The organism is Arthrobacter zhangbolii (genome assembly GCF_022869865.1).
In the GTDB taxonomy this organism is placed as follows: Bacteria; Actinomycetota; Actinomycetes; order Actinomycetales; family Micrococcaceae; genus Arthrobacter_B; species Arthrobacter_B zhangbolii.
The window spans coordinates 1,834,251-1,891,921 of sequence record NZ_CP094984.1; the positions used below are offsets into that span (position 1 = coordinate 1,834,251).

The window sequence follows — 57,671 nt, forward strand, 5'->3', positions numbered from 1 at the left end:
GCTTCTTACCGAGGTCACTCAGTTCTCAATTGACCCCCTATCAAGGAGACAGAAAAGTGACTACTCGTGTTGGAATCAACGGATTCGGACGTATCGGCCGCAACTACTTCCGTGCCGCACTGGAGCAGAACGCGGACCTCGACATCGTCGCCGTCAATGACCTCACCAGCCCGGAAACCCTCGCCCACCTGCTGAAGTACGATTCCGTGACCGGCCGGCTGGGAGCCGACCTTGAAGTACGGGACGGCAACATTGTTGTTGGCGGCAAAACCATCAAGGTCCTGGCGGAACGCGACCCCGCAAACCTGCCCTGGTCGGATCTGGGCGTGGACATCGTCATTGAGTCCACCGGTTTCTTCACCAAGGCCGAAGACGCGAAGAAGCACCTGGATGCGGGCGCCAAGAAAGTGCTGATTTCCGCACCGGGCAAGGGCTCAGACATCACCATCGTGATGGGGGTCAATGATGCGGACTATGATCCCGCCACCCAGAACATTATTTCCAACGCCTCCTGCACCACCAACTGCCTGGGCCCGCTGGCCAAGGTGCTCCACGAAGCCTTCGGCATTGAACGCGGCCTGATGACCACCGTGCACGCCTACACCGCAGACCAGAACCTCCAGGACGGCCCGCACCGTGACCTGCGCCGGGCCCGTGCCGCCGCCCTGAACATTGTGCCCACCACCACCGGTGCTGCAAAGGCCATCGGGCAGGTGCTTCCCGAACTGGACGGCAAGCTGGACGGGTTCGCCCTCCGGGTTCCGGTTCCCACCGGCTCGGTGACGGACCTGACCGTGACAGTCGGCCGCGAAGCCACGGTTGAGGAGATCAACGATGTCTACAAGACGGCGGCCAACGGTCCGCTGGCGGGCATCCTGCGCTACACGGACGAGCCTATTGTCTCCTCCGACATCGTCACCGATCCGGCCTCCTGCATCTTCGATTCCGGGCTCACCCGGGTGATGGGCAACCAGGTGAAGGTTGTGGGCTGGTACGACAACGAGTGGGGCTACTCCTGCCGCCTGGTGGACCTGACGTCCCTCGTCGCCTCGAAACTTTAACCGACCGCACGCAAAGGTAGAAATGACTGTCAAAACTCTCTCCGACCTGATCAGTGACGGCGTCGAAGGCAGGTACGTCCTGGTCCGCTCGGACCTGAACGTGCCGCTGGCGGACGGCCGCGTCACCGATGACGGCCGTATCCGGGCTTCCATTCCCACGCTTCAGAAGCTCGTGGAACACGGCGCAAAAGTCATTGTCATGGCGCACCTCGGCCGCCCCAAGGGCACGCCCGACGAGAAGTATTCGCTGCGCCCCGCCGTCGAGCGGCTTGACGAACTTTCCCCGTTCGCGGTGGAGTTCGCCGAAGACGTGGTGGGGGACAGCGCACGGGAACTGGCAGGCTCCCTGGCCGCAGGGTCCGTGCTGGTGCTGCAGAACATCCGCTTCGACCCCCGGGAGACGTCCAAGGACGACGGCGAACGGCAGGCCCTGGCGCGGGACCTTGCGGCACTGACCGGAGATCGCGGCGCGTACGTGGATGATGCCTTCGGCGCCGTCCACCGCAAGCATGCCAGCGTCTACGACATCGCTGAGATCCTGCCCGCCTATGAAGGGGATCTGGTGCACACCGAGGTCCAGGTGCTCAAGCGCCTGACCGAAAACCCCGAAAAGCCCTATGTGGTGGTGTTGGGCGGATCGAAGGTTTCGGACAAACTCGCCGTCATTGAGAACCTGATGGACCGTGCCGACTACCTGCTGGTGGGCGGCGGCATGGTCTTCACCTTCCTGGCCGCCCAGGGCCACCAGGTGGGTGCCTCCCTGCTGGAGGCAGACCAGATCGAGAATGTTAAGGGATACCTGAGCCGTGCCAAGGAGGTCGGCTGCGAATTTGTCCTGCCGACCGACATCGTGGTGGCGGATAAGTTCGCCGCCGACGCCGATGTTGCCACCGTCCCTGCCGATGCCATGGAGTCCAGCCGTTTTGGTGCTTCGGGCATCGGCCTGGATATCGGGCCCGACTCCGCGGACGCGTTTGCCGAACACATCGGCAAGGGCCGGACCATTTTCTGGAACGGACCCATGGGTGTGTTCGAGTTCGAAGCCTTTGCCAACGGCACGCGTGCCGTTGCCCAGGCGCTCAAGGACTCCTCCGGCTTCAGCGTTGTCGGCGGCGGCGACTCCGCGGCGGCTGTCCGCAAGCTGGGCTTCTCCGAAGCGGACTTCGGGCACATTTCCACTGGCGGCGGCGCCAGCCTCGAATACCTGGAAGGCAAGGCCCTGCCGGGCCTCACCGTCCTGGATAAGTAGTTTTTCGGTGCGGGTCCGCCGCCGGGTAACCGGCGCGGGCCCGCACCTGCATGTCCCATCCCGCCCGGCCCGCACGGCCGGTGCACCGCGAGTTAGAAACCGGAGCAACCATGACAACCTCCACGAACGGGAAGTTCGACCGCACACCCCTGATCGCCGGCAACTGGAAGATGAACATGGACCACGTCCAGGGCATCACCCTGCTGCAGAAGCTGGCCTGGACGCTCAGCGACGCCCGCCACGACTTCGGACGGGTGGAGGTAGTGGTGTTCCCGCCGTTCACCGACCTCCGCAGCACCCAGACCCTGGTCCAGGGCGACAAGCTCAAGGTGGAGTACGGCGCTCAGGACCTGTCTCCGTTTGATTCCGGCGCGTACACCGGCGACGTTTCCGGTCAGTTCCTGTCCAAGCTCGGCTGCAGCTACGTCCTGGTGGGCCACAGCGAACGCCGCTCCGTCCATGGAGAAAGCGATGAGCTGCTGAACGAGAAGCTCAAGGCGGCCTACCGGCATAACCTCGTGCCCGTGCTCTGCGTCGGTGAGGGCCTTGAAGTCCGCCAGGCCGGGGACCACGTGCTTCACACCCTGGAGCAGGTCCGCAAGGATCTTTCGGGCCTCGACGCGGAGCAGGTGGCCAACCTCGTCATCGCCTACGAACCCGTATGGGCCATCGGCACCGGTGAAGTCGCAGGCCCGGAGGACGCTCAGGAAATGTGCGCTGCCATCCGCGCGGAAATCGCGGATCTGTACGACGACGCCACTGCAGCCAGGACGCGCCTGCTGTACGGCGGCTCGGTCAAGGCTGCCAATGCCGCCAGTATTCTGGGCGAGCGTGACGTAGACGGCGTGCTGGTGGGCGGCGCCAGTTTGGATGTAGGCGAGTTTGCTAATATTGTCAGGTTCGAACAACATCTGGTGACTGACTGAACTGCCGCTGAAGGGCGCCGCAGCGGCGTCCCCAATCCATGAGTCACCCGAAAGGCCGTAAGTGGAAATTCTGAAGATCATCCTGCTGGTGCTTCTTGCCATCACGAGCCTGCTGCTGACCCTGCTGATCCTGCTGCACAAGGGACGCGGCGGCGGCATGTCGGACATGTTCGGCGGCGGCATGACCAGCAGCCTCGGTTCCTCCGGCGTTGCGGAAAAGAACCTGAACCGTTTCACGGTGGGGCTTGCACTGGCCTGGGGCCTGGTCATCGTGGCCCTCGGCCTGATCCAGCGCTTCGCCGGCGAAGCCTAATAACAGACTCACCACAGGAAAGGCCCCCGGCGGTTTCGCCGGGGGCCTTTCCTGTGCTGTGGTGCCTTATTCCTCGTCGTCGTCCGTGCCGGCGTGCTCCTGCTCGGAATCGAGCAGGCGGCGGGAGAGCTGGGCTGCTGCCGCCTGGTCGATGAGCCAGCGGGTCTTGGTTCGCCCGCGGGCACCGGCTGCCGGCACCTGGATGGGTCCGGCGCCTGCCAGGGCCAGGCCCACGGCGCCGGCCTTATCGTCGCCGGCAACTCCCAGCCAGACCTCTTCAGCGGTATTGATCGTTTCCAGGGTCAGGGAGATACGTTCCGGCGGCGGCTTGGGCGCGTCCCGAACTGCCACGGTGGTTGCACCGACCGTCCGCACCCCCGGCATTTCCGGGAAAAGTGAGGCAATGTGCGCATCCGGACCGACACCGAGCAGCAGTACATCGAAGCGGGGCAGCCGCGGGTCAACCGGCTCGAAACCCTGAGCAAGCTCCTCGGCTGCGGCCGCTTCGGCCAGCTGCAGGGCATAATCCGCTGCCGCTTCTTCCACAGTGGCTACCTCGTTGGACGTGGCCACGGCATGAATGCGTTCGGCTGGCACCCCAAGGGGTGCCAGCATGGCCTGCCTGGCCTGAAGGGAGTTCAGCTCCGGATCGCCCTGCGGCAGGAACCGTTCATCGCCCCACCAGAAGTTGACGCGGGTCCAGTCCACCGCAGTCCGGGCAGGATTCGCAGTGACGGCCTCCAGTGCGGCGATCCCCACGCTTCCGCCCGTGAGAACAACCGTGGCCTCGCCGCGGCGGCTTTGCACGTCAACGAGTTTGGTGATCAGACGGGCAGCAATGGCCGAGACCAGTGCCTGCGGGTCCGGGTGGATGCTGACGCCGTTGGGGGAGTGCCTCATGCGCTGGCCCCTTCCTGGGACAGGCACGCGGCCAGTCCCTCAGTGAGTACTTCTCCAAACACTTCGTCCGGGTCCAGCCGGCGCAGTTCCTCGGCGAGGCAGTCCCGCAGGGTACGCCGCGGAAGCGAAATCTGCTGTTCGGGCTGGCCGGGCTGGGTAAGGTGGGCCGTGACCTGGTCCGGGCGTGCCAGCACCACGTCTCCCTCCGGCCTGCGGAACTGCACCCGGTGGATTCCAGTGCCCGCTTCGCCTTCGATGATTTCCACCGGTACGGCCAGGGCCTTCTTCAGCCACGCGGCGAGCAGGAAAGTGCTGGCCGAATCCGAAGCACCTTCGACCACGGCGGATTGCACCGGCGACGATCCTGCGCCGTCAAGGACGGCTGCCAGCTGGACCCTCCAGTTGGTCAGCCGCGTCCAGCTCAGGTCCGTATCGCCCGCCGCATAGGTGTCCGCCAGGTGCAGCAGCGCCTCCTTGGGGTTGGGCTCGGTCGCAGCGTCGGTAATCCGCCGGTGCGCTATGCACCCCAGCGGAGTCTCTGCCGGGTTCTCCGGAACGCCGTGCGGCCACCACACCACAATGGGCGCATCCGGCAGCAGCAGCGCCGAGACCAGGGACTCGCTTTCACCGGCAAGTTCCCCGTGCCCGGACAGGACAATAACCTCGGAGGCGCCGGCGTCTCCGCCGACCCTTATCTGCGCATCGAGCCGGGTGGGATCAGCGGGGCTGCCTTCGGCAAGCACGATAATCCGGCAGGGGTGTTCCCGGCTGGCTTCGTTGGCTGCAGCAATGGCCTCTTCGACGAAGTCGGGCTGCGTGTCCACCACCAGAGTCAGCACCCGGCCAAGAGTCACCACGCCGCCCTTTTCGCGCATGGCAACTATTTCCTTGGACACCTTGGACGTAGTGGTGTCCGGCAGGTCTACTATCACGGCCTTCTCCAGGTCCTTCCATCTTGGGCAAGCAGTTCGTTGGCGGAGTCGGGACCCCAGCTGCCCGGGGCATACGGCTCAGGCTGCTCATCGAGCGATGCCCAGTACTCCTCGAAGGGATCCACAATCTTCCAGGACAGCTCCACTTCCTGATGGCGGGGGAAGAGCGGCGGTTCGCCCAGCAGCACGTCCAGGATGAGCCGTTCGTAGGCTTCGGGACTGGATTCGGTGAAGGAATGGCCGTAGCCGAAGTCCATCGACACGTCGCGGACCTCCATCTGGGTCCCGGGCACCTTGGAGCCGAACCGGATGGTGGCGCCTTCGTCCGGCTGCACCCGGATCACAACCGCATTCTGGCCGAAATCGTCATCATTGTGCTCACGGAACAGCAGGTTGGGGGAGCGTTTGAAGACCACGGCGATCTCCGTGACGCGGCGGCCGAGCCGCTTGCCGGCACGCAGGTAGAACGGGACACCGGCCCACCGGCGCGTGTTGATGTCCAGGCGGATGGCGGCGAAGGTTTCAGTCCTGGATTCGGGATTGAAGCCCTCCTCCTCCAGGAAACCGGTGACCTTTTCACCGCCCTGCCAGCCGCCGGTGTACTGGCCCCGTGCCGAGCTGCGGGAGAGGTCCTTGGGCAGCCGGACCGCAGCCAGGACCTTTTCCTTCTCAGCCCGCAGGTGGTCAGCGTCAAAGGAGATGGGCTCTTCCATGGCGGTGAGTGCCAGCAGCTGGAGCAGGTGGTTCTGGATGACGTCGCGGGCCGCACCCACGCCGTCGTAATAGCCGGCGCGCCCGCCGATGCCGATGTCCTCCGCCATGGTGATCTGCACGTGGTCCACGTGGTTGGCGTTCCAGATTGGTTCGAACAGCTGGTTGGCGAACCGCAGGGCCAGGATGTTCTGGACGGTTTCCTTGCCCAGGTAATGGTCGATGCGGAACACCGAGTCGGCCGGGAACACCGATTCCACCACGTTGTTCAGTTCGCGTGCGGACTTCAGGTCGTGGCCGAACGGCTTCTCGATCACCACCCGCCGCCACTTGCCCTGCGAGGTTTTCGCCAGCCCGTGTTCGGAGAGCTGTTGGCAGACCTGTTCGAAGGATTTGGGCGGGACGGAAAGGTAGAAGGCATGGTTGCCGCGCGTTCCGCGTTGGGTGTCGAGGTCTTCCAGTGTTGCCTTGAGCTGTCCGAAAGCCTCGTCGCTGTCGAAACCGCCTTCAACGAAACGGATACCTTCGGCCAGCTGCTTCCAGACGTTCTCGTTGAAGTCGGTGCGGGCGTGGGCCTGCACCGACTCCTTCACCTGCGCGGCGAATTCCTCGTGGCTCCAGGGCCGGCGGCCGAAACCGACCAGCGAAAAGCTCGGCGGAAGCAGCCCGCGGTTGGCCAGGTCATAGACGGCAGGGATCAGTTTCTTCCGCGCCAGGTCTCCGGTCACCCCGAAGATTACCAGGGAGGACGGCCCGGCGATCCGGCTCAGCCGCCGGTCCCGCGGATCCCGGAGCGGGTTCCTCCTGCCGGTTTTCTCCTTTGCGGCCATTTACTTGTTACCGCCTTCAGCGGAGAGGGACCGCACGACGTTTTCGATTTCGCGGACGCCCTCCTCGCGGTTGAGCAGGTGCAGGCGCAGCACGGGGCGTCCCTGATCGGCCAGCACGGAGGCATCGCCGGCGGCCTGGGCGCTGATGAGCTCGCCGAAGGTGAAGGGCCGGTCGGGGATCGCGACGTCGGTGGCGGGACGGCCGGTGATCTGCAGGTAGACGCCTTCCGCCGGTCCGCCCTTATGGAACTGGCCGGTGGAGTGCAGGAACCGCGGTCCCCACCCGAAGGTCACCGGACGGCCGGTGGCGGCCGCGAGGTCGGCACGGATATCGGCCAGGCCAGCCTGCCGGTCGCGGTCCAGGTAGGCCTGGACACTCAGGTAGCCCTCCGGCCCCAGTTCGCCCAGCAGCGCCGTCAGTGCACCGCGCAGGGTGTTGGCCGTTCCCAGCAGGGACGCCGGGCCGCGAACCTCAACGGAACCGTCAATAAAGGCGGGTTCCGTGGGCTCCGGGGTCGCATCCAGCAGTCCGCGTGCCGCTTTTTTGGCGGCTTCCACGTCCGGCTGGTCAAACGGATTGATGTGCAGCAGGCGTCCGGCCACGGCCGTGGCAAACTCCCACAGCACCATTTGTGCGCCGAGGCTGCCCGCAACCAGTACCTGGTTTCCTTCCGGGAGGGCCTCGGAGTCCGCGGGGACAATGCGTACGGTCAGGATGTCGGCCGCGTCCGAGGTGATCTCCGGTGCGCCGGCCTCAACGACAACGGGCAGCACACCGGTCCCGAGCTTGCCCGTGGACTCGGCGATCAGCTGCTCGGCCCAGTCGGGGAAACCTGCCAGTCCGGAACCTTCGTCCACAATGACAATCTTGTTGCGCAGCGGCTCGGTACCGCCCAGCGCTGCGCCGAGCTCCAGGCCCATGTTGTCCGGGGCGTCGTCACGCAGGATCTCCACGGTCATTTCCGCGTCATCCAGCAGGGTTTCGATGTCGGCCCCGGCCAGGCCGGAAGGCACCAGTCCGAAGGCGGTCAGCGCCGAGTAACGTCCGCCCACGTTCGGGTCGGCGTTGAAGACGGCACGGTAGCCGGCTTCCCGCGCGGCTGCATCCAGGGGTGATCCGGGATCGGTCACGACGACGATGCGGGACTTGGCGTCAATCCCGGCATCGGTAAAGGCCTGTTCGAAGACCCGGCGCTGGGAGTCCGTCTCTACGGTGGAGCCGGACTTGGAGGACACCACAATCACGGTTTCCGCCAGGCGCTCACCCAGGGCGGCTGCCACCACGTCCGGGTCGGTGGAATCAAGGACCGTCAGGTCCACTCCCGCTGTGCGGGTAATAACCTCCGGCGCCAGGGAGGAGCCGCCCATGCCGGCCAGGACCACGCGGGTCACCGACTCGGCGGCGAGCTCCTCCCGAAGCGCCGCAATCTGTCCCAGCAGCGGCCGGGAACTTTCCCCCGGGTTCAGCCAGCCCAGGCGGATCGACGCCTCAGCTTCGGCGTCAGGACCCCAGAGAGTGGGGTCCTGGGCTACCAGGCGCGACGCTACTTCGTCGCCCACGAGTTCGGGCACATGGGCATCTACTGCTGCACGTGCTGCTCCGGCTGCTTCAAAGGACAGTGTGGTCATTTTTTCCTACGCCTCTTTCGCGGTATCCAGTGCGGTCTGAACGGTTTCAAGAAGTTCGCCCCAGCTGACCACGAATTTATCGAGGCCTTCGGTTTCCAGCTGCTCCACGACGTCGTTGTAGGAGATGCCCAGCCCGTCCAGGCGGTCCAGGACGCCGTTGGACTCTTCGTACGTACCCGCAATGGTGTTGCCGGTAACCTCGCCGTGGTCTGCGGTGGCTTCCAGGGTCTTCTCCGGCATGGTGTTCACCGTCTCCGGAGCCACGAGTCCCGTGACGTACAGGGTGTCCGGCAGGGCCGGGTCCTTGACGCCGGTGGACGCCCAGAGCGGGCGCTGCGCGTTGGCACCGGCTGCAGCCAGCACCTGCCAGCGTTCGGTCGCGAACTGTTCCTCGAAGACCTGGTAGGCCAGGCGGGCGTTGGCCAGGCCGGCCTTGCCCTTCAGGGCCGTGGCTTCGTCGGTGCCGATGCCGTCCAGGCGCTTGTCAATCTCGGCGTCCACGCGGGAGACGAAGAAGGAAGCCACGGAGTGGATGGTGGAAAGGTCGTGTCCGTTCTCCTTGGCTTGCTCAATACCGACCATAAACGCGTTGATGACCTCGCGGTAGCGCTCCAGGGAGAAGATCAGGGTCACGTTGACGCTGATACCCGCAGCCAGCGTGGCGGAAATGGCCGGCAGCCCTTCCTTCGTGGCGGGGATCTTGATCAGCACGTTCGCGCGGCCGACCTTGTCGAAGAGTTCCTTCGCCTCGTTGATGGTGCCCTGGGTATCCCGGGACAGCCGCGGATCAACCTCAATGGAGACCCGTCCGTCAACACCGTGGGTTGCCTCGTACACGGGAGCAAACACGTCGCAGGCCTGGATGACGTCATCGGTGGTGATTTCGAAGACGGACTTGTCGACGTCGGCACCGGAGCGGGAAAGCTGCTGCACCTGGGCGGCGTAGGACTCGCCGTTGGCCAGGGCGGCAGCGAAAATGCTCGGGTTGGTGGTCACGCCGACGACGTTCTTCTCGTCGATGAGCTTCTTCAGGGAGCCGGACACAATCCGTTCGCGGGAAAGATCGTCCAGCCAGATGGACACACCGGCTTGGGAAAGCGCGGCAGTGGGTGTGGAAGTCATGGTGGTGCTCCTTTGTGAAGGGGTTACTGCTGGTCGCCGGTCTCGGTGGACTGTGCCCCGGAAGCGGCACCGGGGGTGCCGTCGGGAGCAGAGCCGCTGCCGCCGGCGGCGGTCAGGGAATCGCGGGCAGCCTGTGCCACGGCGTCGGAGGTGATGCCGAACTCGCGGTACAGCGTCTTGTAGTCGGCCGAGGCGCCGAAGTGCTCCAGGGACACGCTGCGGCCGGCGTCGCCGATGATCTCGCGCCAGCCCATGGCAATGCCGGCCTCAACGGAAACCCGGGCACGGATGTCCTTGGGCAGTACGGATTCCCGGTAGGCCTCGTCCTGGTTGTTGAACCACTCGATGCTGGGCATGGACACAACGCGTGCCGCCACGCCCTCAGCTGCCAGGACCTCGCGGGCCTCCACCGCCAGCTGCACCTCGGAGCCGGTGCCGATCAGGATCACGTCCGGCGTCACGACGGCGCCGTCGCGGACGGCCTCAGCCAGTACGTACCCGCCGCGTGCCGCGCCTTCGGCCGATGCGAACGCCTCGGCTGTGGCGCCGCCCTCGCCGCGGGCGTAGGTGGGGATGTTCTGCCGGGTGAGGACAATGCCGGCCGGGTTCTCGGTGTTCTCCAAAATGGTCCGCCAGGCAACGGCTACCTCATTGGCGTCTCCGGGACGGACGACGTCGAGTCCCGGAATGGCGCGCAGGGAAGCCAGCTGCTCCACCGGCTGGTGGGTGGGTCCGTCTTCGCCGAGCCCGATGGAGTCATGGGTCCAGACGTAGATGGAGGGAACACCCATCAGGGCGCCGAGGCGGATGGCCGGACGCTGGTAGTCGCTGAAGATCAGGAACGTTCCGGAGAAGGCCCGGGTGTTGCTGTGCATCGTGATGCCGTTGACGATCGACGCGGCAGCGTGTTCCCGGATGCCGAAGTGCAGCACCCGCCCGTACGGGTTACCGGACCAGGCGTTGGTCTGCTTGCCGGCCGGGATGAAGGAGGGAGAGCCTTCGATGGTGGTGTTGTTGGATTCGGCGAGGTCCGCCGAGCCGCCCCAGAGTTCGGGCAGTGCCGGGCCGATGGCGGAAAGAACCTTGCCGGAGGCTGCACGGGTGGACATGTCCTTGCCGGCCTCGAAGACGGGAAGGCTGTCTTCCCAGCCCTCGGGAAGTTCACCCTTCTCCAGGCGGGACAGCAGGGCAGCACCCTCGGCGTTGGCATCCTGCCAGGCCTGGAATCCTTCGTTCCACTCATCGTGGGCCTTCGCGCCCCGGCTGACCACCTGGCGTGCGTGCTCGAGGACCTCGGGGTCGACGTCGAAGCTCTTCTCCGGGTCGAAGCCCAGGGTTTCCTTCAGCGCGGCCACTTCGTCGGCACCCAGGGCAGAGCCGTGGATCTTGCCGGTGTTCTGCTTGTTCGGTGCAGGCCAGCCGATGATGGTGCGCAGGGAGATGATGGACGGCCGGTTCGTCTCGGCCTTGGCTGCCATCAGTGCGTTGTAGAGCTCATTGACGTCTTCGACGTATTCGCCGGTCCTGGTCCAGTCCACCCGCTGGGTGTGCCAGCCGTAGGCTTCGTAGCGCTTGAGCACGTCTTCGGTGAAGGCAATGTCGGTGTCGTCTTCGATGGAGATGTGGTTCTCGTCGTAAATCACCACGAGGTTGCCCAGTTCCTGGTGGCCGGCCAGCGAGGAGGCCTCAGCCGTGACGCCTTCCTGCAGGTCGCCGTCGGAGGCAATGACCCAGATGGTGTGGTCGAACGGGCTGGTGCCCTCGGCGGCGTCGGCATCGAGCAGGCCGCGCAGGCGGCGCTGGGCAAACGCAAACCCGACAGAGGACGCGAGGCCCTGGCCGAGGGGGCCGGTGGTGATCTCCACGCCGTCGGTATGCCGGTACTCGGGGTGCCCCGGGGTCTTGGAGCCCCAGGTGCGCAGGGACTTCAGGTCCTCGAGTTCCAGGCCGTAGCCGGAGAGGAAGAGTTCAATGTAAAGGGTCAGTGAAGTGTGCCCGGGGGAGAGGACAAAGCGGTCGCGGCCAATCCAGTGGGGATCGCTCGGATCGTGGCGCATAACCTTCTGGAACAGGAGGTACGCGGCCGGGGCCAGGCTCATGGCCGTACCCGGGTGTCCGTTGCCGACCTTTTCCACGGCGTCGGCGGCCAGGACGCGGACGGTGTCCACTGCCTTGCGGTCCGTATCCGTCCAGGTCAGTTCTTGCTCTTCCATATGTGGCACGTTTACGGGCCCCTCTCTGTGCAGATAACCGGCACCGTACAGTGCCGGACATGCCCGGAAACCCCCGCGGACAGCGGGTGTTACCGGTGCCTTTACCACTACAACCAACGTTGGAAGGAAATCGATTCCCCACCGGGGGATTCGCTGCTTCCGTTATTCGCAGCTTCACGCTGCGGAAACCTTTTTCATACTGCGGGTCGCTTTCGCAGCCGCGATACCTTATTTGGCTGCAGGAAAGGTCCGCTCCAACCTTATCCTCTGCGGATGCTTCCTGCCTGCCTTATTGCCGCACGATGACGGGCCCGCAACGCTGCGAACGCGGCAACGGAGCCGATTTGGGCGGCGTTGACTCCCGGTCCGGACACTGTGCGGGTAGCCTGCTGTCACCCGCAAATGCGGCGGCGCCGCGCGCGTATATACGCCCCGGCGGGCTGTACTTCGATTTCTACAGCCGATAGAGGCTATGATGAGGACGGACTTTTTCGTTCCAGATTGGATACAGTGATCGCTTCGTGACTACCCAGCATGCCGAATCCCCTGTCTACTCGGGGAAGATGACGGCGGGCCGCAAGGTCCGGGCATACGTGGCGCTCACCAAACCCCGCGTCATCGAGCTCCTGCTCGTAACCACCCTGCCCACCATGATCTTTGCCCAGCAGGGACTGCCCTCGCTTGGCCTGATCCTGGTCACGATGGTTGGCGGTGCGCTGGCGGCAGGAAGTGCCGGCGCCTTTAACTGCTACATCGACCGCGACATGGACAAGTTGATGAAGCGGACCAAAAACCGTCCGCTCGTCACCGGCGAGGTCTCCCCGCGGGAGGCAATGGTCTTCGCCTGGGTGCTGGGCATTGTTTCCATTGCCATGCTGTGGTTCGGGGCCAACCCCCTCACCGGGCTGCTTGGCCTCGGCGCCATCCTGCTCTACGTGGTCTTCTACACGCTGATCCTCAAACGGCGGACCACGCAGAACATTGTCTGGGGCGGTGCGGCCGGCTGCATGCCCGTCCTTATTGCCTGGGCCGCCGTGACCGGCAAGGTCGAATGGCCGGCCATCATCCTCTTTATGATCATCTTCCTCTGGACCCCGCCGCACTACTGGCCGCTGTCCATGAAGTACGGGGAGGACTACCGCAACGCCAGCGTTCCCATGCTCGGTGCCGTGGCCGGCGCCCAGCTGGTTTCGGTCCAGGTGGTGCTCTACGCGTACGCCACCGTGGCCTGCTCGCTGCTGCTGGTACCCGTGGGCGGCGCCGGCTGGGTCTACACCGGCGCGGCCGTACTTTCCGGTGTCTGGTTTATTGCCGAGTCCCACAAGCTGCACTCCCGTGCACAGCGTGAAGACCTCAGCGACAAGTCGGCCATGAAGGTCTTCCACCTGTCGATCAGTTACCTCACCATCCTTTTCCTCGCCCTGGCCGTGGACCCCTTTGTTGGCGGTGCACTGGTCTAGGAGCGGTTTCTGCGCGCTGTACGTGCGCAGCAGCAGACTGGCAGCGGCCGGGGCCTTCGGGCTCCGGCCGCTTTTGCATGTTCGGGCTTCGTGGTCCGGGCTGCTTCGTGCGGGGCTCGCCGCGCTTTTTCGGCTGCCGGCTGCCGGCTTCGGCTCAGGGCCAAATACCCGGACACTGGCATCAATACAGCAGCAGGCGCGGCCCGGACCAGATCCTGACAGCATCCGGTGCACTGCGGGTATCCCGAACGGATAATTGCGCAGGATCAGCTGCACGGGCTTCGGTGGCACTGGTTCGGGGCAGCCTGGGGCTGGGGCTGAAGCCGGAGCCGGCACCGGTTCGGCACACCCTAACGCCCGGGACGGGGATAAGGATAGGGACGGGCCCGTCCCAAGACCCCTAAACGCCCCGCCGCCCGCCAGATACCGCCGCCCACCAGACCCCGGCGCACCAAAAAAGGGCCGGCCTCCGCAGTCCAATGCGGGGGCCGGCCCTTTCAACGGGCAGTGCAGCGGCGGTTAGTCCACAGGCGCAGCAGCGGCCGCGGGGACGGTATCGCCACCGGGGACCTGCCTGGCGAAGCCGACGAACACAGCCTGCGCCGCAGCGGCCGTCAGCAGGCAGGCGCCGAGCATGTGCAGCGCCACCAGGGCGATGGGCAGATGCAGGAAGTGCTGGACGTACCCGATGACGGCCTGTGCCAGGACAACAACGGTCACCAGCACCACGGCATTGCGCAGCCGGGCATCGGTTACCCGGCGGAAGACCAGGTACAGGGCAACGGCCAGGGTGAAGACCAGCAGGTAGACGGGCACTACGTGGATGCGTGTCATCAGGTCCGGGTTCAGCCCGTTGCGGGCCGCTCCGTGGTCCCCGGCATGGGGGCCGGAGCCGGTCACAACCACGCCCAGCACCACGGTGATGGCCGCAAGCACGCCCACGGCGCCCAGCAGCGGGCGAAGAGTCCTCCCAGCGAGCGGAGCGTGGCGCACTGCCAGGTCTTCCGGCGAGAGCCAGGCCCGGTTCACAAGGACGACGGCGGCGACAATCAGCAGCATGGACACAATGAAGTGCAGGCCCACAACCCAGGGGTTCAGTCCCGTGAGGACGGTAATGCCGCCGATGACGGCCTGCGCCGGAATGCCTGCCAGCAGGCCGATGGACAGCCACCACAGGTCGCGGCGTTCGGCCCGCAGGCGCCACACGGAGAAAAGGGTGGCGAACGCAATGGCGGTCAGGACAAACGTGAGCAGGCGGTTGCCGAACTCAATGATTCCGTGGACGCCCATTTCCGGGGTGGTGACCAGCGAATCAGCGGTACACAGCGGCCACTCGGGGCAACCGAGTCCGGAAGCGGTCAGTCGGACGGCGCCACCGGTGACCACAATGACGATGTTGGCTACTAGGGAGGCGACTGCCAGTGAACGGATGAGCCGGCCCGTTGCAGGCTGTCGGCTGTTGGATTGCCGGGCCGGAACACCGGCCGAGGTCTGTGACACGGTAGCTAACTCCATTTGAACCAGCGGACAGCACCCAGGCCGCCCAGTATTGTCCACGCCAGAAGAATCAGCGTGGCGGAAATATTGAACTGCGAGTCGATCAGAGCCGAGCGCAGGGCATCCCCAAGCGCAGCCGAGGGAAGGACTTCCACAAACGGCTGCACGATGCCGGGCAGGTTGCCTACGGGGATGATGATACCGCCGGCCGCAGCCAGCAGGATCCAGAGCAGGTTGGTGATGGCCAGGGTGGCCTCGGGCCGGACAGTGCCTGCCACCAGCAGTCCCAGCGCGGTAAAGGCAATGGCGCCGAGCAGGAGCTGCAGTACCGCCGGCACCAGCCCGCTGAGCTCCGGGCGCCAGCCGAAGAGCAGCGCCACTATGGAGACGAGCGCAACCTGGATCACCAGGACCGCGAGCACTGCGATCACCTTGCCGGCGATCAGCCCGGCCCTGCCAAGGGGAGTGGTGGACAGGTACCGCAGCACCCCGTAGCGGCGGTCGAAGCCGGTGGCGATGCCCTGGCCGGTGAACGCCGTGGACATGGCACAGAGCGCGAAAATCCCCGGGGTGGCCATATTGATCCGGCTGGTCCCGTAGCCGTCCAACAGGGGAGTGACCACCAGGGCAACCATGGCCAGCAGCGGCAGCACCACGGCAAGGATCAGCTGCTCCCCGTTGCGCAGCATCATGACTGCTTCGTAGCGGCCCTGATTCAGGATGCGCGCGGGCAGCGAAGCGGGAGCACTCAACGGATTGTCCTTCCGGAAAGGTCGAGGAAGACATCCTCCAGCGTGCGGGAGGCCATGTGGACCGAGGCCGGCAGAATCCCGCGCCGGGCCCACCATGCGGCCACGTCAGCGAGGTCCTGCGGGGTAAGCGCGCCGCGCAGGGCATAGTGCCCGGGGGCCGCTTCGGCCACGTCCAGGTGCTGCAGCGTCCCTGAAGCCAAACCGGTGAGGTCCAGGCCCGGATCGGCGTCGAACGTCAGCAGCCGCTGTTCGGCCTGGTGCCCGGTGGCGGAGGTCAGTTCGGCGACTGTGCCGGAGGCGACGGTTTTCCCGGCGTCAATGATGTACACGTAGTCCGCAAGCTTCTGCGCGTCATCCATCAGGTGCGTAGTGAGAATGATGCCCAGTCCCTCCGCACGCAGTTCGGCGATCAGGTCAAAGACAATCTGCCGCGACTGCGGGTCCAGCCCGGCACTGGGTTCATCCAGGAACAGCACTTCCGGCCGGCCAATCAGCGCGGCGGCCATGGCCAGGCGCTGTTTCTGCCCGCCCGAGAGGCGGCGGATCCCGGTATTGGCGAAGCTGCGGATGCCCAGGCGTTCCACCAGCTCGGACACCGGCCGGGGCGCCTCGTACATACGGGCCACATGCTCCAGCAGGGCCACGGGCCGGGCTGACGGCGGCAGCCCGCCGTCCTGCAGCATCACGCCGACACGGCTGCGGAGCCTGGCGTCAGCGCGGTACGGGTCCTGCCCCAGCAGCCGCACTTCACCGCCGTTAATGGATTGCAGGCCCTGGGCGCATTCAAGCGTGGTGGTCTTGCCGGCGCCGTTGGCACCGAGCAGGGCGGTGACCTGACCGCGGCGGGCTGTGAAGTCTACGCCGGCGAGTACGCGGATCATTTTGCCGTCGAGACCAGCAACCGGGCCACAGTCCTTGATCAGACCTTTAATGGTCAGGCAGGGTTCATCGATAGGCACCTGCATATTCTACGTTAGGTAGTAGTGGTTCCGGCACGGGAAGGCAGGCAATGGGAAGCCTTGCCTTAGTGGAAACGGGGAACAGATTAGGTCATGCTTGTGTTGTGTATTCTGTGAGCAACTCTGAAACCAAGGCGGCGGCCGCGCCAGGCGCTGCCCGCGAAGCGGAGGAACGCACCAGGGACAAGGTACTCGGTGCGGTTCTGGAACACGGCCCGGTGAGCGCGGCCGAGCTGGGCGAACGGCTGGGCTTCACACCCGCAGCCGTGCGCCGCCACCTTGACGCACTTTCCGCCAAGGGGTTGATCCAGGTAAAACTGGTCCGCAACTCGGCCTCCGGAGCCGGACGGCCGGCACGGCGCTATGTCCTCAGCCCGCAGGGCCAGGCGTATCTGGGCAACGATTACCTGGATATTGCCACGGAGGCACTGCGGCAGCTCGGTGCCGGACTCGGACCCCAGGCCATTGAGGCGTTCGCCGCGAACCGGTTCGCCGAAATGGAGAAGCGGTACCGTCCCGTGGTCGACGCCGCGGGGCCGGAAACGGCGGACCGGGCCGAGGCGCTGGCTGCGGAGCTGACCAAGGACGGTTTCGTTGCGTCCACCACGATGATCGGCGCCACGGCAAAAAAGAGCACGCTTCTCAGCGTCCAGCTCTGCCAGGCCCATTGTCCGATCCAGGGCCTGGCCACGGCCTACCCCGTCTTCTGTGACAAGGAGACCGAAGTTTTCGCCCGCCTTCTGGACGTGGATGTCCGCAGACTTTCCACGCTGTCCAGGGGCGGACACGTTTGTACGACCCACATTCCCGTGGGCCGGACCAGATCTGCGCCGCAGGTACCCCTGCACGCCGAGACCACCCAGACCACATCCATTCATCAGCAAGAAAGGCCGTGATGACGGATCAAGTAACCCAGAAGCCATCGGCACCTGCCACGGTGCCGGATTCTGTGATTTCAGACATCCTGGAGAAAAACCCTGAGCTAGAGGGTATTGGCAACTATGAGTACGGCTGGGCCGACTCCGACGTCGCCGGTGCAACCGCCCGCCGCGGCCTGAGCGAGGAAGTCGTCCGCGACATCTCCGCGAAGAAGAACGAGCCGCAGTGGATGCTGGACCTCCGCCTCAAGGGCCTGAAGTACTTCGACCGCAAGCCCATGCCGACCTGGGGCGCAGACCTCTCCGGCATCGACTTCGACAACATCAAGTACTTTGTGCGCTCCACCGAGAAGCAGGCGAACACCTGGGAGGACCTGCCCGAGGACATCCGTAACACGTACGAGAAGCTCGGCATCCCCGAAGCGGAGCGTGGCCGCCTGGTCTCCGGCGTTGCCGCCCAGTACGAGTCCGAGGTTGTTTACCACCAGCTCCGCGAGGACCTGGAACGCCAGGGCGTTATCTTCCTGGATACCGACACCGCACTGAAGGAACACCCGGAAATGTTCCAGGAGTACTTCGGCACGGTTATCCCGGTGGGCGATAACAAGTTCGGCTCGCTGAACACCGCCGTGTGGTCCGGCGGCTCCTTCGTGTACGTCCCCAAGGGCGTCCACGTGGAAATCCCGCTGCAGGCCTACTTCCGCATCAACACGGAAAACATGGGTCAGTTCGAGCGCACGCTGATCATTGCGGACGAAGATTCCTACGTCCACTACATCGAGGGCTGCACCGCGCCGATCTACACCTCGGACTCGCTGCACTCCGCCGTTGTCGAAATCATCGTGAAGAAGGGCGCCCGCGTCCGCTACACGACCATCCAGAACTGGTCCAACAACGTGTACAACCTGGTCACCAAGCGTGCCATTGCACACGAGGGCGCCACCATGGAGTGGATTGACGGCAACATCGGTTCCAAGGTCACCATGAAGTACCCGGCTGTCTACCTGGTCGGCGAGCACGCCAAGGGTGAGACCCTGTCCATCGCCTTCGCCGGCGAGGGCCAGCACCAGGACACCGGATCCAAGATGGTCCACATTGCCCCCAACACCAAGAGCTCCATCATCTCCAAGTCCGTGGCCCGCGGCGGCGGCCGTGCTGCCTACCGCGGCCTGGTCCAGGTCCGTGAAGGCGCCAAGCACTCGGCCAACACCGTGCGCTGCGACGCCCTGCTGGTGGACACCATCTCCCGCTCGGACACGTACCCGTACGTGGACATCCGCGAAGATGACGTCACCATGGGCCACGAAGCCACTGTTTCCCGCGTCAGCGAGGAGCAGCTGTTCTACCTCATGTCCCGCGGCCTTCCCGAGGACGAGGCAATGGCAATGATCGTGCGCGGCTTCATTGAGCCGATCGCCCGTGAGCTGCCGATGGAATATGCCCTTGAACTCAACCGCCTCATCGAACTCCAGATGGAAGGAGCCGTCGGTTAATGTCGAAGCTTAACGACGTCGTCGAAACAGTGACCGAGAAGGTCAGCAACGTAGTGGAGGAGGTCAAGGCGAAGGTCGGCTCCTCCGAGTCCAACCGCATCCGCATTGACGGCTTCACCGAGGAAGGCGAAAACCTTTCCCCGCTGAATGACGATTCCTCGCCCCTCGGCGGCGACAGCAGCAAGGCCCACAGCCACGGCGGCGGAGAGGGCATCCCGGACAGCTCCCGCGCCGGCCGGATGACCTCCTACCACCGGGCTGACTTCGGCAAACTGAACGGACGCGAAGAGGACTGGCGGTTCACCCCGCTTAAGCGCCTGCGCGGCCTGCACACTGCGGACCTGAACGGTTCCGCACCCGAGCTGGCAGTAGTGGCTCCGGACGGTGTGCTCGTGGAGAGCATTGCCCGCACCGATGCCCGCATCGGCTCGGCCGGTATTCCGGAGGACCGGGTGGCTGCGGCCGCCTGGGAGGACTTCAGTGAAGCCACCGCTGTGACCCTGCCTGCCGAAACCGTGGTGGACGGCAGCGTCACGCTGACCATCAACGGTGTCAGCAAGGATCCCGCCGCGCAGCACATTGTGATCACCGCGCAGAAGTTCTCCAAGGGTGTTGTGGTCCTGGACCACAAGGGTTCGGCCGTGCTGTCCCAGAACGTGGAGATCGTGGTTGAGGACGGTGCAGAGCTGACCGTGGTCTCGGTCCAGGACTGGGACGACGACGCCGTGCACGCCTCCGCCCAGTACGCCAGGATCGGCCGCGACGCGAAGTTCAAGCATGTTGTCGTCAGCCTTGGCGGCGACCTGGTGCGCATCACGCCGTCGTCCAAGTTCACCGCCACCGGCGGTGACGTGGAAATGTTCGGCCTGTACTACGCCGACGCCGGCCAGCACCTGGAACAGCGTCTGTTCGTGGACCACGCAGTACCCAACTGCAAGTCCCGCGTGATGTACAAGGGCGCCCTGCAGGGCCGCGACGCGCACACCGTGTGGGTTGGCGACGTCCTGATCCGCAAGGAAGCAGAAGGCACCGACACCTACGAGGTCAACCGCAACCTGCTGCTGACCGACGGCGGCCGTGCCGACTCCGTTCCGAACCTGGAAATCGAAACCGGACTGATCGAGGGTGCCGGCCACGCCAGCGCCACCGGCCGGTTCGACGATGAGCACCTGTTCTACCTGATGGCCCGCGGCATCCCCGAGGAAACCGCCCGCCGTCTGGTGGTCCGCGGCTTCCTCACCGAGATCATCCAGCAGATCAAGGTTCCGGCCCTGGAAGAGCGTCTCACCGACGCCGTCGAGCGCGAGCTCGAAGCCTCCGGAGCCTACTAGGACCTCACCGAAGGTGCCGGATCCTTCCGGCGCCTTCGGATGTCCCGCCTTCCATCCCCAAAGCTTAGTAACGCACCACAGGGTGCAAAGGAGAAAGCCAACTCGCATGTCTACTCTTGAGATCAAGGATCTTCACGTCAGCATTGAGACCGAACAGGGCCGCAAGCCGATCCTGAAGGGTGTCAGCCTGACCATCAACACCGGTGAGACGCACGCCATCATGGGCCCCAACGGCTCCGGTAAGTCCACCCTGGCCTCCACCATTGCCGGCCACCCGCGCTACACCGTGGACAGCGGCTCCATCACCCTCGACGGTGAAGACGTCCTGTCCATGAGCGTGGACGAGCGTGCACGCGCCGGCCTCTTCCTGGCCATGCAGTACCCGGTAGAGGTCCCCGGCGTCACCATGACCAACTTCCTGCGGACCGCCAAGACCGCACTGGACGGCGAGGCTCCCTCGCTGCGTCACTGGACCAAGGACGTCAAGGCAGCCATGTCCGACCTGCGCATTGACGCCGACTTTGCCCAGCGCAACGTCAACGAAGGCTTCTCCGGCGGTGAAAAGAAGCGTGTGGAGATCCTGCAGCTCGAGCTCTTCCACCCGAAGTTCGCCATCCTGGATGAGACCGACTCCGGCCTCGACGTGGACGCGCTGAAGGTTGTCTCCGAGGGCGTCAACCGTGAGCACTCCAAGGGCGGCATGGGTACGCTGCTGATCACGCACTACACGCGTATCCTGCGTTACATCAAGCCTGACTTCGTCCACGTTTTTGTTGACGGCCACATCGCCGAGCAGGGCGGCCCCGAACTGGCAGACCGGCTCGAAGAAGAAGGCTACGACCGCTTCACCGGCGCCAACGCCGCAGCCGGCGCGTAACTGATACACGCGACACAGAGCAGCTGAAGGAGCAACATATGAGCGACTCCGATCTGGCCCAGACGTCCCTGGAGGACGTCGAAGAGGCCCTCAAGGACGTCATTGACCCCGAACTGGGGGTGAACGTGGTGGACCTCGGCCTGCTCTACGGGCTGAAGTACGCCGACGACGGCGCCCTGCTCATCGACATGACGCTGACGACGGCGGCCTGCCCGCTGACGGACGTGCTCGAAGAGCAGACCGCCCAGGCACTCGACGGCGTTGTCGACGAGTGGCGTCTGAACTGGGTATGGATGCCGCCGTGGGGACCTGAAAAGATCACCGACGACGGACGCGACCAGATGCGGGCCCTCGGCTTCAACATCTAGCAGGTTCGCTGCACCATCCACGAAGGGCCGCCACCGGAATCACTCCGGCGGCGGCCCTTCTGCGTGTCGCGGCGGCGGCACACTCCGGCGGTGCTACGTTCTCGCCATGGGGAACACTATGGCCGGCGGGACCACGCATTTTCATGACCGGTATATCGACGCCTGGAATGAGGCCATGAGCACCGGGCGCAGCGCACCGATCGAGGAGTTCCTTTCCCCGGAGTATCACGGCTGGCTGGGGCAGGAGGCTGCTGCCACCGCCCCCTTTGATGCCGCCACCGCCCGGGAAGGCTTTGCCGGCACCGTGGCAGACATGCAGGGGTGTAGCGTACACGCGGATTTCCGCACCGTGACTCCGCGGGGGCGGGATGAGGCAGTTGTCTTCTATGAAATGACCTACCGCAGCGGCGCCGAGATCACCGGCCGAGCCCTGCTGCTGGAGTCATGGCGGCTCACGGACGGGGCGTGGCGGCTCTGCCGCGACTTCACGGAAGTGAATGTCGGCCAGCCCGCTGCCTGATCCTTCCCCGCGGGAGTCCGGCGGACCCTTGTACCTCTTCGACTACGGCATGGTGATCTCCACCGCCCCCACACCGGGGGACTGGGCGGCCCTGGAACGCGAAACCGGCCTGGACCTGGCCGCGCCGGGGAGTTCCTACTGGCGGCACCGGGAAGAGTTCGACGCCGGCCGGCTCAGTCCCGGGAGCTACTGGGCCAGGGTAGTGGGAACGCCGGCGGTGGACGCCGGCAAGGTCTCCACTCTGGAGGAGCTCGACGCCCGGCAGTGGGCACACCTGAACCCGGCGACACTGCGGGTCCTGGAGACGCTCAGCGGCGAAGGGGCCCGCCTGGCCCTGCTGTCCAACATGCCGGCCGGGATGGCGGAACGGTACCGGCGGGAATCCCGGTGGATGAAGTTCTTCCGCACCGCCTGGTTCAGCGGAGAGCTCGGCCTGCTCAAACCTGCGCCGGAGATCTTCGGGCACGTCCTGGCCGGGATGCATGCTGCGCCCGAAGACGTTGTCTTCATCGACGACAACGCGCGGAACATTGAGGCGGCGCAGAACCTGGGGATCCGGACGGTGCATTTGGGACCATGGACCAATCTCCTGCAGGAACTGGCGGACCTGCGGGACTAGCTGCCCCGTGCAGGACCGCCATTCGGGCGGGTCTGCCCTCCCTTAGAGGTTCGGCCGCTAGTTACCGTTACCGCCGTTAGTTACAGCTCCGCTGCGCTGAAGGTATCGCAGGTCTCCAGGCTTCCGCCCTCGTAGCCCGCAAGGAACCAGGCCTGGCGCTGGTCGCTGGAACCGTGGGTCCAGGTTTCCGGGTTCACCCCTCCGGTGGCGGCGGACTGGATCCGGTCATCGCCCACGGCCGAGGCGGCGGAGAGAGCATCGCTGATGTCCCTCTCGGTAAACGGAGCGAGGAACGGCTCCCCGCCGCCGGGCGCGGGCTGTGAAGCCGCGTGGCGGGCCCAGAGACCGGCATAGCAGTCCGCCTGCAGTTCGGTGCGCACGGATGCGGACTCAGGGCCCTGCGGATCCGCGTTCCGGCCTGCGGAAGAGCCGGTGAGCTGTTGGACATGGTGACCGAACTCGTGAGCAACCACGTATTCCTGTGCCAGCGGTCCGCCGGAAGATCCGTAGTTGCTGACCAGATCGGAGAAGAAAGCAGTGTCGTAATAGGTTTGCTGATCAGCCGGGCAGTAGAAGGGGCCAACTGCACTGGTTGCTGAGCCGCAGGCGGTGGCGGTCCGGTCGGTGAAAAGCACCACGCCCGGCTCTGTGTATTCCGTGCCATAGTCCGCCAGGTACGGCGCCCAGAAGCTGTCCAGGCTCTCGGCCGTTCCCAGAATGCGGCAGTCCAGCCGTGCGTTGGCGTCCCCGCCGTTCAGGCACGTGTCGATACTTTCGGACTGCCCCTGCCCGGCGGCCACGGACCCGCCGTCGCTCAGTCCCAGGCCGTCGATGACATCCGAACCGAAGAACAGGGACAGGATCAGCAGCAATCCGCCGCCGAGGCCGCCGCCGACGGCGAGCCCCCTGCCTTTGCCCCGCCGGTCACTGACGCGCGAGGAATCCAGCTGTGCATTTTCGTTAAAACTCATGAACCCGATTATCCCCGGCCGTCAGCATGCTTCCGTTCCGGGACCCGTCTCTCCCGGGACGGTGACGCTTCGCCCAGGCCGCGTGCGGCGAGGGCATCTCCGGTCTGCCTGGCGTACGCCACTGAACGGATGACCACCGGCACCGTCAACGCCCGCGGATTGCGCTCCAGCCCGCGGGCCATTGCGGATTCCCGCACGTCCCTGGCGGACCCCAGCAGGAACGGAATGCTGCGCAGCATCAGGGCCAGCGTGAGTCCAAACCGTTCCGGGTCGGCACCGGCAAAGCGCAGCGGCCGCGCCAGCGACACAAGCCCGTCCAGCAGCTCCTGGGGAGAGGTGGTGAGGGTCAGCAGCCGGGCGGCAACAACACAGATCACGATATTGCCGGTCACCAGCACCGCGGTTACCGGCCCGGCGGACCAGATCTGGAACGCACCGAGCAGCACCAGCAGCGGCCACATCAGCCGCAACGGCTGCCAGATCCGGCGCAGCAGCCCGGCTGCGGCGTAAAGCAGGGCAACCAGCACCGCGGCGGCACCCAGCACAGTGGGGGAGAAGAACACCAGCACCGTGACGGACAGTGCCACCAGCACTGCGGCTTTGGTCCACAGGGGCGCCGAGTGGACCAGGGAACATCCCTCCGTGTAGCCGCCAAGGAGGTCGGTTGCCGCCGCGCGGCCGGCCCGGCGCCTCACCGCACTCCGAGGGCCAGCGCCCGGTAGGCGGCTATGGCTTCCTGCGGACCGCCGTCGAACACCACCGAACCGTTCTCCATCACAATGACGCGGTCCGCGTCGGCGGCGAACTCCAGATCGTGCGTGGTGTAGATGACCTGTTGCGGGAGCGAGGAAAAGATCCCGCGAAGGCGTGCAGTGTTGCGCAGGTCAAGCAGCGTGCTGGGCTCATCCGCAACCAGGATGTCCGGCTCCACCGCGAGTACGGAGGCCAGTGCCATCAGCTGGCGCTCACCGCCGGATAGGTCATAGATACTTCTGTCCGCCAGGTCCAGCAGGCCCAGCGAAGCCAGCCGGGCTTCTGCTGTGTGCCGCCTCGCGGCACGGCCCGGCACCGAGGCACGCAGTGACAGCTCGACGTCGTCCCTGCCGGTCGGCATAACCAGCTGTGAGAGCGGATCCGTGAAGACAAAGCCGACCCGGCGCCGCACGGCCGCACCCTTGTGAGCCGTGTCCAGTCCGTCCACGGTGACGGACCCGGTGTCCGGCAGGACCAAACCGTTGAGGAGTTTCAGCAGGGTCGATTTGCCGGATCCGTTGGCGCCGATCACCGCTGTGCGGGGGCCGGCCAGTTCCAGGGAGAACGGATGCAGAATGGGCGGCGGTTCTGCATCCGTTCCTGGAGATGCCGGCAGAACGCTGACGTCCTGCAGCAGGATCCGAGGCATCAGCGCCGTGTCCGGCGGCTGGCCGGGGCCATCCCGGGGAAGGCCTTGAAAACGCTGACCGCCACGGCTGCAGCCAACAGGTTCTTCAGTACGTCGCCGGGCCAGAAGGCCATGTCAGCGGCCAGCGCCGCGCTGAAGTCCAGGTGTGCGTTAACCATCAGGCCGGTGATCCCGGCCGGGTGGACCACAAGGAAACTGGTTGTTATGGCGGCGGCGAAAAGCCACACATACCGCGCCCGGCTGATCCGGCGCAGCACCACCGCGGACAGGACGCCCACAACAAATGCCGCTATGGGAAAGGACAGCAGGTATCCGGCTGACGGTGCGGCCAGGACTCCCAATCCGCCGCGGAACCCGCTGAACACCGGAAGGCCCGCCAGCCCGGCGAGCAGAAACAGCCCCACCGCTGCCGCACCGCGGCCGGGACCGAGAATCATTCCGGTCAGCATAACGGCCAGGGTCTGGAGCGTCAGGGGCACACCGGCGCCCAGTGGAATGCCGGGAAGAATGGAGAACACAGCCGTCAGTGCAGCGAAGACGGCTATCAGTGACAGGTCGGTGGGGGTCCAGGACCGTCGCGGAGCGCGGCGCTCCCGGCCCTGATGGGCACCTGCTGCCGCTTGTGCTCCGCCGTCGGGGGAGGTCTTTGCTGTGGCAGGACCGCTGCCTGCTGCGGGAGTTGGATCCGCCGCATTTGCCCGTGTGTTGTTCATCGCTGCACTTTCCGAAGTTGGAAGAAAACCGAACCGTCCCGCGTTCCGAACATTAGCGGCGCGCAGACGCGATTCCATTGGAGGTTTTCTACAAAACGGTCCGTGCGGCTAGACTGGGAAGGCTGTTCCGGCCAACAAGGCCTTCCCAACCGGTCCCTGTGACCCTCCCCGCCTCGGTGGATTCCCACCCGGTACGAGGCCCGCGCCCCGCGCAGCGTCATCAAGCAACACCAAAAACCTTCGAAAGGTCCACTGAGTGATTTCCGTATCTGGTCTCGAGCTGCGCGCAGGCGCACGCCTTCTCATGGAAGCGGTTTCTTTCCGTGTGGACAAGGGAGACAAGATCGGCCTCGTGGGCCGTAACGGCGCCGGGAAGACCACGCTCACCAAGGTCCTCGCCGGCGAGGCACTGCCTGCCGCGGGACATGTGAAGCGGGTCGGCGAGATCGGCTACCTGCCCCAGGATCCGCGGACCCCGGACATGGAGCAGCTGGGCCGCGACAGGATCCTTTCCGCCCGCGGGTTGGACAAGGTTTCCGCGCAGCTGAAGAAGTGCCAGGACGAGATGGCCAGCGATGACCCGAAGATCTCCTCGAAGGCCATGAACCGCTACGACCGGCTCGAGGCGGAGTTCCTTTCCGCCGGCGGGTACGCCGCCGAGTCCGAAGCAGCCACCATCTGCGCCAACCTGGCGCTGCCGGACCGGCTGCTGAACCAGCCGCTGAGCACCCTCTCCGGCGGCCAGCGCCGCCGCGTGGAGCTGGCCCGGATCCTTTATTCCGACGCTGACACCATGCTGCTCGATGAGCCCACTAACCACCTTGACGCTGATTCCATTGCCTGGCTGCGGGAATTCCTGAAGAACCACACCGGCGGCCTGATTGTGATCAGCCACGACACGGAACTGCTCGAAGCCACCGTCAACAAGGTCTTCAGCCTGGACGCCAACCGCGCCACCATCGACATTTACAACATGGATTGGAAGCGCTACAAGATTCAGCGCGAGACCGACGAGCGTGCCCGCAAGCGTGAACGTGCCAATACCGAGAAGAAGGCCGGCATCCTGCTGGCCCAGGCCAACAAGATGAAGGCCCGCGCTTCCGGCGCCTCCGCCGCCCAGAGCATGCTCAAGCGCGTGGACCGCCTGATGGGCGGGCTCGACGCCGTCCGCGCCACGGACCGGGTTGCCGCACTGCGCTTCCCGGATCCGGCCCCCTGCGGGAAGACCCCCATGATGGCCGAGGGCCTGAGCAAGAGCTACGGCTCGCTGGAAATTTTCACCGACGTGGACCTGGCCATCGACCGCGGTTCCAAGGTGGTCATCCTGGGCCTGAACGGTGCCGGTAAGACCACGCTGCTGCGGATGCTGGCCGGAGTGGACCAGCCCGACACCGGAAAGATCATTCCGGGCCACGGCCTGAAGGTGGGCTACTACGCCCAGGAACACGAAACCTTGGACACCGAGCGTACCGTCCTGGAAAACATGCGCTCTTCGGCGCCGGACATGGATGATGCCGAGGTCCGCAGCGTCCTGGGTTCCTTTATGTTCAGCGGCGACGACGTCGAGAAGAAGGCCGGGGTGCTCTCCGGCGGTGAAAAAACCCGCCTGGCGCTGGCTACCATTGTGGCCTCCTCCGCCAACGTGCTGCTTCTGGACGAGCCGACCAACAACCTGGACCCGGCCTCACGCGCGGAAATCCTGAGCGCCCTGAGCAACTACACCGGGGCCGTGGTGATGGTCAGCCACGATGAGGGTGCCGTTGCCGCGCTGAACCCCGAACGCGTGGTCCTGCTGCCCGACGGCGACGAGGACCACTGGAACGAAAACTACCTGGACCTGGTCACGCTGGCCTGACCCGGATCCGGCACACCGCCGGATTTCCGCCGCCCGCAGCCGCCGCACTACAGAAAGCCACTGCGCCATCCGTTCGTTTTCCCCGTCCCTGCCCGTCCTGTCCGCTGTCCCGCGATCCCGGCTTCTGATCGGCTCGGCGCTGGCGCTGAGCCTCACACTCGGCGGCTGTGCAGCGGCGGGGGACACCCCTGCGGTTCCGGCCGTGGTGCTGACAGAGGAGGACGGCAGGACCGGGTTCTTCGACGGCGGTGCGGCAGCGGCCTCGCGGGCGGCCAGCGCCGCCTTTTTCCGCACGGCCCCCGTCGCCGTGGTCACCGCCGGTAGCGGGCCCCATCTGGCGGCAGCGGGTGAGGACGCCGCCAGGCTCGGTATCCCCCTGCTGCAGGTGGACGATGCTGCCGGGGAGGATCCCGCAGCCAGGGACGGCCTGCGCGCTGAACTCGACCGGCTGGGAACCACGTCCGTCCTGACCTACGGAACCCCGGATGCCGGCTGGGAGCCGGTACTGGGGAACCGTGAACTAACCGACGACGCCGGTGCGCTGCCGGACTTTGCCGCTCCCGCAGAAAAGGCTGACGCCGTGTTCCTCAGTGACGGCAGCCCCCTCGCTGCGGCCGCGGAGGCCACGGCTCGGGCTGCCGGAGCCACGGTTCTCCGCCTGCCTGGCGGAGACCCGCGGGCCGACCCCGACACGGTAGCGCTCCTGCACGGGCGTCCTGACGCGGATGTCTTTGCGGCCGGTGAAGCCTTCGGCACCCCCGAGCTCCTCGCGGACCGCGTAGCGGTGGCCCGGACGGGTGTCCAGCTCCCCGGCGGTGGCCAGACCGTGTTCCCCCAGCGGCGCATGGTGGCCCTCTACGGCCATCCCGGCGGGGGCAGCCTGGGTGTTCTGGGGGAGCAGGGGATTGCGGCAACCATCCAGCGCGCCAAGGACACCGCGGCCCAATACCAGCCGCATAGCGCTGAGCCGGTCATTCCGGCCCTGGAGATTATCGCCACCGTGGCCAGTGCCGAGGCCGGTCCGGACGGCAACTACTCCCGCGTTACCCCCGCAGCCGATCTGCTCCCGTGGATTGAGGCTGCAGAAGCGGCCGGTGTGTATGTGGTGCTGGACCTGCAGCCCGGGCGCAGCACGTTCATGGATCAGGCCAAAACCTACACGGAGCTGCTGCAACGTCCGTCCGTGGGGCTGGCTCTGGACGCTGAATGGCGGCTCGCACCGGGACAGCGGCACATGGAGCAGATAGGGTCCGTGGACGCCGGGGAGATCAATGCGACGGCCCGCTGGCTGGCGGAGCTGACCCGGGAGCATGCCCTTCCGCAAAAGGTATTTATGCTGCACCAGTTCAATACCGCCATGATCACCAACCGTGACCAGGTTGACGTCAGCCATGACGAACTTGCGGTCAGCCTGCATGCCGACGGCCATGGCACCCCGGGGCAGAAACTGGAGACGTGGAATACGCTCCTGACCGGCCTGCAGCCCGGGATCTGGCCCGGGTGGAAGAACTTCTACGACGAAGATCTGCCGACTCTGACGCCGGAACAGACGTACACCGACGTCTCACCCAAACCCTGGTTCATTTCCTACCAGTAGCCGGGTCCGGACCGGCTACAGCCCCTGCGCGTCCAGGATCGCGTCCTCTTCCTCTTCACCGGTCGGGCGCCGCTTTTTGCGCGGCGGCCGGCGCCGGGAGGGTGCCGGGTGCGCGGAGATCGTTTCGTCGTCGTCCTCGTCCTCGTCCTCGTCCTCGATCCGCCCGTAATAGCGGTTCAGGGCTTCCTGACGGGCGGCATAGCCCAGTCCGATAAACATCATCAGGCCGAAGGCGTACCACTGCAGGCCGTAGGAAAGGTGCAGGCCCTCATTTACCTCGGGGCGCGGAGCGGCTTCGGGCACAACGGCTGCGGAGGGGTCTTCGGCGGCCATCAGGCCGTAGGATCCCTGGTGCAGCGGGTAGTCCAGCTGCTCACCGAAGGCCGCCAGGTCAATGGAGGGAAGCTGCCCTTCCGGTGCGCTGCGGTCCAGGGCAGGTTCCCCCGGCTTCACGCGGGCCACCACGCTCACCCGGCCTTCGGGGGCCGCCGGAATGGTGTCCGGCCGCCCTGCCTCGTTATTGCCGATCGGCAGCCAGCCCCGGTTCACCGCGATAGCCGTGCCGTCATCAAGCTTCAGCGGCACCACCACCTCATAACCCGCGCGGCCGTTCAGCGGCCGGTTGCGGATAATCCGCAGTTCCGAGGAATCGTAGGTGCCTTCCAGGCGTACCGGCAGCCATTCGGCGGATTCCTCAAAGCTGTCGAAATAGCGCGCGGCCTCGGCATAGGGGACCGGGGCGGCGTCGTAATTGGCCTCAATCCGGCTGGTATCCGCCAGCGATGCCGCACGGCGGTCCATCTGCCAGGACCCGAGCCAGGCGCAGGCGGCAGCAAAAATACAGACGAGCACAAACCAGCCGAGCCAGCGGCTGGAAAGAAGAAAGCGGTACATCTATGCCTGCCCGCCTTCATCGGTTCCGGCTGCCCCGGAACCCGCATCGGCTCCCAACGGAAGGGTTTCCTTCCACAGCCCGCGGGTCCGCAGGTAGTCTTCCAGCCAGCCGCGGTGGTCCTCGCAGGAGAGCCAGGTTTTTCTTCGCTCCGGGGTATGGATCCGGGGGTTGTTCCACAGCAGCTGCCAGCGGGCATCATTCCGGCAGGCTTTCCGCGAGCACACGGGAGCCCCCTGATCGGGCGACGGAGCACCGGAGAGTGAGTCTAGGAGGTTCATGCGGTGGGCGGAGCCTTGTCTTCGTCGTCGTTATCGATAATCTCGCCCTGCACCACGCTGGTTTCGGGAGATTCAGTCCGGTCAGGGGATACCGGCACTGCCGGGGCCTCCACCGCCGCAGCCGGAGGCTGCGAGATCATGGCGTCCGAGGCGGTCATGTTCCTGGTGTCCGAACCCCCGTTGGCGAGGATGACGGCAAAGTACGGGATAACGACGGCGCCCGCTATCACCACCCACAGCAGCCATCCGTGCACAAAAAACAGCAGGAAAAGGCAGACGACGCGGATGCCCATGGACACGCCGTATTTGACCATCCGGGCGTGCATCTCATCAGTGTGCGGCGTGGGTGCGGCCGTGATTCTGGGAACGCCGTCCCCGCGGTTTGTGTGCTTTGTCATCACTCTCCAAACAGGTTCGTCCATTCTCTCATTCCCGGCCGCGTTGTAGAAGTTGATTCGGTCCCACGTAGGATCGGAGCACCCCTGCCGAACGTGGAAAGAAGGAATATCCGTTGCAGAACACCCCAGAGCACGAGTCCGGCCGCAGCGTCCTGGTCACCGGCGGAAACCGCGGGATCGGGCTGGCAATTGCCCGGGCCTTCCTGGCCGGCGGCGACCGGGTTGCCATCACGTACCGCAGCGGCGAAGTGCCCGACGGCATGCTGGGAGTGAAGGCCGATGTGACGGACATGGCATCCGTGGACGCCGCATTCACCGAAGTTGAGGCGGCGCACGGGCCGGTCGAGGTTCTGGTAGCCAACGCCGGGATCACCCGCGACACGCTGCTGCTGCGGATGAGCGAAGACGACTTCACCGATGTTGTGGACACCAACCTGACGGGCGCCTTCCGTGTGATCAAGCGCGCATCCAAGGGCATGCTGCGGATGAAAAAAGGCCGCGTAGTGCTGATCTCCTCGGTGGTGGGACTCTACGGCTCGCCCGGGCAGATCAACTACGCAGCCTCCAAAGCCGGCCTGATCGGCATCGCACGGTCACTTACCCGGGAACTGGGTTCCCGGAACATCACTGCCAACGTTGTGGCACCGGGATTCATCAACACCGACATGACCAAGGCCCTGCCCGAGGACACACAGAAGAACTATCTTTCCTCCATTCCCGCGGGCCGGTTTGCCGAGCCCGAGGAAGTGGCCAACGTGGTGCGCTGGATTGCCGGCAGCGAAGCGGGGTACATTTCCGGTGCGGTCATCCCGGTCGACGGCGGCCTGGGCATGGGCCATTAGCCGCAGGTAATGGCCGGTCCCGGATTCGTTGGAGGTTTCCTCAACTGTTCCCGGGACCGGCGGCTGGCAGGATGGGCTTTGGAGCACAACACTTAGATACTTTCCACAAAAAGGAGTTCCCATGGGCCTGCTGGAGGGCAAAGCCGCCATCGTCACCGGATCCTCACGCGGTATCGGAGCCGAGGTGGCGAAGTTCCTCGCCGCTGAGGGCGCCGGCGTCGTCGTCAACTACCGTCAGAAGGCGCCCCGCGCCAACAAAGTGGTTGCGGCCATTGAGGCCGACGGCGGCCGCGCTGTCGCCGTGGGTGCGGACCTGACCGTCCCCGAAGGCCCCGCCGCCCTGGTCGCCGCGGCGCAGGACAGTTTCGGCGGACTCGACGTCCTGGTGCTGAATGCCTCCGGCGGCATGGAAACCGGCATGGGAGAGGATTACGCGCTGAAGCTGAACCGCGACGCGCAGGTCAACATGCTTAAGGCGGCCCTGGACGTGATGCCCGCCGGTTCCCGGGTGGTCTTTGTGACCAGCCACCAGGCGCACTTCATCAAGTCAGTGCCCACCATGCCCGAATACGAGGCAGTGGCGCTGAGCAAGCGTGCCGGCGAGGACGCCCTGCGGGCACTGCTGCCGGACCTCGAGAGGAAGGGCATCTCGCTGGTGGTTGTCTCCGGCGACATGATCGAGGGGACCGTCACCGCCACCCTGCTGGACCGCGCCAATCCCGGAGCCATCGAGGCCCGCCGCGAGGAAGCCGGCAAGCTGTACTCGGTGGCTGAGTTCGGTGCCGAAGTGGCCCGCATGGCTACCGCGGACGTTCCCTCAGGGCATACCGAGTATGTGGGCGGGGCCGACTACCTGAAGGCCGGCGAGACCGCCTAGAGCTTCACAAAGTGCTGCACCACGTCCAGGTTGGGCAGGTTCAGCACGGCATCCGCGGCGGCCTGCACGGTCGGTTTGGCGTTGAACGCCACGCCCAGTGCGGCCGCCGCCAGCATGTCCAGGTCATTGGCACCGTCGCCCACAGCAACCGTATGCTCCCGGGCGACACCAAGCTGATCGGACCATTCGGCCAGCGACCGTGCTTTGACCGCGCGGTCCACCACGGCGCCACTGACCCTGCCCGTCAGTACGCCGTCCTCGATTTCCAACAGGTTTGCGCGTGAGAACGTCAGCTGGAGCCGGGCGGCCAGCGGCTCCAGGACCTGGCTGAAGCCGCCGGACACCACTGCCACACCGTGGCCTGCGGCCAGGAATTCCTTCACCAGAGCCTCGGCACCAACAGAGAGCTCAATCCGGGCCCCCACCTCGTCAATGACGGACGCCGGCAGTCCGGCCAGGGTTTTGACCCGGGCATGCAGGCTGGCGGCAAAATCCAGTTCCCCGCGCATTGCGGCCTCGGTCACGGCCGCCACCTCCGCTTCGCGACCGGCGTGGGCTGCCAGCAATTCAATAACTTCCTGGCGGATCAGGGTGGAGTCGACATCCATGACCAGCAGCTTCCGCGCCTCCTGCAGCAGCGACGGAGGCACCACCGCGCTCTGCTCTCCTCCGGCACGGACATCCACCGACGCCGCCGCGGTGGCGACGGCGGCGCGCAGGCGGTCCAGGCCGCCGTCGTACCCGACGTACAGCTTGCACACCGTGTACCCGTCTCCGCCCGTGTTCTCCAGTTCAAGGATCCGCGCTCCCAGGCCCGTAACCGCGCCTTGGACCGTGCCGAGGTAGGCGTCGGAGATCTCCCGTCCGTAGCTGACAACACTGTATTCGGGGGCGTTCGGCATGGCATCCGTTCTGCTTGGCAGGCGTAGGTACCTGGTGGGTACGGGGTTCCCCGGCCGTCCTCGGAGCGGCCGCTGCGGCGTATCGTTTCGCCAATGTCCCTTTCTTTAGCCTAGTGTCTAGTGCTATGAGTGATGTTCTTGAATTTGCCGGCGTGAGCGTGGTTCGCGGCGGCAAGGCCCTGTTGGACGGCGTGAACTGGCAGGTCAAGGAGGGGGAACGCTGGGTCATCATGGGACCCAACGGCGCCGGTAAAACCACGCTCCTGCAGGTTGCCGGCGGCCGGATGCACCCCACCCGCGGCGTCGCGGGGATCCTCGAGGAGGTGCTGGGGGCCGTCGACGTTTTTGAACTCCGCCCCCGCATCGGCCTGGCTTCGGCTGCCCTGGCCGGGCAGATTCCCGAGGACGAAACAGTTCTTAATGTCGTGCTGACCGCCTCCTACGGCATGACCGGCCGCTGGCGGGAAAAGTACGAAAAACTGGACGAACGCCGCGCCTTCCGCCTGCTGCATGACTGGGGCATGTCCACCTTTATGAACCGCCGGTTCTCCTCGCTCAGCGAAGGCGAACGCAAGCGTGTGCAGATTGCCCGCGCCCTGATGACGGACCCCGAACTGCTCCTGCTGGATGAGCCGGCCGCGGGCCTGGACCTGGCCGGCCGCGAAGACCTGCTCTTCCATCTCGGGGAACTGGCCAGGGACGAGGAAGCCCCCGCCATGGTGCTGGTCACCCACCACCTCGAGGAAGTGCCCACCGGCTTTACGCACGCGCTGCTGCTGCGCGACGGCGGGGTAGTGGCAGCAGGTCCCATTGACGACGTCTTTACCGAGGAGCACCTGAGCACCGCCTTCGACCTGCCTTTGGAGCTGCGCCGCGACGGCGGCCGGTACTTCGCCACCGCACGCCGCAGCTAGGACCGGTGCACGGGTGAGCCTTGAGTACCTAAGCTCCGCCGACGATCCGCGCGTCAGCGACTACACCTCCCTCACGGACACCTCCCTGCGGCGCCGCAGGGAGCCTGTTGAGGGCATGTACATTGCCGAGTCCTCCAAGGTACTGCGCCGGGCGGTCGACGCCGGCCACCGGCCGAGGTCCTTCTTCCTCGCGGAGAAGTGGCTGCCGGACCTGCAGGACATCCTGGACCGTTTCCCCGAGGTTCCGGCCTTTGTCGGCACGGCGGACATCCTCGAGGAAATTACCGGCTTCCATCTGCACCGCGGTGCCCTCGCCGCAATGGAACGGCCTGCCCCGCTGGACCTGGCCGCACTGCTGTCCACCGCACGGCGCGTTGCCGTTCTGGAAGACATTGTCGATCACACCAATATCGGAGCGATCTTCCGCTCCGCCGCGGCACTGCAGGTCGACGCGGTGCTGGTGACGCCGCGCTGCGCCGATCCGCTGTACCGGCGTGCCATCCGGGTCAGCATGGGTACCGTGTTCCAGGTCCCGTGGGTACGCCTGACGGACTGGCCCGGCCAGCTCACCCAGCTGCGGGACGCCGGCTTTGTCACTGCGGCGCTGGCCCTGCGCGAGGATTCCCTGACCCTGGATGAACTCAGCGCACGCCGCGACGAACGCCTTGCACTGATCCTCGGCACCGAAGGGGACGGACTGTCCGGGAGCACCCTTGCAGGTGTGGACCTGGCCGTGCGCATCCCGATGAGCGGCGGCGTCGACTCCCTGAACGTGGCAGCCGCCAGTGCCGTGGCCTTTTGGGAGTGCCGGCCGTAGAGGCCCGCCAAGCGCTTTGCTCTTACCCTGAGGCGGCCCAGGTGCCAGACTGTGCCCAGCCAGTCAGTTGGAAAAGCCAGTGGAGCCGCCATGGAAAGCCGTGCGATCGCCAGCCCGGGCCTTGCTCTGGCCCTCGCCGCTGCCCTGCTCCTTCCCCTTTCAGCCTGCGGGCCGACAGCGGACCAGCTGCGTGCCCGCGAGGAATCGGCCTCAGCCACCCCCCTTCAACCCCGCACGGCTGCCCCGCGTCCGACAGAGACGCCGGTCCCCACACCGGTTCAGCCAACACCCACCACCCCCGCCCGCGTGGGCGTCACCGGCAGCCAGGCCGGCATGCCCGCGCCTGTGCAGGACGCCTGCCAGTGGCTGCTGCGCCGTGACACGGCGCCCATGCCCGCTGCCGAAGCCGGGGAGTGCCTGTCCGCCGCCATGGCTGCCGGCGGGGGAGCAGTGCAAACCCTGGAAACGGAGACCAGCTGGCTGCCGGCGGGCACCTACACCGTTGCCTTCGCCACCACCCCGGAGTTTGCCCTGGAGCTGAACAACGAAGAGCTGGACGTTCACGTGAGTATCCGGGAGGGGCGCAGGGAGTTACGCCAGGCGGGCTCAGCCGTATCGGCGAATCCCGACGGTACGGCGGAAGAAGCGTATGCAGCGGTGATGGCAAACGCCGCCGAACTGACAGTCCGGCCGGAGCGCTTAGCGGGAATGGTGGCCTCGGCCGGGCCGGTGGAGGTGGCATATGCCGCACCGCTGGACGGCGCGCTCTTCACCCGGATCAGTGGCAGCTTCGACACCGCAGGCCGGGAGACGCCGCCGGACCCGGCTTCCGGAGCGGAAATACCGGCCGGCTCCTTCACCCTTTTCCTGGATGACTACTACCGGCCGGTGCGAATTGAAGTTCTCGGGCTGAACCAGGGCATATCCTCGCGGATTACGGCGGTAAACTCGCAGTGGGGCACCGTCCCTGCTCCCTGACGCCGCGCCCGGAAACCGTTTCCATGCGGAGGCGCTGATGCGCTAGTATGGGTTGCTGGCCGAAAACTCCGGCCGCTAAAGCTTTTAACCACCTGTGCCTGGCAAAATCCAGGTACCAAAAGAAGGTAAAACTGTGAAGTCTGATATCCACCCCAAGTATGCACCGGTTGTCTTCCGTGACCTGGCGTCCGACACCGCTTTCCTGACGGCCTCCACCGCCACCTCCTCCAAGACGATCGAGTGGGAAGACGGAAACACCTACCCCCTCATCGAGGTGGAAATCTCCTCCGCATCGCACCCGTTCTACACGGGCAAGCAGCGCATCATGGACTCCGCCGGCCGCGTGGAGCGCTTCAACGCCCGCTTCAAGGGCTTCGGCGCCAAGAAGTAACCCATTTGGGATAAAGAGCATTACTTGGAGAAAGGTCCGTCGGCATCTGCCCGGCGGGCCTTTCCCCGTCACGGGGCCGACCGGTTCCGGCACCGGTTCCAGCAGAGGAGTCCTTGATGGCAAGCGAAGAACAGCACGGCACGCGGCGGCACGGGGAATATAAGGTTCCCGGTGGCAAGCTCGTGGTGGTGGATTTGGACGTCCGCGACGGCCGGCTGGCTAACGTGTCCCTGGGCGGAGACTTCTTCCTGGAACCGGACGAAGCCCTGCTGGATATCAACGCGGCCCTGGAGGGCCTCCCGGCCGAAACCCCGTTCGGTGAGATTGCCGCCGCCGTGCATGCGCGCCTGGCCCCCGACGCAGTGCTCTTCGGTTTCTCTCCGGAGGCCGTAGCCACCGCGGTGCGCCGCGCCTTGGGGAAGGCAACCGGCTGGGGTGACCACCAGTGGGAAATCATTCCCCCCACGCCGCTGTCCACGCATATGCACGTGGCCATGGACGAAGTGCTGGCCGAGGAAGTGGGCACGGGCCACCGGAATCCCACCCTCCGGTTCTGGGAGTGGGAATCGCCCTCAGTGGTTATTGGCAGCTTCCAGTCATTGAAGAATGAAGTGGACCCCGAAGGCGCCCGGCGCCACGGTGTTACGGTGGTCCGCCGCATTACCGGCGGCGGGGCAATGTTCATGGAGCACGGCAACGCCATCACCTATTCGATCTATGTTCCGCAGTCCCTGGTGGACGGGCTCAGCTTCGCCGATTCCTACCCGTTCCTCGACGCCTGGGTGATGGAATCCCTGAAGAAGCTCGGCATCCAGGCCTGGTACGTACCGCTCAACGACATGGCCACGGAGCAGGGCAAGATCGGCGGAGCCGCCCAGAAGCGCTTCAGCAGCGGCGGCATGCTGCACCACGTCACCATGTCCTACAACATCGATGCGGACAAGATGGTGGAGGTGCTGCGGATCGGCAAGGAAAAGCTCTCCGACAAGGGCACCACCAGCGCGAAAAAGCGGGTGGATCCCCTCAAGCGCCAGACCGGTCTCTCGCGCGAAGACATCATTGCCACCATGATGGACACTTTCACCACCCGGTACGGTGCCGTGCAGGCTGGTATCAGCGAGGAAGAGATGGCTCTCGCCGAAGAAAAGGTCAAGGAAAAGTTCAACACGCCGGAGTGGCTGAACCGGGTACCCTGATCCGCGGTACGGCCGCGGGGCAGAGTGGCCACGGTGCAGTGCGGGCGGGCTGGATGCTACCCCGGCCGCCGGTACCGGGCCTAGACTGCGGCCATGGAGAAAAAGTCACTCACTGCCCTCGCCCGCCGGCAGATGGAAACCGCCCGCCAGGCGTCCAGCGGACGCAGTGCCGCCACGGTCTACGGGGGACACGAACACGTCCTGCGCCAGACAGTCATCGCCCTGCAGGCAGGGTTCATGCTCGATGAGCATGAGAACCCGGGGGAGGCGACCGTCCACGTGCTCAAGGGCAGGGTCAGCCTGATTTCCGAAGGCATCACCTGGGACGGTTCCGCCGGGGACCTGCTGATTGTGCCGCAGGCGCGGCACTCCCTGAAGGCCCTGGAGGATTCGGCTGTACTCCTGACGGTCGCCAAGCGGGCAGCGCCCTAGCGTCGCTGCCCTTCAGGTTCACACTGCGCCTCCAGCGTCACTGCCCCTCCAGCGTCACTGCCCTTCCGGCGTCACTGCGCGGCGGCCTGCACCCGCAGCGATCGCAGCAGCTGGTCCTGCGCTTCGATGATGATCCGGCGGAGGGCTGCCGGTGCGTCGGGATGCAGCTCCAGCCACTCCACGGATTTCTGCACTACCGGGTGGTCCGCCGGGACAGTGCCGGGCAGCGCGTCCTGGTGGCCGGGATACAGTCCGCCCACCACACGAGAGGCCAGCTCGATGCTGCGGCCTGCCCATACTCCGGCCAGGGAGGAGAAGTAATCCTCTGTGTAGCCGTCCAGCAACTCGTGGCTGCCGAGCGTAAAGCCGGCAATGGTGGCCGAAAGCAGCTCATTGGACAGGGCATCCGAATGAACGGCGGCCTGCCAGGCCGAGTCCTTGACCGCCGGCTCGGGGAAGGCTGCGGCAGCGGTGGTGTACCCCACGCGGCCCGACGCCGTGTTGTCCCGTTCCAGCTCCGCGTTCAGTTCCGCACGGTTCGCCAGCCCGGTCGCCGCCAGGGCCAGCCACAGGCGCCACCGCAGATCGGAATCAACGGTCAGCCCGCTGATGCCGGTACTGCCGTCCAGCAATCCCCGCAGCAGCTGATGATGGGTGCTGCTGCGGCGTCCGGCTGCCGCAGCAGCACGGGCCCAGATGACCTGGCGGTCGCTGCCCGGCTCGGCAGCGTGGAGTGCGGAAACCATGGCGGCATAGAGCTCCTCGCGCAGCTCTCCGCGGAGCGAAGCAGGCGCGTAGTAGTCCACGGCGGAGAGCGCGTTGTCCAGCAGGACCTGCAGCACCCCTGCACCGGACTCCTGCGGGGCCACGCGCTGGATGAGCCGGACGTAGTCGCGCGCACTGAGTACACCGTCGCGGACGCTGTTCCACAGGGCGGAGAGGCTGATTGCCCGGGCCAGGGGATCGGTGAGGCGGTGCAGGGAATCCATCAGCGTCAGCAGTGACTGCTGGTCAAAGCGGATCTTCGCGTACGTCAGATCCTCGTCATTGAGCAGCAGCAGTGCCGGGCGGCGCCGACCGGTCAGCTCGGGGACCTCGGTCCGGGCGCCCGCCACATCCAGTTCAATGCTGTCGGTGCGGATCAGGAACCCGGCGTCGTCAAAGTTGTACAGCCCGATGCGGAGCCGGTGCGGCCGCGGAACCTGTTCCCCGCTCACCGGATCCGGTGCGTTCTGGCGGATCACTACCGAGGTATAGTTCCCGGCGTCGTCGGTCTCCGTCTCCGGCACCAGTACCGGCACCCCGGCGGTCTGCAGCCACTGCCGCGACCACTGGCCCATGTCCCGGCCGGAAGCCGCTTCCAGGGCAGCCAGCAGGTCCGCCAGCGTGGTGTTGCCGAAGGCATGGTCGCGGAAGTAACCGCGTGCCGCTTCGATGAACGTGTCGAACCCTACGTAGGCCACCAGCTGTTTGAGCACCGAAGCGCCCTTGGCGTAGGTGATGCCATCGAAGTTCTGTTTTGCTGCTTCCAGGTTCGGGATGTCAGCGACGATGGGGTGCGTGGTGGGCAGCTGGTCCTGGACGTAGGCCCAGGCCTTGCGCCGGTTCGCGAAGCTCACCCAGGAATTGGTGAAATCCGTGGCGCGGTCCACCGCGAGGGCGCCCATGTAGTCGGCGAAGGACTCCTTGAGCCACAGATCATCCCACCACGCCATGGTGACCAGATCGCCGAACCACATGTGGGCCATCTCGTGGAGGATGGTGTTGGCGCGTGCCTCGTACTGGGCTTCCGTGGCCCGGGAGCGGAAGACATACGCCTCGGTGAAGGTCACCAGGCCCGGGTTTTCCATGGCCCCCAGGTTGTACTCGGGAACAAAGGCCTGGTCGTATTTCCCGAACGGGTAGGGGAAGGCAAAGAGGCGGTGGAAATAGTCCAGGCCCCGTTTGGTGACCGCAAAGATGTTCTCCGGATCAAAGTACTCCGCCAGGGAAGACCGGCAATAGGCCGCCAGCGGCACCTGCAGCTCCGAACCGTCCTGCAGTGTCATCGACCACTGGTCTTCGGCCCGGTGGTACGGGCCGGCCAGCACGGTGGTGATGTAGGTGGAAATGCGCTGGGTGGGCGCGAACTCCCAGCGGCTCAGGCCGCCGTCGTCCGTCTGCGTGCGGGAGGTTTCGCTACCGTTGGAGGCTACGTGCCAGCCGGCCGGGGCTGTGACGGAAAAGCTGAAGGAGGCCTTCAGGTCCGGCTGTTCGAAATTGGCGAACACCCGGCGGGCGTCGGCGGGTTCGTACTGCGTGTACAGGTACGTCTGCCCGTCAGCCGGGTCAACGAAACGGTGCAGGCCCTCGCCGCTGCGGCTGTACAGCGCCGTACCGTCCACGGTGACGGTGTTTTCTGCCTGCAGGCCGGGCAGATGGATGCGCGAGGAGTCCACGGCGGTGGCGAGGTCCAGCTCCCGGCCGTTCAGCACCACGGAGGAGATCCCGCCGTGGATGAAATCAAGGAAGGTGGCCGCCCCGGGTTCGGAACAACTGAACACGATGGTGCTGGTGGACCGGAAACCGGCGGCGCCGGCATCTTCGGCATTACCAAGGTCCAGATGGACGTTGTAGGAGGTCACGGACAGCAGGCGGGAGCGCCGGGCGGCTTCGTCACGGCTCAGATTCTGGTTGGACACTTGTTCATTCAATCACCTTCACCGTGCTTAGCGCGTCCGGCGGCCCGTCCGGTGCGCGCCGGGCCGCGGTGTCGAGCGGGGTCCTGTCCGGTGCGCGCCGGCAGGAAACGGCGGCCGAGTGCCTGAAAGGAGACAACGGCCAGGAGAATGAAATACGGGGCGTAGAGGTACAGGAAACGGGACCTCGCTTCCGAGAGCAGCAGGAACAGCAGCAGGCCCAGCAGCGCTATCCGCACGGCGGAGAGTTCCGGGCGCAGCAGGACCGGGGTCCGGAGCGCCAGCGGCACCGCGGCGAGGGCGAGGAGCAGGAACCAGGTTCCCTGCCACAGTGACAGCGTCCAGGGGAAATGGGGCCGGGTATTGCCGAAGAAGTCCTGGATGGCCTGGTCTGCCGGGTTGTCGGAGACAAAGCCGTTGCCGTCAACGGTGCCTTCACCCCAGGTAAAAAAGGACCCGTCGCCGGTGATCCACAGCAGTTTGTGGTTGAGGAACCCCGCGTAGCCTGCCGGTCCCATGGTCTGGACCCGGGCAGCATAAACGTCCAGGCCATGCCGGAACCTCTCCTGCGGGTCTGCAATCTGCACCGTTGTTTCGGCATCGGACTGGTTGTAGCTGCCGTAGTACGGCCCGTGCGGCCCGGGTGCCTGCTGGGCGCCCACCTTGAGGAAATGGGTGGCGGGCAGGGCGCGGTCCGTGTCCGGCACCGCGGCGCTGTTCCGCTCAAAGGTGCTGATGCCTGCGTATGCCGCGAGGAAACTGCCCGTGACCACAGCAAGTCCCGCCAGGAGGCCGGCAGTACCCTGCCTGCCGGGCAGGAGGCAGAGGGCAGTGAGGCCGGCGGCCACCAGGCAGATGAGTACGGTGGGCTTGATGCCGTAGCCCACTGCACCGGCAGCGCCGGCAAGGATCCACAGAGGTATCCGGACCTGCCAGTGCCCGCTGCGGCAGGCGGCAAGCAGCAGGCAGAGGATCAGGATGGGGAACACCATCCCCACGGTGTCCGAATAGAGCACTCCCGCCCACGGGGAAAAGAGCACAAAGATGCCCAGCGGCAGCAGTGCCAGCACGGCGGCGCTGGTGCCGGCCAGCATCCGCGCCGCCCAGTACGTCAGCACCGTTACGGCAAAGAGGACGACGGCGTTCAGGAACGCGGCGGCCATCTCAAGGTCCGTCACGCCCAGGGCAGTGACGAAGCGGAGGTAGGCGGACAGCAGCAGCGCCAGCAGGGTGTTGTTCGGGTTGATGCCGAAATAGGAGGAGAGCGCTGTTTGTGTGCCCTGGGCCAACCCGGCAGCGGATTCAAAAACAGCATGGGAATCCCAGTCCGCCGGCAGACGCACGGCAAACACCAGCCGGACCTGCAGCGCAAAAAGACCTGCCCACAGGATCACGCGCATCAGGTTCCGCAGCCCGCGGTGCCGGGAGAGCGCACCGGTACTCCGTTGTTGCAGCAGGTACAGCCCGGCCATCAGGACCAGGACGGCGCCGGCAGCTGCTGCGGCCCACCCCCGGGGATACTGCGAAAACCCGTAGTGCGGGCTGAGCAGATTGCCGATCACGGACCAGGCCGCAATCCCGCAGAAGACCAGTCCGGCCGCCGCCGGCAGGCGGGCGGCAAAGGTCAGCCGGGTTCCCGGTCCGTCTGCGGGTCGGCCCGGGCGACGTCCTGCACGCCGGTCGCGGCGACGTCCTGCGTCAGTGCCGGAAGGGTGCGCGGAGTCCGGAAGCATTCCGGGCAGGCGGGCATCCGAGGCCATTCAGGCTCCAATCCACGGCGCGCGGAAACCCGCCTTCCGTTCCTGATGGGATGGCTGTGCTCCTCCTCGTTGGACACTAGGCGGCGTGCATCCCAGCCACAAGTAGAGGGGCGGATTCCGGCCTGCCGGCGCCGCTACCGGCAGTGCGTTCCCCGGCGCCTCCGGTCCTTTCCCTGCACCGGATGCACCAGCTGCCTGAGCTGCCTTCGGTCAGCCGGTAATGGCCACCGCCACGCCCAGCCCCAGCCCCGCCACCAGCGCCCAGGATGCCAGGGCGGCGGCGACGGCACGGATGCCGGAAGCAAAGAGCGCCCGGACCCGCACCCCGGCGCCCAGTCCGAACAGGGCGGCGGCAAAAAGCAGTTCCTGGAGCACGGATGCCACCTCCAGTGCCGGTGCAGGCAGCAGCCCGAAGGTACGCACGAGGATGAGGGCGAGGAAGCCGAGCACAAACAGGGGAACCAGCGGCGGCCGCGGACCCGCCCCGGAGCCGGAGGCGCGGTCCGCGCGGCGGGCCTGCAGTCCCACCGCGGCTGTCATGGGCGCCAACAGCACCACCCGGGCCAGCTTGACCACTACCGCGGCGGCCAGCGCAGCGGTGCCGGCCGTCTGCGCCGTGGCCACTACCTGGCCGACATCATGCACTGATGCGCCGGCCCAGGTACCGAAAACCACCGGGTCAAGGCGGAGCAACGCTCCGGCCACCGGCAGGGCGGCGATGGCCAGGGTTCCGCAGAGGGTCACCAGGGCAATCGGCACCACGGTGTCCCCGCTGCGGGACCGGCGGGCGGCAGCAACGGCCCCAATCGCGGAGACACCGCAGATGGAGAATCCTGCAGCGATCAGCAGCGGTTCGTCTCCGGGGAGCCGGAACATCCTGCAGATGGCGTAGGTGCCGGCAAAGGCCGTGAGGACCAGAAGGACAACCAACCCGAGTGCACCGAACCCCAGGCCGGCAATGTCCACCAGCGACACCTTAAGCCCGAGCAGAACAATGCCGATACGCAGGAATCTCCGCGCAGCCAGCGCCAGCCCCGGCTTAAGCGGACCGGTTGTTGCCGCGGCCGCACCGGGCAGGTTTGCGGCCACCAGTCCCAGGATCACCGCAGCAGTAAGTACCGGGACAGCCGGAACCAGCAGATGCAGCAGGAAGGACAGGGCGACGGCGGCCGCAGCCGCCAGCAGCCCGGGCGCGGTCTTTTTGAGCGCGGCGAACCCGCGCGGCAGCCGCCCGTCGGCGGGCTGCTGCGGCCGGGGCGGATCAGCGGGGGAATCAGGCACGTCTATACCCTGCCCGAGTCGGAACGGATAACCAAAGCAGTTCACCCCGGCGCACGCTTCGGACCCGCACAACGTACTGCTGCGCGGCCGGGCGTTGTTACCATGGGTTACCATCCTCGAGCATCAGGGGAAGCGCCCATGAGCACGCACAGCAACGGCCGCGGCGCCGAACACGTCTCCGCGGAACAATCCCTTCCCGCGGAGCCGGGGGTTCTCGCGACCCCCTGGCTCTATCCCGCGGAAGAGGTCGCGGCAGAGCTCGGCACCGATCCGTCCACGGGACTGGACGGGGATGAGGCCCGGGAGAGATTGGGACGCTACGGACCCAACGAACTGGACGAGGGCAAAAAGGTGCCGGCGTGGCGGAAAGTCCTCCGGCTGCTTTCGGACCGGCTGACCATCGTCCTCATCATTGCCGCCGTCGTCAGCGCCGTGGTATCCCGGGAATGGGAAACCCCGGTGGTGATTCTCCTGGTGATCATCCTGAATACCACGCTGAACTATGTGCAGGAGCAGCGCGCCGAATCCAGTCTCGAAGCACTGCGGAATGCCGCGGTGGATGCCTGCCGGGTCCTGCGCTCGGGCACGCAGGCCACGGTGGAGCGCACCGCCCTGGTACCCGGGGACATCGTGCTGCTGGAAGCCGGAGACACCGTTCCTGCCGACGGCCGGCTCCTGGTAGCGGTCCGGCTGCAGGTGGCCGAAGCGGCGCTGACGGGGGAGTCCCGGCCCTCCAACAAGGTGGCCGGGGCTCTCTCAGACCCGCAGCTCCCCGTCGCGGACCGCACCAACCTGCTGTACATGGATACCGATGTCACCCGCGGCCGGGCAGTGCTGCTGGTTACCGGCACCGGAATGAACACCCAGATCGGTACCATCGCGGATCTGCTGGGCAGCACTGCCGAGGAAAAAACCACGCTGCAGCGCAGCATCGACCAGCTCGCCCGCGTCCTGACCTACATTGCCCTGGCAGTAGTGACCCTGGTGTTTATCCTGGGGCTGCTGCGCGGGGACAGCTGGCAGGACCTGTTCCTGACGGCCGTGTCCCTGGCAGTTGCCACCATTCCGGAAGGGCTGACCGCCGTCGTCGCCTTCACCCTGGCCATGGGCGCCTCCCGGCTGGCGGCCCGCGGCGCCATCATCAAACAGCTCGCGGCCGTGGAAACCCTCGGCAGCACCTCGCAGATCTGCACCGACAAGACCGGCACCCTGACCCTGAATGAGATGACGGTCCGGCGGCTGTATTCCCCGTCGGGCAGCCGTTTCCGGGTTACCGGATCCGGCTACTCCACCGAAGGCAAGATCCTCAGCCCGGACGGGCGGTCCGTACCGGCGTTCATCGAGGCGTACCTGGCCATGGCGCTGTGCAACGACGCCTCCGTGGAAGACGGGCGCCTCACCGGTGACCCCACCGAAGGGGCGCTGGTGGTGCTGGCCGAAAAGGGCGGCATTGACGTGGCCGGGGCCCGGGCCACGCACCGGCGCATCGCCGAGGTTCCGTTTGATTCCGACTACAAGTTCATGGCCACGTTTAACCGCGCTGAGTCCGCGGGAGCGCCCGTGCACTGCAACGTTAAGGGTGCACCCGGCGTCGTCCTGGAACGCACGGCATTTGTGATGGGCGCGGACGGGCCGGAGCCGCTGGACGCTCAGGAGCGGGCACGCATTTCGGCCGACGTCGACTCGCTTGCCAAGGCGGGACTGCGGACCATGGCGGTGGCCGGACGGGTTCTGGACGCACCGTTGCCGGGAAGCCCGGAGGGGCTGTTTGCGGAGGCGGCGAATCTGGTCCTCTACGCCATTGTCGGAATCCTTGACCCGCCACGGCAGGAGGCCGGCGAAGCCATCTCCCGGGCCCAGGCTGCCGGTATTGATGTGCACATGATTACCGGAGACCACCTGGTCACCGCCTCGGCGATTGCCAGGGACCTGGGTATTGGTGGCAGGGCCGTGGCCGGTTCGGCACTTGATGCCATGGATGACGAGCAGCTGCAGGCGGAGGCTCCCGGGCTGGGGGTCCTGGCCAGGGTCTCACCCGAGCACAAGATCCGCGTGGTCAAGGCGCTGCAGGCTGACGGTTATGTAGTGGCCATGACCGGCGACGGCGTGAACGACGCACCGGCGCTGAAACGGGCGGACATTGGCATCGCCATGGGCATCACCGGCACCGATGTTTCCAAGGGTGCAGCGAGGATGATCCTCACTGATGACAACTTCGCCACCATCGTGGCGGCCGTCGAGGAAGGCCGGGGCATTTATGACAACATCGTGAAGTTTGTCCGCTTCCAGCTCACCACGGCGTGGGGGTTCGTGCTGATCTTCCTGGCCTCGGCGACCTTCGGCTTTGCCGGCGGGGCCCCGTTCACCGCGCTGCAGATTCTGTGGGTGAACATCATCATGGACGGCCCGCCCGCCCTGGCCCTTGGCGTGGACAAAACGGATCCGGGCGTGATGAACCGTCCGCCCCGGCGGGCAGGGGAACCGCTGCTGACCGGACGGCGGATTGCGGTACTGGCCATGCTGGGCATAGTCATGGCCATCGGCACCTGCGCCGTGCTGGTCAGTGCTCCCCGCCTGTTCCCCGAGAGCGCCGGCAGTGCTAACTTCGCCACCACCATGGCCTTTACAACCTTCGTTTTCTACCAGGTGTTCAATCTGCTCAATGTGCGTTCGGAAACCGGTTCCGTTTTTTCGCTGCTGACCTTCACCAACCGGGCCATCTGGGTTTCGCTGGCGGCAGTGGTGGTTCTGCAGATACTGGTGGTACAGCTGAGCATTTTCGAAGGCTTTTTCGACACGGTGCCGCTGACCTCCGCGCAGTGGTTCCTGTGCATCGCAGTGGGCGCTACCGTGCTGGTGGTTTCGGAAATCGGGAAGGCGGTTCAGCGGCTGGCCACACGGCGCCGGCACACCGGAGCCGGCGGCACCGGCCCCGTGCCCGTCCTACCAGGGTGAGGGCTTGTAGTCCTTGAGGAAGACACCGTACTGGTCTTCACCGTTTTCGCCCATCACAATCGGGTCATAAACCCGTGCCGCGCCGTCCACCAGGTCCAGCGGGGCGTGGAAGCCCTCCTCGGCCAGGCGGACCTTGGTGGGGTGCGGACGCTCGTCGGTAATCCAGCCGGTATCCACCGCCGTCATCAGGATCCCGTCGGTGTCCAGCATTTCCTGGGCACTGGTGCGGGTGAGCATGTTCAGTGCCGCCTTGGCCATGTTGGTGTGCGGATGGCCGGGGCCCTTGTAACGGCGGGAGAACTGTCCCTCCATGGCGGAGACGTTCACAATGTACTTCCGGCGGGCGGAGGACGCCGCCATGGCCGGGCGGAGCCGGTTCACCAGCAGGAACGGGGCGGTGACGTTGCAGAGCTGCACTTCGAGCATTTCCAGCGGATCCACCTGGTCCACCACCTGCGTCCAGCTGTTGATCGGTGCCGTGTCCGGCACCAGGCCGCCGGCGTCGATGGCCGTGCCGGCCTCCATCCGTGCCAACGAGGAGGAGCCCGCGGTCAGCGCCAGGGAGGTGACGGCGTCGGCGGCCAGCACCGGGTGTGCCGCCACGGAACCGGCCAGCGCGGTGGGGTGCGCGTCATAGGTGTGGCCGAAGGTCACCAGCTCGGGCATGGGGCCGTCCGGCAGCGGGGCCAGTTCGGCCTCGGTCAGGGGACGGTAGGCACCGGCGGAACGGCGCACGGTCTGGGCCGCGTTGTTGATCAGGATGTCCAGCGGGCCGGCATCCGAAACCGATTCCGCCAGGGAGATGACCTGGGCCGGATCACGCAGGTCGATGCCGACAATGCGCAGCCGGTGCAGCCAGTCCGCGGAATCCTCCATGGCCGCAAACCGCCGGGCGGCGTCCTTGGGGAAGCGGGTGGTGATGGTGGTGTGTGCCCCGTCGCGCAGCAGCCGCAGGGCAATGTACATGCCGATCTTGGCCCGTCCGCCGGTCAGCAGTGCACGGCGGCCGGTCAGGTCGGTGCGGGCATCACGCTTGGCATGGCTGAACGCTGCGCATTCGGGGCAAAGCTGGTGGTAGAAGGCGTCCACCACGGTGTACGGCTGCTTGCAGATGTAGCAGTTGCGCGGCTTCAGCAGCGTTCCGGCAGAAGGCCCATGGGCGGCGCTGGTCAGCTGTGCGCCGCGGGTCTCGTCGTCGATCCGGTCTGCCGCACCGGTGGCCGTCAGGGCGACGACGGCGCGGTCCGCCTCTGCGACGGCGCTGCGCTTTTCGTTCTTCCGGTGCTTTTTCACTGACTTGAACATCTTGGCGGTTGCCCGCCGGACCGCGACGTAATCCGGGTTCTCCTCATCCAGGACGTGGATGGAGGCCAGGACGCGCAGGGCGGTCTGGATCTCTTCCGGGCTTAGTTCTTCCGGGCTCAGTTCAGGGGTGCTCATCGGGGCCTTCTGCTCATCGACACCGGCGGATTCACGGCGCGGCGCAACTGGAGTGCGCACTTCGAGGATACCGGAGAAGCGGCACGGCACCCGTATCGGCGGCGGGGGCACGGCGGAATCTCACATCCGCTGCCCCCGCCGCCTGTCAGACCGGCATTATGCCGGGCCTAAACGGTTTCCCGGGGTGCTTCCGCCGGGATCCGCTGGCCCTTGCTGAGCACCGTCAGCCCGGATTCCGTCACCGTAAACCCGCGGCTCAGATCGAGTTCGCGGTCCACGCCAATGGTGGCACCTGCCGGGATCCGCACGTTCTTGTCAATGATGGCCCGGCGGATAACGGCACCCTCACCCACGTGCACCTTATCCAGCAGGACAGAGTCGGTGACCTCGGCATTGGCGGAAACGTAGACGTCCTGGGCCAGCACCGAACCGGTGACCGTTCCGCCGGAGATGACCGTCCCGTCGGAGACAATCGAATCGAAGGCCGTCCCCGCCTGCTCCGACGCGCTGCGGACAAACTTGGCGGGCGGGGAGATGCTCTGCCGGGTATAGATGGGCCACTGCAGGTTGTACAGGTTGAACGCCGGCAGCGGGGAAATCAGGTCCATGTTGGCGTCGTAATAGGAGTCCAGGGTGCCGACGTCGCGCCAGTACTGATGGTCGCTTCCGGTAGCCCCGGGGATCACGTTGGTAGTGAAGTCGTACACCGCGGCATCGTTGCGCTCCACGAAGTAGGGAATGATGTCCCCGCCCATGTCGTGCTTGGTGATCAGCCGCTCGGCGTCGGCCTGCAGTGCGGAGACCAGGGCATCGGTGTTGAAGACGTAGTTGCCCATGGAGGCCAGGAAGCTGTCCGGGTCATCGGGCAGGCCGGGCGTGGAATCGGGCTTCTCCACGAACGCACCGATCCGGCCGGGGTTCTCCGGATCGGTTTCGATAACGCCGAACTGGTCCACCAGGTGCATCGGCTGCCGCACCGCGGCAACGCTGACCGAGGCGCCCGAGGCGATGTGTGCCTCAACCATCTGGGAGAAGTCCATCCGGTACACATGGTCGGCACCAATAACAACCACGATGTCCGGCTGGGCATCATCGATCAGGTTCATGGACTGGTAGATCGCGTTGGCGCTGCCGAGGAACCAGCTTTTGCCCACGCGCTGCTGCGCCGGCACGGAAGCCACATAGTTCTGCAGCTGGGTGGACAGCCGCCAGGTCTCGGAAATATGCCGGTCCAGGCTGTGGGATTTGTACTGCGTGAGAACCACTATCTGCAGGTACCCGGAGTTCACCAGGTTCGAAAGTGCGAAGTCGATGAGGCGGTAACGCCCCGCGAAGGGTACCGCGGGTTTTGCCCGGTCTGCCGTCAGGGGCATCAGGCGTTTGCCCTCGCCGCCTGCAAGCACTACTGCCAGGACCTTCTTTGGCGCCATTGTGTTGAACCTCTTCCGGAAGTAAGTCTGCTGACTTCACACTAGATCACAGGTTGCCCGGTGCACTACGTTGGTTTAGTGCGAGTAGATATTGTGTCGAAGGAATTCCCGCCGGAAATCTACGGGGGAGCAGGCGTTCATGTAGCCGAGCTCAGCCGTGTCCTGGCCGGAGAAGTTAATCTCCATGTGCATTGTTTCGGGGCGGAGCGGCCCGAGGATTTCCACGGGGCCACGGTGCGTACCTACCGGGCACCGGCGGAACTGGGGGACGCCAATCCGGCCGTCCAGACCCTGGGTACGGACCTGGAAATCCTGGGCGGGCTGGCCGGCGCGGACCTGGTCCACTCGCACACCTGGTACGCCAATATGGCCGGGCATCTGGGATCGCTGCTGCACGGCATCCCGCACGTACTGAGCGCCCACAGCCTGGAGCCGCTGCGCCCCTGGAAGGCGGAGCAGCTGGGCGGCGGTTATGCGGTGTCCTCATGGGTGGAGAAAACCGCGTACGAGGCAGCCGCAGCCATCATCGCCGTTTCAGAGGGCATGCGCCAGGACATCCTGCGCAGCTACCCGGAGGTGGATCCGGAAAAGGTCAGGGTGGTCCACAACGGCATCGACGTGGAGCAGTGGCAGCCGGACCCCGATCCCGACGGCGTGCGCGCGTTCGGAATCGACCCGGACCGGCCCAGTGTGGTGTTCGTGGGCCGCAACACCCGTCAGAAGGGCGTGCCCTACCTGCTCCGCGCGGCAGCGCTGCTGCCCCCGGACGTACAGCTGGTCCTGTGCCTGGGTGCTGCCGACACACCCGAGCTGGCAGCGGAAACCGCCGTGCTGATCGAGGATCTGCGGCGTACCCGTACCGGTGTTGTGGTTATTGAACGGATGCTGCCGCGCGCTGAACTGATCAGGATCCTCTCCATTGCCACCGTGTTCGCCTGCCCCTCCGTGTATGAACCGCTGGGCATTGTGAACCTTGAGGCCATGGCGTGCGGCACCGCGGTGGTGGCCAGTGCCACCGGCGGGATTCCCGAGGTGGTGGACACCGGCGTGACCGGCCTGCTGGTGCCCATTGAGCAGGTCACCGACGGCACGGGCACTCCGCTGGACCCCGAGGCTTTTGTACGCGACTTTGCCGCGGCGCTGACCACTGTGGTCACCGACCCGGCCATGGCCGAACGGATGGGGGAGGCGGGCCGGCTCCGCGCCACCAGGGAGTTCTCCTGGGAATCCATCGCCGAGGCCACCCTGGCCGTCTACCGCTCGGTACTGCCCTAGGCCCTCCCGGGCACGGCCCCGATACGGCAAAGGCGCCGCCGTCCTGCATATTGATGTCCTGCATATTGCTGCAGTGCGGCGGCGCCTTTGTATTGCCCGTGCGGACGCGGTTGTTCTACTTCTTCTTGCCGGACTTCTTCTTGGCCGCCTTCTCGCGGGCAATCAGGACCTTTTCATCCACCGGTGCGGCACCGCTGGCACGGAGCAGCCGCTGGTATTCAAAGGCCTCATCCTGGCGTGCTTTTTCAGCGCCGGAAGCGATGCTGGCGCGCAGGTGCTCCTGGCCGTATCCGAAGGAGTCCACCAGATCCAGGGCGTGCGGGCGAATCTTGGCCAGCAGGCGGTTGATGTACGGGCCGAGGGTGCGCGCACGCTGGGCCGAGAGGCGCCCGTTCATCAGGTACCAGCCCAGGTTCTTTTCAATCAGGCACAGCCCGAAGAGGTCCCGGACCCAGGTCATGACCTGGCGGGTGCCGGCGTCGTCAATGCGGTCCAGTGCACGGGTGAAACCTTCCCACTGCAGCAGTTCGGCGTGGGCGCGGGCGGCTTCGATAAGGGCGTGCTGGTTCTCGTTGAAGATGGCCGCCCCCTTTTCCTTCGGCAGGCCGCGGGCCGCCTTCAGGGCACCGGCTACCTCCGCCACCATGGTGTTCACCCGGTCAGCGAGCAGATCATGCTGGGCACGGGGATCCCGGAGGGCAATCGCGGACTTCTTCTCCGAACCGGAATCCGCCACGGTCTGGGCGATCCGCCGCAGGCCCGTGCGGTGCACTGTGACATCGGCCGCCTGGCCCACAACGTAGCGTGCCAGCACGCCGAAGTCCGCTCCTGCGAATTCCTTTGCATAGTCGGCCAGCAGGCGCTTGGCCACCAGCTGCAGCAGCACCGTATTGTCACCTTCGAAGGTGGCGTAGATATCCAGATCGGCCCGCAGCGCGGTGAACCGGTTCTCCGCCAGGAAGCCCGCACCACCGGTTGCCTCGCGGCATTCCTGCAGGGTTTCCAGGGCGTGCCAGGTGGAGAGGGACTTCAGGGCGGCGGCAAGGGTCTCCAGGTCCTGGCGGTCCTCGTCGGTGTCGTGCGCGCCGGAGAAGACGTCGTCGAACTTCTGCAGCAGCTCGTCGTGCGCGAAGGACGCAGCGAACGTGGTGGCCAGCAGCGGCAGCAGCCGGCGCTGGTGCTGCTGGTAGTCCATCAGCACCTCTTCGCGGATATCCGAGGCGCCATTGAACTGGCGGCGCTCGGTGCCGTACTGGATGGCTGTCTTCAGGGCCAGCTTGCTGGCCGCCACCGCGGCGCCGTCCAGGGACACGCGGCCCTGGACGAGGGTGCCGATCATGGTGAAGAAGCGCCGGCCCGGGCTGGAAATGGCGGAGGTATAAGTGCCGTCCGCTGCCACATCGCCGTACTTGTTGAGCAGGTTGGTCCGGGGAATGCGGACATTGGAGAAGTGCAGCCGGCCGTTGTCGATGCCGTTCAGGCCACCCTTGACGCCGTCATCCTCGCCGCCGACACCGGGCAGGAAGCCGTTGTCGTCGCGGAGTTCAACGTAGAAGGCGTGCACGCCGTGGTCAACGCCCCGGGTTATGAGGTGGGCAAACACCACGGCCGCCTTGCCGTTGACCGCGCCGTTGCCGATGTAGTCCTTCCACGCCGCGCGGAACGGTGTGTTGATGATGAACTCTTCCGTTGCGGCGTCGTACTCCGCAGTGGTGGCGATGCTCGCAACATCTGACCCGTGGCCGGTCTCCGTCATGGCGAAGCAACCGGGAATCTCCAGGCTCATGATGCCCGGGAGCCACTTCTCGTGGTGCTCCCGGTTACCCAGGTGCAGCACGGCGGAGCCAAAGAGGCCCCACTGGACGCCTGCCTTGATCTGCAAGGAGGGGTCGGCGGTGACCAGTTCCGCGAAACCGGCAACATTGCCGCCGTGGTTGTCCTCGCCGCCCACGTACTTGGGGAAGGCACGGTGCACGGCACCGGCGTCCACCAGGATCTTCAGCTGTCCCATGACCCGTTCGCGGTGCTCGTGGTGGCTCAGCCCGGCCGGGGTATGCAGGGCATCCTGGCCTGCCAGCGCGCGGGCCTGCAGGCGGATATCCGCCCACTTGCCCAGCAGGGCGCGGCTGAGGGAATCGGTGTCCACGACGGCTGCGTCATTGTCGCTGATAGCGGCACTTGCCGGGAGTTGGCGTTCCGTGGTTGAAAGCGTTTGCGTCATTGCGTGTCCTTCGTGGTGGTTGGGGGCGTATCAGAAGAAAGTCGGGGGAGGGGCGAACGCCCCTGGTCATGGCCGATGCCGTCAAACAGCCACGCCGTGAGCTGATCGGTCATCTGCTCTTCCGTGGGCTTGTCGGGGCTGGGCGGTGAAGCGATCCAGCGTTCACCGGCGGCACGGATCATGCCCAGTGCCGCCGAGGGCCAGTACTGGGCGGTGGCGGTGGCCTGCGGAGGAACCTCCCGGCCGGCCAGGTACTGCCGCATGGCCGAATCCATCATGGAGGTGATGGTTTCGAAGAAATGTGACAGCGGTGTTTCCGCCTGCTGCTCCGGTCCGCCCTCGGCAAGACGGCCGGTGACAAACAGGTAGACGTTGGGAGAGGTCTCGGCCATCTGGAGGTAGGCGGAGACCATGGCGCGCAGGCCCGAGCGCGGCGAGTCAGCGGTGCGGCCGGCGGCGAGGATCTTGTCCTGCATACGGGCGACCGCCATCTCGCCCATGGCTTGCTGCAGACCGGCCTTATCACCGAAATAGCGGTAGAAGACGGACTTGGATGTCCCCGAGGCTGCCGCAATTTCCTCCATGGACGCGGAGTAGCCCAGGGTATGCACGGCGCCGCGCGCCGTTTTGATCAGGGTACGGCGTCGCTCGGCCCGGTGGGCTTCCCAGCGGAGCGAGCGGCCGTCCCCGGCCGGGGGAGAAGAGGACGGATCCTCCATTGCGTTGTTCACGATACCCAGCGTATCAGGTACGCTGGGTAACAGTAACTACCGTCACACCGAACCGTTCCACCCACCCCCCTGGATTCCAAGGAGAGCGACGACATGGCTGCACAGCCCGAACCCGCCCGCGCCACGCCCGCAAACGGCACCACCGCACCCCGCAAGGCCGTAGTGATCGGCGGCAACCGCATTCCCTTCGCCCGCTCCGGCGGCAAGTACACCTACAGCTCCAACCAGGACATGCTTACTGCTGCCCTCGACGGGCTGATTGCCCGTTTCGGCCTGCAGGGCGAACGGATCGGCGAAGTGGCCGGCGGCGCCGTCCTGAAGCACTCCCGCGATTTCAACCTCACCCGTGAAGCGGTCCTGGGTTCGGCACTGTCGCCGGAAACCCCCGCCTACGACGTGCAGCAGGCCTGCGCCACCGGCTTGGAGACCGTGGTCAGCCTGGCCAACAAGATCAAGCTGGGACAGCTGGAATCCGCCATTGCCGGCGGCGTGGACTCCGCTTCGGATGCCCCCATCGCAGTCAGCGAAGGTCTGCGCCGGGCCCTGCTGGACCTCTCACGTGCACGCACCACCAAGCAGAAGCTCGCCGCCGTCGCGAAGATCCGGCCCAAGGACCTGTCCCCGAACGCCCCGACCACGGGCGAACCGCGCACCGGTCTGTCCATGGGCGAGCACCAGGCACTGACCACGGCGCAGTGGAAGATTACCCGGGAGGCCCAGGACGAACTGGCGTTCAACAGCCACCGGAACATGGCCGCAGCCTATGACCGCGGTTTCTTTGATGACCTGGTGACCCCGTACCGCGGCCTGGCCAAGGACGCCAACCTGCGTCCGGACACCACCATGGAAAAGCTCGCCAAGCTCAAGCCCGTCTTCGGCAAATCCCTGGGCGACGCCGCAACCATGACCGCCGGCAACTCCACCCCGCTGACCGACGGCGCCTCCGTGGTACTGCTTGGCTCCGAAGACTACGCACGCGAACACGACCTGCCGATGCTGGCCAACGTTGTGGACGCCGAAGCCGGTGCCGTGGACTTTGTGCACGGCAAGGACGGGCTGCTGATGGCTCCGGCCTTCGCAGTGCCCCGCCTGCTGGCCCGCAACAACCTCACCTTCGATGACTTCGACTTCTTCGAGATCCATGAGGCCTTCGCCGGCACCGTCCTTTCCACCCTGGCTGCCTGGGAGGACGAGGAGTTCTGCCGCACCCGCCTGGGACTGGATGCACCGCTGGGAAGCATCGACCGCAGCAAACTCAACGTCAACGGCTCCTCACTGGCAGCCGGCCACCCGTTCGCTGCCACCGGCGGCCGCATCGTCGCCTCGCTGGCGAAGATGCTGCATGAGAAGGGTTCGGGCCGCGGCCTGATTTCCATCTGTGCTGCCGGCGGACAGGGCCTCGTCGCGATCCTGGAGGCGCGCTAACCATGACTGATACCTACCTCAAGCTGGTCAACACCGGCTTTACCAAGGACCTGTCCAAGAAGCTCGGCCTGCCCCGCCCGGCCATCCTTCGGCGCTTCGATCCGTCGAAGCCGCTGGTCCCCGGCCCCGTGCTGGTGCTGGGCAAGGGCGAGTCCGCCGATGACCTGGCACAGCTGCTGCTGTCCTGGGACCAGGATGTCCGCCGCCACGCCATGCCGAAGGAAAAGCTCGGCGCCATCCTCATTGTGCTCGACGACGCCGCGGCCCCTGCCGATCTGGGCGAGCCGGTGCTGGCTGCCGGTGCTGCCCTGCGCGACCTCGCCCCGGGCGGCCGCGTAGTGACTGTTTCCCGTCCCGCTGCCGAGGCACAGGACCCTGCCGCAGCAGCAGCGCGGCAGGGCATTGACGGGACCCTGCGCTCCATCGCCCACGAGCTGCGCGGCGGTGCCACTGCCAACGGCATCGTGCTGGCCAACGGGACACAGGCTACTGCTCCCTCGGTGGCCGCCGCCCTGCGTTTCCTGCTGTCGGGCAAGAGTGCCTACGTCAGCGGCCAGTTCGTCACGGTCGGTTCGGATGCGGGAACACTGCCGGCGGACTGGAATGCGCCGCTGGCAGGCAAGGTGGCGGTGGTGACCGGTGCTGCCCGCGGCATTGGCGCAGCCATTGCCAAGGTCCTGCACCGCGATGGCGCGCAGGTCATTGTGGTGGATGTTCCGGCAGCCGGTGAACAGCTGGCGAAGGTGGCCAACGAAATCGGCGGCACTGCCCTGCAGGTGGACATCACCCGCGAAGACGCCGCTGACCGGATCCTCGCCCACGCCGCCGAGCGCTACGGGCACCTGGACATCGTGATCCACAATGCCGGGATCACCCGCGACAAGCTCCTTGCCAACATGGACGAATCCCGCTGGGGCTCGGTCATCGCAGTGAATATTGCCTCCCAGCTGCGCATGAATGAAACCTTTCTGGCCTCGGACGGTTTCAGCCCGGAGGGCCGGATTGTGTCGCTGGCCTCCACCAGCGGAATCGCCGGCAACCGGGGCCAGACCAACTACGCCGCTTCAAAGGGCGGCGTGATCGGCATGGTCCGGGCCACGGCACCGCTGCTGGCTCCGCGCGGCGGTTCCATCAATGCCGTTGCCCCGGGATTCATTGAAACGGACATGACCGCAGCCATCCCGGCACTGACCCGTCAGGTGGCCCGCCGGCTGTCCAGCCTGCAGCAGGGCGGCCTGCCGGTGGATGTGGCAGAGACGATCGCCTTCCTTGCCTCCGATGCGGCTGCCGGGGTCAACGGCCAGGTGGTCCGGGTGTGCGGCCAGAACATGGTGGGCGCATGAGCACTACCCAGCTCACCGAAATCCCGGCACTGGGCAAGCTGTATGCCGGCGCCGTGGGCAGCGCGGCGAAGTCGCGCCTGTCCCCGGCCAAGGGGACCGGGCTGCTCCCGGCTGACCGGCATGAAGTCCGCGGCGCCGTTGTGGATCTGGCCAAGCTGACCGATTTCCAGCGCCTGGTCCTGCACAGCGCCACGGATTACCTGCCCACCGGATACGTGCACACGTTTGCCTTCCCGGTCGCCATGAGCCTGATGGCCCGGGAGGACTTTCCGCTTCCGCTGCTGGGCATGGTGCACCTGCGCAACGTTGTCCAGCATTTCCGTCCCATCCACTACACCGAACCGCTGACGGTCACCGCCTGGGCGGAAAACCTGGACGGCCACCGTGCCGGCACCCAGGTGGAGCTGGTTGCCGAGGTTACTTCCGATGCCGGTGAGGTCCTGTGGCGCGGCCGCTCGACCTACCTGGCCAAGGGCGTCTTCCTGCCGAAGATCGACAGGCCGGCAGCGGCCGGTCCCCGCCCCGAGTTCATTCCGCCGCTGCCGACGGCGTCGTGGCGCCTCGGGGCGGATGCAGGCCGTAACTATGCCCGGGTCTCGGGGGACTTTAATCCCATCCACCTCAGCCGCCTGTCGGCGAAGGCACTGGGCATGAAGCGGTCCCTGGCCCACGGCATGTACCTGGCCTCCCGGGTGGTGGCCGATGCGGTGCAGACCCACGAGGGGCCCTTCGAATGGAGCATTGACTTCGAGTCGCCGGTGCTCCTGCCCGCCACGGTTGCCGTGGCCATCACCGACGAGGAGCAGGACGCCGGATGGTCCGGTTCCAGCTTCACCGGCTGGAACCCGCGCTCCCAGCGCCGGCACTTCTCCGGGATTGTTGCTCCGCTGGTTTCCGGAGATGCACCTGCCGGCGGGTTCGCCGCCGGCACACGCGCCTGATTCCGGCGCAGTTCCCCGGGTGGGCCTGCCCGGTACCCGAGCCAGTCTCCGGTACCGGGCAGGCCCGTTTAACGTGCCGCGGGACGGCGGGAC

51 protein-coding genes are annotated in these 57,671 nt (G+C 66.0%); 27 read left to right on the plus strand and 24 right to left on the minus strand.

All coding sequences use genetic code 11. The annotated features are described in order from the left end of the window. The first annotated feature begins 56 nt into the window (after positions 1–56). The 4 genes from gap to secG all read left to right on the plus strand — a co-directional run bounded on the left by gap (position 57) and on the right by secG (position 3,549). Entirely contained in the window at positions 57–1,061 is a 1,005-nt protein-coding gene (gene gap, locus MUK71_RS08490) for a type I glyceraldehyde-3-phosphate dehydrogenase (RefSeq protein ID WP_227901917.1), read from the plus strand. 22 nt (positions 1,062–1,083) lie between these two features. Beyond that, on the plus strand, positions 1,084–2,310 hold the full coding sequence (locus tag MUK71_RS08495; protein ID WP_227927819.1) for a phosphoglycerate kinase: 1,227 nt from the start codon (positions 1,084–1,086) through the stop codon (positions 2,308–2,310). Between the two features lie 110 nt (positions 2,311–2,420). Further along, positions 2,421–3,236, plus strand: a complete 816-nt coding sequence (gene tpiA / locus MUK71_RS08500) for a triose-phosphate isomerase (protein WP_227901915.1) — start codon at positions 2,421–2,423, stop codon at positions 3,234–3,236. Between the two features lie 61 nt (positions 3,237–3,297). Next, positions 3,298–3,549: a preprotein translocase subunit SecG gene (gene secG, locus MUK71_RS08505; RefSeq protein ID WP_227901914.1), complete on the plus strand. Its 252-nt coding sequence runs from the start codon at positions 3,298–3,300 to the stop codon at positions 3,547–3,549. Between the two features lie 66 nt (positions 3,550–3,615). On the opposite strand, the gene pgl is transcribed toward secG, so the two are convergent. From pgl to tkt, 6 genes are read right to left on the minus strand one after another with little or no spacing between them, the layout of a single operon-like run. Further along, a complete protein-coding gene (pgl, locus tag MUK71_RS08510; protein WP_227901913.1) occupies positions 3,616–4,449 on the minus strand; it encodes a 6-phosphogluconolactonase in 834 nt (277 codons plus the stop codon). After that, positions 4,446–5,381, minus strand: a complete 936-nt coding sequence (locus MUK71_RS08515) for a glucose-6-phosphate dehydrogenase assembly protein OpcA (protein WP_227901912.1) — start codon at positions 5,379–5,381, stop codon at positions 4,446–4,448. Before MUK71_RS08515 ends, pgl begins: the two co-directional genes overlap by 4 nt. Beyond that, positions 5,378–6,922 carry a glucose-6-phosphate dehydrogenase gene (gene zwf, locus MUK71_RS08520; protein WP_227927818.1) on the minus strand — a complete coding sequence of 515 codons (1,545 nt, stop codon included), beginning with the start codon at positions 6,920–6,922 and terminating at the stop codon, positions 5,378–5,380. Before zwf ends, MUK71_RS08515 begins: the two co-directional genes overlap by 4 nt. Then, a complete protein-coding gene (locus MUK71_RS08525; RefSeq protein ID WP_227927817.1) occupies positions 6,923–8,551 on the minus strand; it encodes a glucose-6-phosphate isomerase in 1,629 nt (542 codons plus the stop codon). A gap of 6 nt (positions 8,552–8,557) precedes the next feature. Beyond that, positions 8,558–9,673 (minus strand): transaldolase, encoded by a 1,116-nt coding sequence (gene tal / locus MUK71_RS08530; RefSeq protein ID WP_227901909.1) that lies wholly within the window; start codon positions 9,671–9,673, stop codon positions 8,558–8,560. 23 nt (positions 9,674–9,696) lie between these two features. Further along, positions 9,697–11,886 carry a transketolase gene (gene tkt / locus MUK71_RS08535; RefSeq protein WP_227927816.1) on the minus strand — a complete coding sequence of 730 codons (2,190 nt, stop codon included), beginning with the start codon at positions 11,884–11,886 and terminating at the stop codon, positions 9,697–9,699. A 563-nt stretch (positions 11,887–12,449) separates the two neighbouring features. Here tkt and MUK71_RS08540 point away from each other — a divergent pair. Next, a complete protein-coding gene (locus MUK71_RS08540; protein ID WP_227928078.1) occupies positions 12,450–13,346 on the plus strand; it encodes a heme o synthase in 897 nt (298 codons plus the stop codon). Positions 13,347–13,865: 519 nt separating this feature from the next. On the opposite strand, the gene MUK71_RS08545 is transcribed toward MUK71_RS08540, so the two are convergent. From MUK71_RS08545 to MUK71_RS08555, 3 genes are read right to left on the minus strand one after another with little or no spacing between them, the layout of a single operon-like run. After that, entirely contained in the window at positions 13,866–14,861 is a 996-nt protein-coding gene (locus MUK71_RS08545) for a COX15/CtaA family protein (protein ID WP_423724590.1), read from the minus strand. Beyond that, complete coding sequence (locus MUK71_RS08550; protein ID WP_227927814.1) at positions 14,852–15,595, minus strand: ABC transporter permease; 744 nt, start codon at positions 15,593–15,595, stop codon at positions 14,852–14,854. The genes MUK71_RS08545 and MUK71_RS08550 overlap by 10 nt, the downstream gene beginning before the upstream one ends. Continuing rightward, positions 15,592–16,554 (minus strand): ABC transporter ATP-binding protein, encoded by a 963-nt coding sequence (locus MUK71_RS08555; protein WP_432418045.1) that lies wholly within the window; start codon positions 16,552–16,554, stop codon positions 15,592–15,594. Before MUK71_RS08555 ends, MUK71_RS08550 begins: the two co-directional genes overlap by 4 nt. A 104-nt stretch (positions 16,555–16,658) precedes the next feature. On the opposite strand from MUK71_RS08555, the gene MUK71_RS08560 reads away from it, so the two are divergent. The 7 genes from MUK71_RS08560 to MUK71_RS08590 all read left to right on the plus strand — a co-directional run bounded on the left by MUK71_RS08560 (position 16,659) and on the right by MUK71_RS08590 (position 22,640). Next, complete coding sequence (locus tag MUK71_RS08560) at positions 16,659–17,450, plus strand: helix-turn-helix transcriptional regulator (protein WP_227901904.1); 792 nt, start codon at positions 16,659–16,661, stop codon at positions 17,448–17,450. Then, complete coding sequence (gene sufB / locus MUK71_RS08565) at positions 17,450–18,925, plus strand: Fe-S cluster assembly protein SufB (protein WP_227901903.1); 1,476 nt, start codon at positions 17,450–17,452, stop codon at positions 18,923–18,925. Before MUK71_RS08560 ends, sufB begins: the two co-directional genes overlap by 1 nt. Beyond that, the gene (gene sufD / locus MUK71_RS08570) at positions 18,925–20,256 is read left to right on the plus strand and encodes a Fe-S cluster assembly protein SufD (RefSeq protein ID WP_227901902.1); all 1,332 of its coding nucleotides are present in this window, start codon (positions 18,925–18,927) and stop codon (positions 20,254–20,256) included. Before sufB ends, sufD begins: the two co-directional genes overlap by 1 nt. A 106-nt stretch (positions 20,257–20,362) precedes the next feature. Next, positions 20,363–21,133: a Fe-S cluster assembly ATPase SufC gene (gene sufC, locus MUK71_RS08575; protein ID WP_227901901.1), complete on the plus strand. Its 771-nt coding sequence runs from the start codon at positions 20,363–20,365 to the stop codon at positions 21,131–21,133. Positions 21,134–21,171: 38 nt separating this feature from the next. Next, entirely contained in the window at positions 21,172–21,501 is a 330-nt protein-coding gene (locus tag MUK71_RS08580; RefSeq protein ID WP_227901900.1) for a metal-sulfur cluster assembly factor, read from the plus strand. A 106-nt stretch (positions 21,502–21,607) separates the two neighbouring features. Continuing rightward, positions 21,608–22,021, plus strand: a complete 414-nt coding sequence (locus MUK71_RS08585) for a hypothetical protein (RefSeq protein WP_227927813.1) — start codon at positions 21,608–21,610, stop codon at positions 22,019–22,021. Then, a complete protein-coding gene (locus MUK71_RS08590) occupies positions 21,999–22,640 on the plus strand; it encodes an HAD family hydrolase (RefSeq protein WP_227927812.1) in 642 nt (213 codons plus the stop codon). Before MUK71_RS08585 ends, MUK71_RS08590 begins: the two co-directional genes overlap by 23 nt. A gap of 80 nt (positions 22,641–22,720) precedes the next feature. Here the strand turns inward: MUK71_RS08590 and ypfJ are convergent, their stop codons facing one another. From ypfJ to MUK71_RS08610, 4 genes are read right to left on the minus strand one after another with little or no spacing between them, the layout of a single operon-like run. Beyond that, entirely contained in the window at positions 22,721–23,611 is an 891-nt protein-coding gene (gene ypfJ / locus MUK71_RS08595) for a KPN_02809 family neutral zinc metallopeptidase (protein WP_227901897.1), read from the minus strand. Between the two features lie 8 nt (positions 23,612–23,619). Then, on the minus strand, positions 23,620–24,306 hold the full coding sequence (locus tag MUK71_RS08600; RefSeq protein ID WP_227901896.1) for an energy-coupling factor transporter transmembrane component T family protein: 687 nt from the start codon (positions 24,304–24,306) through the stop codon (positions 23,620–23,622). Next, positions 24,303–25,013: an energy-coupling factor ABC transporter ATP-binding protein gene (locus tag MUK71_RS08605; RefSeq protein WP_227901895.1), complete on the minus strand. Its 711-nt coding sequence runs from the start codon at positions 25,011–25,013 to the stop codon at positions 24,303–24,305. The genes MUK71_RS08600 and MUK71_RS08605 overlap by 4 nt, the downstream gene beginning before the upstream one ends. Further along, entirely contained in the window at positions 25,013–25,726 is a 714-nt protein-coding gene (locus tag MUK71_RS08610; protein WP_227927811.1) for a biotin transporter BioY, read from the minus strand. Before MUK71_RS08610 ends, MUK71_RS08605 begins: the two co-directional genes overlap by 1 nt. A gap of 256 nt (positions 25,727–25,982) precedes the next feature. Between MUK71_RS08610 and MUK71_RS08615 the strand changes: the two genes are divergently transcribed. Continuing rightward, the gene (locus MUK71_RS08615) at positions 25,983–27,581 is read left to right on the plus strand and encodes an ABC-F family ATP-binding cassette domain-containing protein (RefSeq protein ID WP_227901893.1); all 1,599 of its coding nucleotides are present in this window, start codon (positions 25,983–25,985) and stop codon (positions 27,579–27,581) included. 202 nt (positions 27,582–27,783) lie between these two features. Further along, on the plus strand, positions 27,784–29,178 hold the full coding sequence (locus MUK71_RS08620; protein ID WP_227901892.1) for a hypothetical protein: 1,395 nt from the start codon (positions 27,784–27,786) through the stop codon (positions 29,176–29,178). A gap of 15 nt (positions 29,179–29,193) precedes the next feature. Here MUK71_RS08620 and MUK71_RS08625 read toward each other — a convergent pair whose 3' ends face one another. From MUK71_RS08625 to MUK71_RS08635, 3 genes are read right to left on the minus strand one after another with little or no spacing between them, the layout of a single operon-like run. Further along, entirely contained in the window at positions 29,194–30,072 is an 879-nt protein-coding gene (locus MUK71_RS08625) for an SURF1 family cytochrome oxidase biogenesis protein (protein WP_227927810.1), read from the minus strand. Further along, complete coding sequence (locus MUK71_RS08630) at positions 30,073–30,351, minus strand: hypothetical protein (RefSeq protein ID WP_227901890.1); 279 nt, start codon at positions 30,349–30,351, stop codon at positions 30,073–30,075. After that, entirely contained in the window at positions 30,348–30,749 is a 402-nt protein-coding gene (locus MUK71_RS08635) for a DUF3099 domain-containing protein (RefSeq protein WP_227901889.1), read from the minus strand. Before MUK71_RS08635 ends, MUK71_RS08630 begins: the two co-directional genes overlap by 4 nt. 113 nt (positions 30,750–30,862) lie before the next feature. Between MUK71_RS08635 and MUK71_RS08640 the strand changes: the two genes are divergently transcribed. Both MUK71_RS08640 and MUK71_RS08645 read left to right on the plus strand, forming a co-directional pair. Beyond that, a complete protein-coding gene (locus MUK71_RS08640; RefSeq protein ID WP_227901888.1) occupies positions 30,863–31,591 on the plus strand; it encodes a beta-ketoacyl-ACP reductase in 729 nt (242 codons plus the stop codon). Positions 31,592–31,712: 121 nt separating this feature from the next. Continuing rightward, positions 31,713–32,468, plus strand: coding sequence for an SDR family oxidoreductase (locus MUK71_RS08645; RefSeq protein ID WP_227927809.1), 756 nt, complete (start codon positions 31,713–31,715; stop codon positions 32,466–32,468). Here the strand turns inward: MUK71_RS08645 and serB are convergent. Further along, positions 32,465–33,370 (minus strand): phosphoserine phosphatase SerB, encoded by a 906-nt coding sequence (gene serB, locus MUK71_RS08650; protein ID WP_227901886.1) that lies wholly within the window; start codon positions 33,368–33,370, stop codon positions 32,465–32,467. The two genes, MUK71_RS08645 and serB, sit on opposite strands and share 4 nt — an antisense overlap. Before the next feature lie 125 nt (positions 33,371–33,495). Here serB and MUK71_RS08655 point away from each other — a divergent pair, with 125 nt between their 5' ends. From MUK71_RS08655 to MUK71_RS08680, 6 genes are all read left to right on the plus strand, one after another. Beyond that, positions 33,496–34,284, plus strand: a complete 789-nt coding sequence (locus MUK71_RS08655) for an ABC transporter ATP-binding protein (RefSeq protein WP_227927808.1) — start codon at positions 33,496–33,498, stop codon at positions 34,282–34,284. Positions 34,285–34,297: 13 nt separating this feature from the next. After that, the gene (locus MUK71_RS08660) at positions 34,298–35,101 is read left to right on the plus strand and encodes a TrmH family RNA methyltransferase (RefSeq protein ID WP_227901884.1); all 804 of its coding nucleotides are present in this window, start codon (positions 34,298–34,300) and stop codon (positions 35,099–35,101) included. A 90-nt stretch (positions 35,102–35,191) separates the two neighbouring features. Beyond that, on the plus strand, positions 35,192–36,079 hold the full coding sequence (locus MUK71_RS08665) for a hypothetical protein (protein WP_227901883.1): 888 nt from the start codon (positions 35,192–35,194) through the stop codon (positions 36,077–36,079). A 133-nt stretch (positions 36,080–36,212) separates the two neighbouring features. Beyond that, positions 36,213–36,470, plus strand: coding sequence for a type B 50S ribosomal protein L31 (locus MUK71_RS08670; RefSeq protein WP_146361982.1), 258 nt, complete (start codon positions 36,213–36,215; stop codon positions 36,468–36,470). Positions 36,471–36,586: 116 nt separating this feature from the next. After that, positions 36,587–37,666, plus strand: a complete 1,080-nt coding sequence (gene lplAB / locus MUK71_RS08675; RefSeq protein WP_227901882.1) for a lipoate-protein ligase LplAB — start codon at positions 36,587–36,589, stop codon at positions 37,664–37,666. A gap of 93 nt (positions 37,667–37,759) precedes the next feature. Next, a complete protein-coding gene (locus MUK71_RS08680; protein WP_227901881.1) occupies positions 37,760–38,098 on the plus strand; it encodes a cupin domain-containing protein in 339 nt (112 codons plus the stop codon). A gap of 71 nt (positions 38,099–38,169) precedes the next feature. Here the strand turns inward: MUK71_RS08680 and pepN are convergent, their stop codons facing one another. The 3 genes from pepN to MUK71_RS08695 all read right to left on the minus strand — a co-directional run bounded on the left by pepN (position 38,170) and on the right by MUK71_RS08695 (position 43,817). Further along, the gene (gene pepN / locus MUK71_RS08685) at positions 38,170–40,779 is read right to left on the minus strand and encodes an aminopeptidase N (RefSeq protein WP_227901880.1); all 2,610 of its coding nucleotides are present in this window, start codon (positions 40,777–40,779) and stop codon (positions 38,170–38,172) included. An 8-nt stretch (positions 40,780–40,787) separates the two neighbouring features. Further along, positions 40,788–42,536 (minus strand): hypothetical protein, encoded by a 1,749-nt coding sequence (locus MUK71_RS08690; protein WP_227901879.1) that lies wholly within the window; start codon positions 42,534–42,536, stop codon positions 40,788–40,790. Positions 42,537–42,746: 210 nt separating this feature from the next. Further along, positions 42,747–43,817, minus strand: a complete 1,071-nt coding sequence (locus tag MUK71_RS08695; protein ID WP_423723337.1) for a YeiH family protein — start codon at positions 43,815–43,817, stop codon at positions 42,747–42,749. 138 nt (positions 43,818–43,955) lie between these two features. Between MUK71_RS08695 and MUK71_RS08700 the strand changes: the two genes are divergently transcribed. Beyond that, positions 43,956–46,772, plus strand: a complete 2,817-nt coding sequence (locus MUK71_RS08700) for a cation-translocating P-type ATPase (protein ID WP_227927807.1) — start codon at positions 43,956–43,958, stop codon at positions 46,770–46,772. Here the strand turns inward: MUK71_RS08700 and MUK71_RS08705 are convergent. Together MUK71_RS08705 and glgC are read right to left on the minus strand one after the other, a co-directional pair. Further along, positions 46,761–48,212 (minus strand): SDR family NAD(P)-dependent oxidoreductase, encoded by a 1,452-nt coding sequence (locus MUK71_RS08705; protein WP_423723378.1) that lies wholly within the window; start codon positions 48,210–48,212, stop codon positions 46,761–46,763. The genes MUK71_RS08700 and MUK71_RS08705 overlap by 12 nt on opposite strands. A 167-nt stretch (positions 48,213–48,379) precedes the next feature. After that, positions 48,380–49,642, minus strand: a complete 1,263-nt coding sequence (gene glgC / locus MUK71_RS08710) for a glucose-1-phosphate adenylyltransferase (protein ID WP_227901877.1) — start codon at positions 49,640–49,642, stop codon at positions 48,380–48,382. A 78-nt stretch (positions 49,643–49,720) separates the two neighbouring features. Between glgC and glgA the strand changes: the two genes are divergently transcribed. Then, on the plus strand, positions 49,721–50,917 hold the full coding sequence (glgA, locus tag MUK71_RS08715) for a glycogen synthase (RefSeq protein WP_227927806.1): 1,197 nt from the start codon (positions 49,721–49,723) through the stop codon (positions 50,915–50,917). 115 nt (positions 50,918–51,032) lie between these two features. On the opposite strand, the gene MUK71_RS08720 is transcribed toward glgA, so the two are convergent. Together MUK71_RS08720 and MUK71_RS08725 are read right to left on the minus strand one after the other, a co-directional pair. Continuing rightward, positions 51,033–53,138, minus strand: a complete 2,106-nt coding sequence (locus MUK71_RS08720) for an acyl-CoA dehydrogenase family protein (protein ID WP_227927805.1) — start codon at positions 53,136–53,138, stop codon at positions 51,033–51,035. Beyond that, complete coding sequence (locus MUK71_RS08725; protein WP_227901874.1) at positions 53,135–53,869, minus strand: TetR/AcrR family transcriptional regulator; 735 nt, start codon at positions 53,867–53,869, stop codon at positions 53,135–53,137. The genes MUK71_RS08720 and MUK71_RS08725 overlap by 4 nt, the downstream gene beginning before the upstream one ends. 93 nt (positions 53,870–53,962) lie before the next feature. Here MUK71_RS08725 and MUK71_RS08730 point away from each other — a divergent pair, with 93 nt between their 5' ends. The 3 genes from MUK71_RS08730 to MUK71_RS08740 are packed head-to-tail and all read left to right on the plus strand — an operon-like array spanning position 53,963 to position 57,578. Then, positions 53,963–55,294, plus strand: a complete 1,332-nt coding sequence (locus MUK71_RS08730) for an acetyl-CoA C-acetyltransferase (protein WP_227901873.1) — start codon at positions 53,963–53,965, stop codon at positions 55,292–55,294. Between the two features lie 2 nt (positions 55,295–55,296). After that, a complete protein-coding gene (locus MUK71_RS08735; RefSeq protein ID WP_227927804.1) occupies positions 55,297–56,637 on the plus strand; it encodes a 3-oxoacyl-ACP reductase in 1,341 nt (446 codons plus the stop codon). After that, positions 56,634–57,578, plus strand: a complete 945-nt coding sequence (locus MUK71_RS08740) for a MaoC family dehydratase (protein WP_227927803.1) — start codon at positions 56,634–56,636, stop codon at positions 57,576–57,578. Before MUK71_RS08735 ends, MUK71_RS08740 begins: the two co-directional genes overlap by 4 nt. Positions 57,579–57,671 lie beyond the last annotated feature (93 nt).

Bases quoted from the DNA above. Each gene is read 5' to 3' on its own strand.
- lplAB (WP_227901882.1), top strand. From the start codon at position 36,587: ATGGCAAGCGAAGAACAGCACGGCACGCGGCGGCACGGGGAATATAAG.
- MUK71_RS08605 (WP_227901895.1), bottom strand. From the start codon at position 25,013: ATGCCTCGGATCCTGCTGCAGGACGTCAGCGTTCTGCCGGCATCTCCA.
- MUK71_RS08645 (WP_227927809.1), top strand. From the start codon at position 31,713: ATGGGCCTGCTGGAGGGCAAAGCCGCCATCGTCACCGGATCCTCACGC.
- pgl (WP_227901913.1), bottom strand. From the start codon at position 4,449: ATGAGGCACTCCCCCAACGGCGTCAGCATCCACCCGGACCCGCAGGCA.
- tpiA (WP_227901915.1), top strand. From the start codon at position 2,421: ATGACAACCTCCACGAACGGGAAGTTCGACCGCACACCCCTGATCGCC.
- MUK71_RS08690 (WP_227901879.1), bottom strand. From the start codon at position 42,536: ATGGCCTCGGATGCCCGCCTGCCCGGAATGCTTCCGGACTCCGCGCAC.
- MUK71_RS08545 (WP_423724590.1), bottom strand. From the start codon at position 14,861: ATGGAGTTAGCTACCGTGTCACAGACCTCGGCCGGTGTTCCGGCCCGG.
- ypfJ (WP_227901897.1), bottom strand. From the start codon at position 23,611: ATGAGTTTTAACGAAAATGCACAGCTGGATTCCTCGCGCGTCAGTGAC.
- MUK71_RS08610 (WP_227927811.1), bottom strand. From the start codon at position 25,726: ATGAACAACACACGGGCAAATGCGGCGGATCCAACTCCCGCAGCAGGC.
- MUK71_RS08680 (WP_227901881.1), top strand. From the start codon at position 37,760: ATGGAGAAAAAGTCACTCACTGCCCTCGCCCGCCGGCAGATGGAAACC.
- MUK71_RS08730 (WP_227901873.1), top strand. From the start codon at position 53,963: ATGGCTGCACAGCCCGAACCCGCCCGCGCCACGCCCGCAAACGGCACC.
- glgC (WP_227901877.1), bottom strand. From the start codon at position 49,642: ATGGCGCCAAAGAAGGTCCTGGCAGTAGTGCTTGCAGGCGGCGAGGGC.
- MUK71_RS08635 (WP_227901889.1), bottom strand. From the start codon at position 30,749: ATGACAAAGCACACAAACCGCGGGGACGGCGTTCCCAGAATCACGGCC.
- MUK71_RS08495 (WP_227927819.1), top strand. From the start codon at position 1,084: ATGACTGTCAAAACTCTCTCCGACCTGATCAGTGACGGCGTCGAAGGC.
- MUK71_RS08740 (WP_227927803.1), top strand. From the start codon at position 56,634: ATGAGCACTACCCAGCTCACCGAAATCCCGGCACTGGGCAAGCTGTAT.
- MUK71_RS08705 (WP_423723378.1), bottom strand. From the start codon at position 48,212: ATGAGCACCCCTGAACTGAGCCCGGAAGAACTAAGCCCGGAAGAGATC.
- zwf (WP_227927818.1), bottom strand. From the start codon at position 6,922: ATGGCCGCAAAGGAGAAAACCGGCAGGAGGAACCCGCTCCGGGATCCG.
- tkt (WP_227927816.1), bottom strand. From the start codon at position 11,886: ATGGAAGAGCAAGAACTGACCTGGACGGATACGGACCGCAAGGCAGTG.
- tal (WP_227901909.1), bottom strand. From the start codon at position 9,673: ATGACTTCCACACCCACTGCCGCGCTTTCCCAAGCCGGTGTGTCCATC.
- MUK71_RS08720 (WP_227927805.1), bottom strand. From the start codon at position 53,138: ATGACGCAAACGCTTTCAACCACGGAACGCCAACTCCCGGCAAGTGCC.
- MUK71_RS08525 (WP_227927817.1), bottom strand. From the start codon at position 8,551: ATGACCACACTGTCCTTTGAAGCAGCCGGAGCAGCACGTGCAGCAGTA.
- sufD (WP_227901902.1), top strand. From the start codon at position 18,925: ATGTCGAAGCTTAACGACGTCGTCGAAACAGTGACCGAGAAGGTCAGC.
- MUK71_RS08665 (WP_227901883.1), top strand. From the start codon at position 35,192: ATGGAAAGCCGTGCGATCGCCAGCCCGGGCCTTGCTCTGGCCCTCGCC.
- MUK71_RS08735 (WP_227927804.1), top strand. From the start codon at position 55,297: ATGACTGATACCTACCTCAAGCTGGTCAACACCGGCTTTACCAAGGAC.
- MUK71_RS08585 (WP_227927813.1), top strand. From the start codon at position 21,608: ATGGGGAACACTATGGCCGGCGGGACCACGCATTTTCATGACCGGTAT.
- MUK71_RS08625 (WP_227927810.1), bottom strand. From the start codon at position 30,072: ATGTACCGCTTTCTTCTTTCCAGCCGCTGGCTCGGCTGGTTTGTGCTC.
- MUK71_RS08655 (WP_227927808.1), top strand. From the start codon at position 33,496: ATGAGTGATGTTCTTGAATTTGCCGGCGTGAGCGTGGTTCGCGGCGGC.
- sufC (WP_227901901.1), top strand. From the start codon at position 20,363: ATGTCTACTCTTGAGATCAAGGATCTTCACGTCAGCATTGAGACCGAA.
- MUK71_RS08700 (WP_227927807.1), top strand. From the start codon at position 43,956: ATGAGCACGCACAGCAACGGCCGCGGCGCCGAACACGTCTCCGCGGAA.
- MUK71_RS08580 (WP_227901900.1), top strand. From the start codon at position 21,172: ATGAGCGACTCCGATCTGGCCCAGACGTCCCTGGAGGACGTCGAAGAG.
- MUK71_RS08540 (WP_227928078.1), top strand. From the start codon at position 12,450: ATGACGGCGGGCCGCAAGGTCCGGGCATACGTGGCGCTCACCAAACCC.
- MUK71_RS08590 (WP_227927812.1), top strand. From the start codon at position 21,999: ATGTCGGCCAGCCCGCTGCCTGATCCTTCCCCGCGGGAGTCCGGCGGA.
- serB (WP_227901886.1), bottom strand. From the start codon at position 33,370: ATGCCGAACGCCCCCGAATACAGTGTTGTCAGCTACGGACGGGAGATC.
- MUK71_RS08630 (WP_227901890.1), bottom strand. From the start codon at position 30,351: ATGAACCTCCTAGACTCACTCTCCGGTGCTCCGTCGCCCGATCAGGGG.
- sufB (WP_227901903.1), top strand. From the start codon at position 17,450: ATGACGGATCAAGTAACCCAGAAGCCATCGGCACCTGCCACGGTGCCG.